The sequence below is a fragment of the Microbacterium sp. genome, assembly GCF_047972865.1.
GTDB lineage: Bacteria > Actinomycetota > Actinomycetes > Actinomycetales > Microbacteriaceae > Microbacterium.
Genome location: NZ_JBKEAY010000240.1, coordinates 1 through 42813, shown reverse-complemented (window position 1 = coordinate 42813; position 42813 = coordinate 1). Strand labels below are relative to the sequence as shown.

The window sequence follows — 42813 nt, the reverse complement described above, 5'->3', positions numbered from 1 at the left end:
CGATCGGGATGACCGGCCGCGCCGGTTCGACCGGGACGACCGACCACGGCAGCCTGACCGCGACGACCGGCCGCGCCGGTTCGACCGGGATGACCGGCCCCGCCGGTTCGACCGGGACGATCGGCCGCGGCGCTTCGATCGCGATGATCGGCCGCGGTACGCCGACCGAGATGCCCGCTCGCGCGGCGTCGATCGCGAGGATCGGCCCCGCCGTTCCTCCGGCCGACCGGAGCGACGCCTCGCCCGCACCGACCGCCCGCGATCCCAGGACCGGCCGAACCGGTCGGACTGGCGTGACGCGCCGACCGCGACGAACGAGCACGTCGACGTCGTCCACGAACGTCTTCAGGCCGAGGCGGTCGACGCGGCCACGGTGGAGGCAGCGTCGTTCGCCGATCTGGGGCTGGGGCAGAACATCGTGAAGCGGTTGGCCGAACTGGGGGCGGCTGCGCCGTTCCCCATCCAGGCCGCCACGATCGGACCGATCCTGGCCGGACGTGACGTCCTCGCGCGCGGCCGCACCGGCTCGGGGAAGACGATCGCGTTCGGAGCTCCCCTGGTCGAGTCGATCCTCCGTGCGCAGGCCGGCACGAAACGGGTGTTCGGTCGCGCGCCGAAGGCCCTCATCCTCGCCCCGACGCGTGAACTGGCCCTGCAGATCGACGGCACCGTGCAAGCCCTCGCCCGCAGCGTCGGCCTGTTCACGACGCAGGTCTACGGCGGCGTGCCGCAGGCCCGACAGGTGGGCGCACTGAAGAAGGGCGTCGACATCGTGATCGGCACCCCCGGGCGCATCGAAGACCTGCAGGAGCAGGGCAAGCTCGACCTGAGCGAGGTCGGCATCGTCGTGCTCGACGAGGCCGACCACATGAGCGAACTGGGCTTCCTCGAGCCGATGCAGCGCATCCTCCGTCTGGTCGCCGACGGCGCACAGAAGCTGCTGTTCTCGGCCACACTCGACCGGGAGGTCGCCGCGCTCGTCGACGAGTTCCTCGTCGACCCCGCCGTCTACGAGGTCGCCGGCGAGACGCAGGACACCGGCACGATCGACCACCGGGTCCTCGTGATCGATCACCGCGACAAGGCCGAGGTGCTTGCCTCGCTGGCCGATCGCGACGGCAAGACCCTCATCTTCACCCGTACCCGCGCCTTTGCCGAGATGGTGTCCGAGAACCTCGAGGACGCCGGCATCCCCGCCGTCGCCCTGCACGGCGACCTCAACCAGGCCAAGCGCACACGCAACCTGAAGCGGCTGACCGACGGCAAGGTGAGCGTGCTGGTGGCCACCGACGTCGCCGCGCGCGGCATCCACGTCGACGACATCGAGCTGGTGATCCAGGCCGACCCGCCGGACGAGTACAAGACCTACCTCCACCGTTCCGGGCGCACCGGACGGGCCGGGCGCGCCGGCACGGTGGTCACCCTCGTCACCCGCCAGCGCCGGCGGCGGATGACCGAGATGCTGGAGCGCGCCGAGATCGACGCGCCGTTCGAGACCGCGCGGCCCGGGGACGACATCCTGGAGGAACTGTCCGGGCGTCAGCTCGCCGACGTCGACCTGCCGCGCGCCGTGACGGCCGCCGCCCACCGGTAGAATCAGGCCATGCACCGTTCCCTCCGCGCTGCGACACTCGCCCTCGCCGCGGCCGCCCTCCTCAGCGCCTGCGCGCCGCAGGCCGGCTCCGGCACCGATCCCGAGCCCACCGAGGCGGCCGTGGAACCCAGCGACGCGCCCCAGACGGCGTTGCCCGATGCCGTCGAGAGCGATCTGCCGCTGCCCGGATGCGACCTGGTCGCGCCCGATGACAGTGCGCAGACGGTGCTGGGGGCGATCGCCGAACCCGGCGAAGGGCTGTACCTCACCGCGTTCGCGGACGATCTGGCCGGCCGATTCCCGGAGTCCCTGGAGCAGACGGCGTGCGAATGGCAGATCCCCAACTCCGACGGTGGCTACAGCGTCGTCTTGTCACGGGCTTCCGCCGACGACGTCCCCACGATTCTTGCAACCCTGCGGGAGGATGCCCGGCTGACCGAGAGCGAATTCGCCGGATCGACCGTGTTCGCCGGGGAGCAGGAGGACGGCCTCGGCTCGACGGCGCTGACGTTCGCGGTCAAGGGCACGCTCTGGGCGGCGGTCACCGGGACGCTGACCCCGGACGGCGCGTTGTACGCCGTGACGGAGGCGCTCGACTCCGTTGGCTGACGCGTCAGAACAGGCGTTCCGGGGTAGCCGCGCGCGGCCGAACGGGGCGCCCGTGCGACGCCTCGTCGCGCGCATCCAACCCGTAGCGGCGCAGGATCGGACGCACGCGCGCCGACAGCCATGACCGGTAGGACTTCGGAGCCTGTGCCGCGGCGCCCGGGTAGAGGGCGCGGTAAGACGACAGCAACTCGGGATGCTCTTGCCTCAGCCATCGCAAGAACCACGGCTTGACCCCGGGCCGCAGGTGGAGGGCGCCCCACACCACACGCGCGGCACCGGCGTCACGAATGCGTTGCGCGGTGTCGTCCAGCACCGGGATCGAGTCGGTCAGGTGCGGCAGGACCGGCATGAGGAACACGGTCACGCGGAAGCCGGCATGCGTCGCGGCGCGCACCGTGTCGAGGCGGGCCGAGAACGACGGTGCACCAGGCTCGATGGTCGCGCGAAGACGCTCGTCGGCGACGGCGACCGACACCGCGAGCGTCACCGGAACCTGCGCGGACGCCTCGATCAGGTGCGGCAGATCCCGGCGCACCAGCGTTCCCTTCGTCAGCACCGAGAACGGCGTGCCGCTGGAGGCGAGGGCATCGATGATGCCGGGCATGAGCCGGTACTTCCCCTCCGCCCGCTGATAGGGATCGGTGTTGGTGCCCAACGCGACCCACTCGCGCTTCCAGGACGGCCGCGCCAGTTCCCGTCGGAGCACGTCGGCGACGTTGACCTTGACGACGATCTGTGAATCGAAGTCGCGCCCGCCGTCGAGATCGAGGTAGGTGTGAGTCCCGCGAGCGAAACAGTAGGTGCACGCGTGACTGCATCCGCGATAGGGATTGACCGTCCACTCGAACGGCATGGCTGACGCCCCGGGGACGTGGTTGAGCGCCGACTTCGCCCGTACTTCGTGGAAGGTCATCCCGGTGAACCCGGGTGTCGTCATCGACCGGACCAGTCCGCTGTCTCGCCCCAGGCCGGGCAGTGCGTCGTCGTCGATGTCGATCGTCTGCCCGCGCCAGCGCATGGCGACAGTGTAGAACAAAAAAACGTATATCACAGGACAAATGGCGATATTGCATCGAATATTTGCTCATTCTGTGGATGGCGGCAGGCGAGCGAGCGAGTAACGGAGCAGAATGGAGGCGTGGTTGGGGAACCCGAACTTCGCTTGCGACGTGACTTGCGCGGGTCGCGCCGCGCGGCGCGCTATGCGCGACGGGCGGCGCGCCGGCGCGCCCAGTTCGCGTGGGCTGCCGCGATCGTGATCGTGGTGGGGGCAGGTGTCGGCGTGACCGCCCTGGTGAATACGTCGTCGTCCGCCGCGGAAGCATCCGTCATCGGGCTCGACGCCGCGACCGCCTTGGGTACGGCCCACACCGCGCGTGCGGTGACCGACCTGCCGGTTCCGGTGCAGACCGCTGTTCCCGCTCCTGCGGTGTGCGACGATCCCGTTGTGCTCGCTGCGCTCGACGACGGCACGGACGCCGACGACGTCACCGCGTTCGGCGGCGGTGGCGCGTTCCGCTCCGCCATCGCCGACGGTGTCGCCGACTGCGTCGACCTGTCGGCGGCCGACCGGGTCTGGGTGGTCGTCAACAAACGCCACGCGGTCGTCCCCCGTGATTTCGCGCCGGCGGATCAGGCGCAGGCGGCGGGGGTGCAGCGCACCAGCGGTGGCCACATGCGCTCCGACGTCGCCGCCGCGTTGGCAAAGCTTGCGGACGCAGTCGTCGCCGACGGCGCCGGGGCGATCGGCGTCAACAGCGGCTTCCGTCCGCTCGGCTACCAGGAAGCGACCTATGCCGGATACCTCGGCGTGCTGGGGCGCGCCGACGCTGACCTCACCAGCGCTCGCGCGGGGTACAGCGAGCATCAGACCGGGCTGGCCGTCGACATCGTGGCCTGCGACAGCGGATGCGGCGGCATCGACGCGTTCGGCGGGACCGACCAGGCGGACTGGGTGGCCGAGAACGCGTGGCGGTTCGGCTTCATCGTGCGGTACGAAGCGGGCTACACCGACGTGACCGGCTACGAGGCGGAACCGTGGCACCTGCGCTATCTCAGCCCCGAACTGGCCGCGGTCTATCACGAGGGCGGCTATCACACCCTTGAGGAGTTCTTCGGCCTCCCGCCCGCCCCCGACTACACCGGCTGACGCCGCGCCGGCGCGATCTCCCGCGGCGTAGAGTCGAGATCGACGGGGCAGTGCCACACCGTGCCAGATGAGGGAGGCGGCGCATGGAGCGCGACATCTACGACGAGGACCATGAGGCGTTCCGGGACGTCGTCAAGGAGTTCGTGAAGCGGTACGTCACCCACGAGAAACGCGAACAGTGGGATACCGACGGCCAGGTCGACCGCGACACCATGCGGGCGGCCGGACAGGCGGGCATCATCGGCCTGAGCGTTCCCGAGGAGTTCGGCGGGGCCGGGATGCTGCAGGACTACCGGTTCCGCACGGTCGTCAACGAGGAGATCATCGGCGCCGGTGCCGGGTCGCTGGCGGGAGCCTTCGGCATCCAGGACGACCTCGCCGTGCCCTACATCGTGCACATGGGTACGACGGCGCAGAAGGAGAAGTGGCTGCCGCGCATGGCCACCGGCGACGTGGTCGGTGCGCTCGCGATGACCGAGCCAGGCGCGGGCAGCGATCTGCGCGGCATCGCCACGACCGCGAAGAAGGTGGACGGCGGGTATCTCGTCAACGGCGCGAAGACGTTCATCTCCTCGGGTGCGAGCGCCGACATGGTCGTGACGTTCGTCAAGACCGGGGAGGGCAACCGTCCCGACGCGTTCAGTCTTGTCATCGTCGAGGACGAGATGGCCGGCTTCGAGCATGGCAAGAAACTGCACAAGATGGGCTTCCACGGGCACGACACTGCCGAGCTGAGCTTCAGCGACGTGTTCGTGCCCGACGAGAACCTGATCGGTGGGGTCGAGGGGAAGGGCTTCGTGCAGCTCATGATGAACCTGCCCCTGGAGCGCCTGTCGATCGGTGTGGCCGCGGCTGCCGCCGCCCAGGCCGCGGTGACCTGGACCGTCGCGTACACGAAGGATCGGGAAGCATTCGGGGAACGGGTCATCGACTTCCAGAACAGCCGGTTCCGCATCGCCGATGTCGCGACGGCCGTCGACGCGCTGTGGGCCTACATCGACCGGGCGCTGCGCGCCTACGCCGCCGGAAAGCTCTCGCCGGAGGAGGCCGCGAAGGTGAAGTTCTGGGCCACCGAACGGGAGTGGGAGGTCGTCGACACGTGCGTGCAACTGCACGGCGGGTACGGCTACATCACCGAGTACCCGATCGCGCGCGCGTTCCTCGACGCGCGGGTGCACCGGATCTACGGCGGCACCAACGAGATCATGCGCGACATCGTCTCCCGTCAGATCGCCGGTAAACGCTGAGGGGTCTCGCCCGCGCCGCCGGGGCGGTCGCCGTTGTCTAGGCGGCGATCCCCCCGAGCCCGAGCCCAAGCCAGAACAGTACGACGGTGGCGACCCAGGACGCGGCGATGAAGACGGCATCCGCCGCGCGGAATCGCACGACGTGGCGTTCGGTGCGTGCCGGATGCGCGCCGAACGCGCGGGCATCCATCGCCAGCGCGACCCTCTCGGCGTGACGGATGGCGCCGGCCAGCAGCGGCACGACGTAGCCCCACCAGCGGGCGATCGCCGCGAACGGTCCACGTCCGCCGTGCGCGCCGCGGACGCGATGAGCCTGGCGGATGACGTCGAGTTCGTGCGCGAACCGCGGCACGAACCGGAAGGCGGCCAGCGCTGTGTAGCCGACGCGATACGGCACTCGCACCTGTTGCACGGCCGAGCGCACCAGGTCGGGCCCCGACGTGGTGGCACCCGCGGCCAGTGCGAGAGCGATGATCGCACCCAACCGCACGCCCGTGGCCAACCCGACCAGAGCGGCGCCGCCGTACAGGTGCCAGGTGCCGAGCTGCAACACCGTGATCGACTGATCGACCCGCGTGGGATCGACCCACAGCGACATTCCGAACGCGATCACCACGACGACCGCCGGGATCACGCCGAACAGCAGACCCAGCATCCGCCCCGACAGCCGGGCGCCGGTCAGCAGCAGGAGAACGGCGGCCCCGAGGAACAGCAGCGGCGTCACCACGTCGCGCACGAACACCAGCCCCACCATCGCGGGCAGCGGCGCGACGAGCTTGGCGAGCGGATTGAGCCGATACAGGTAGCCCGCGCGGGGCGCGTCGGTGGTGAACGGATCGGCGACGCTCACTCTGACCCGCTCGGGAGGTCGGCCAGCCGGGTGCAGCCGGTCAGCGGCGGCGGAGCCTCGCGGAGCGCCCGGGCGAGGGGCGGCGGCCGCAGGGACGCGCGGGCGAGCAGATCGTCGTCGGCGAAGACCTCGGCGGTGCCGCGGTCGGCGATGATCCGTCCGTCGCGCACCACGACCGCCCGGTCGGCGTACTCGGCGACCAGCTGCATGTCGTGGGTGACGACGATGATGGTGCTGCCGTCGGCGTTCAGGTCGCGCAAGAGGTGCAACAGCTCGTCGGCGCGGGCGCGGTCCTGCCCGAACGTGGGTTCGTCCAGCGCCAGCACCGGCGCCCCGGCGACCAATGCGGTGCCCACCGAGAGCCGCCGCTTCTGACCGCCGGAGAGCAGGAACGGATGGCGCTGCGCGTGGCCTTGGAGGCCGAGTCGCCAGAGCACGTCGGTCGTCCGCACGTCGACATCGGCGTCCGACAGCCCCTGACGTCGCAGGCCGTGGGCGAGCTCGTCGTACACCGTGTTCGCGATGAACTGGTGTTCGGGGTTCTGGAACACGAACCCGACGTGCCGGGCCAGGGTGCGCCGGTCGGTGCGGGCGACATCGAGTTCGCCGATGCGCACCGCCCCGCGAGGCACCGGGACCACTCCGGCGATCGCCTGGATGAGGCTGGTCTTGCCGGCGCCGTTGGGGCCGACGACCGCCACGAACTCACCGCCGCCGATCCGCAGGTCGACATCGTGCAACACGTCGGTGCGACCGCGCCGCAGGGCGAGACCGGTCACCGCGACGGGGGGCGCTGGATTCGGAGTCTGCTCGCGGATTCGGAGGTTTTGGCGCGGGTGGGCCGAATCTGTGGCGGATGTCCGAATCTGCGGTGCCGCCGGGGTGGCGGGAAGGGTGCCGGACGGGGTGGATGCCGGGGTGGCGCCCGGCGCGGCGACGGCACGTCGCAGCTCGTCAGGCGTGACGGGCAGCCGCTCGAAGGTCCAGCCGGCCCGCTGCAGCCGCAGCGCCGCGATCGTGGAGATCGGCAACCACACCCCGAGCGCGTGCAGCTCCGGCGCCCGCGCGCGGATCACCTCGTCGACCGACCCGTCGGCGATCGTGGTGCCGGCCTCGTCCAGCACCACGACACGGGTGGTGAGGGCGACGGCGGCGTCGAGATTGTGCTCGATCAGGAGCACGCCCCGGGTGCCCTCGCCCACGGCGGCCGCGACCGCGGCGTACACCTCGTCGATGCCCGCCGGGTCGAGGTTGGCGGTGGGCTCGTCGAGCACGAGCACCGGCGACCCCATCGCCAGTGCGCACGCGATCGCCAGCCGCTGCCGTCCGCCGCCGGACAGGCGGTCGGGGTTCTGGTCGCGCCGATCCCAGAGCCCGACCCGCTGCAGCGCCGCCTCCGTGCGCGCCAGCACCTCGCCGACGGGCAGGCACAGGTTCTCGGGGCCGAAGGCGACCTCGTCGAGCACCGTGCCGGTCACCACCTGCGCGTCCGGGTCCTGGAACACCATGCCCACACGGGTGCTCACCCGCGCGACGGGCTGGTCGGCGGGGTTCAGGCCCACCGCCTCGATGCGGCCCGACACCGTCGCCGGGATCGACTGCGGGACCAGACCGTTCAACGACAGCGCGAGCGTGGACTTCCCGCATCCGCTCGGTCCGAGCAGCAGCACGATGTCGCCGGCGGCGACCTCGAGGCTCGCCGCCGCCGGGGTCGGGACGGATGCCCCGTCGTGGCGGATGCTCACGTCGCGTGCGCGCAACAGGGGTGCGAGTGCAGCGGGGAAGGTCACGGGCGATCCAGAGGTGGTGGGAATGATTAGCCTAACCTAACCACGGCCACCCCGAGTGGCGGGCGCGACGCCCGCCTGCCGCAGCCCCCGGCCCAGCGCGAGCCCGACCGTGGTCCACGCGACCGGGGCGGCGACCGAGAGCACGAGGTAGAACACTTGCGCCCACGGCGGCAGCGCGGCGAGGTCGACGACCGCGTACACGACGACCGCGACGACCAGGCCCACGATCACGCCCGACAGCAGAAAGCGCCACGGCCCCCACCCGCGGTAGCGGGTGAGCGCGGCCATGCCCTCCTGGATGCCGCCGAACAACAGTGCCGTACCGATGAAGCGCGGCGCCCAGGCCGGGTTGAATGCGCTGGCGACGAGTGCGGCGAGCAGGTGGGTGACGATGGCCACCAGCGGCAGCCGCAGCACCTCCTGCGCGATGATGCCCGGCAGGACGTGCACTCCCAGCAGCATCCCGTAGGCGAAGGGAACCGCGGCGAGCACCAGCGGGGTGAGTGTCCCGGCGATCCCGCCGACCAGGCCGGTGGCGACCCCGATCGCCGCGCACACGAGCAGCACGCGCGTCGATAACAGCGGATTTCGGGTCACCTTTCCAGGGTACCGGCGGGGGCTGGGGGCCTGGCCGTGAGAAACCGGTCAGATGCGGCGACGGCGGCGGGTGAGGCGCACGTGCGGCATCGGGGGTGCCGGGATGCGCTCGGTGCCGTGGCCGACGACGTGGCCGAACCGGTCGGTGCCGGCCTCCCAGTCCTCGCGGGCCGCGACGATCTCGTCGTGGCTGCGTCCCACGAAGTTCCACCACATGACGATCTCGTCCTCGAACGGCGCACCGCCCAGGAGGAACACGGTCGCGTCGCCATCGGCGTGCACGTCGATGCTCTCGCGGTGGATGCCGAGGTAGAGCAGTGACCGGTGGGGCATCCGGATACCGTCATCGGTGGCGACGACTGGTTGGCCGCCCACGGCCACAAGTGCGTGCTCCCACTCGGGTGTGAGCGGAATCGTGGTGCGAGTCCCGGCGGGCACGGTGATCTCCGCGCCGACGATCGGGGTGTACATCGTGGCGGGGGAGTCGACGCCGGCGAACGACCCCACCACGACGGTGGCGCTCGCTCCGCCGCCGAGGTCGACGACCGGGAGGTTCTCGTGCCGTTCGAACGCGGGCGGGCCGTGGCGGCGGTCCTCGGGGAGCGCCACCCAGAACTGCAGCGCGTCGAGGGACACGGCATCCTCCCCCACGGAGTACTCCGAGTGCGCGATGCCCGCGCCGCTGGTCATGAGGTTGAGGGCGCCGCGGCGGACCACGATGTCACTGCCCAGGGCGTCGCGGTGGTGCACCTCGCCGGTGAACGGCCAGGTCACCGTCTGCAGCCCGACGTGCGGGTGGGGCTCCACCCGCATTCTCGTGGTCTGTGGCCCGAACCGGTCGAGGAAGCACCACGCCCCGACCAGGGGAAGGTCGCGCTGCGGCAGGCTGCGGTGCACCGACATCGCCCGTACGCCGCCCAGTGGCACCTCCCGCGCTTCCAGGAGCAGCGCGCGAGGGCCGTCGCACGCCGCCGCCGACTCGCGCGTGACGTCGCCGGCGTCGAGCCGGCTCATGCCGCCGTGGTGTCGTCGCCCTCGCGGGTGTGCACGGTGAGCCCGGGGATGTCGTGCTCGCGAGCGTACTTCACGACGAACGGGCAGACCGGCACCACGGTCTCACCGCGGCTCGCGATGTCGGCTAGGGCGCCCCCGACCAGCCGGCCCCCGATCCCCTGACCGGTGAAGTCCTTCTCGATGCTCGTATGGGGCATCACGATCCGCCCCTCATGGTCGGGACGGATCTCGGTGAAACCGGCCAGTACGCCGTCCACATGGATCTCGTACCGTCCGGCGTCGTCGTTTCGGGTGACCGTCATCGCGGCTGCATCGCCCATAGCGGCTCCTCTCTTTGGGAGGATGCAACGCCGCAGAGCCCGTCGTTGTTCCGCGCTGCATCGCCGGCGGGCGGCGCCAGCACCCGGCGTGCGCCGGTTCGCAAACCCCGCTGATGGCTAGTGTGGAACCGTCGGCGAGCCACCGCCGCGACCCGGGGCACATCCTCCCGGGGCGGTGCGGAACATCGAGAGGGAGCGCGACGATGACGATGCAGGCGCGCGCGGTCGAGACTCGCCGTGCGATCATCCAGGCCGCGGCCGACGCCTTTGTTCAGCACGGCTTCGCCGGGGCGAGCCTCGCCGAGATCGCGACGCAGGCGCGCGTGACCAAGGGCGCGCTGTACTTCCACTTCCCGTCGAAGATCGCGCTGGCCGAGGCGATGATCCAGACGCAGCGCGAAGTCAACGAGGCTTTCGAGGAATACGTGCGGCACTTCCAGGGGACCCAGTTGGAGCTGCTGATCAACATGACCCGGCTGCTGGCGCGGCGGCTTCAGGAAGACACCACGTTGCAGGCGGCGATGCGCCTGGCCGTCGAGCGGGGCAGTTCGGAGAATCCGCACATCTTCGCGACCTATCAGATCTGGGAGCGTTCCGCGGCGGGGGTCATCGCGGCCGGACAGGAGCGCGGGGAGATCACCCGGGATGCCGACGGTGCGGCACTGGCGCGTTTTCTCGTGGCGGCCTTCACCGGCATCCAGACCATCTCCCTGGTGGAGGCCTCGCTGAGCGACCTCGACGAGCGGCTCGATGAGATGTGGCAGCTGCTGCGGCCTCGGCTGGAGCCCTCCTAGCCGTCAGCGCGCACCTCGCCGCGTGGAGCTTTGAGTAATGAGAAGGCTCTCATTCCTGTGAGGCGCGTTGATTAAAACCGGTCGACCGGTATTTTAGAGGGTATGTCCTCTTCGATCGAACCGGCCGTCGGCGCGCCCGCGAGCCCCGCAGCCGGCGGCATGCGCAGCTTCCTGGTCATCTGGAGCGCGCAGTTGGTCGCCCGCCTCGGAAACGGCCTGACGGCCTTCGGGCTCGCTGTGTACGCCTACCAGGCGACCGGATCCAGCGCGGCCGTCGCCGCGGTGACGATGGCCGCGTTCCTGCCCGGCGTTCTGCTCGCGCCCATCGGCGGGGTGCTGGCCGACCGATTCGATCGGCGCCTGCTCATGATTCTGGGCGACACGTTCTCGGCGGGTGGGCTGGTGCTGCTGCTGATCGCCTTCCACAGCGGCGCGGCCAGTATCCCCGTCATCTGCGCGTGCGTCGCCTTCAGCTCCCTGTTCACCTCGGTGATGGACCCGGCCTACCGGTCAACCGCGACCGATCTGCTCTCCCCGGAGCAGTACGCGCGGGCGGGGGGAATGGTGCAGTTTGCCTCGGCTGCACAGTTCCTGGTGTCGCCGGCGATCGCCGGGATCCTGATGGCGCAGTTCGGCATCGCCACGATCCTCATGATCGACATCAGCACGATGGTGGTCACGACGGCCGCCATGGTGATCGTGTGGCGCCGGATCGGGACCACCGCAGCCCGTGCCGCCCGCACCCCGTTCTGGGAGGACTTCCGCCTCGGGGTCGCCTTCCTCGCCCATCATCGCGGCATCACGGTGCTCATGCTGCTGGTCACCCTCGCGACCTTCTGCATGGGGTTCCTGCAGACCCTGCTGACCCCGATGCTGCTGGACCTCGCCGATGAGGAGACCCTCGGGGTGGTCCGCTCGGTCGCTGCGATCGGCATGATCGTCGCCAGCGCGCTCATCGGCGTGTTCAGCATGGGCACCCGGCACACCCGCTACATCTCGATCGCCCTCGCGGTGGCCGGTGTCACCGTGACCCTCATGGGCAGCACCGTCAACGTCGTGGCCATCGCGGCGCTCGCCTTCGTCTTCTTCATGACCCTGCCCGTCCTCAACACGAGTGTCGAGGTGCTGGCGCGGTCATCGATCCCCAACCAGACCCAGGGGCGGGTATGGGGTCTGATGGGGCTCATCTCGCAGCTGGGATACATCGTCGCGTACGCCGATCGGGCATCCTCGCCGACGACGTGTTCACCCCGCTCCTGGTCGACGGCGGCGCGCTCGCCGACACTCTCGGCCGCGTGATCGGAGTGGGCGAGTCCCGCGGCATCGGCCTGATGTTCGGCCTGGTCGGTGTGCTGCTGCTGGTCGTCGCCGTCCTCATCCCACGGGTGCGCAGCGTCCGTGGACTCGAACGCAACGTCGCGCGCTCCGGCGCCGACCGTAAGGAGCTCTGACTGACATGTGGATCGTCGTCATCATAGGGATCGGGGTGGTGACCGCCCTCGTGCAACTCGCGCTGGGAGGTTTCGCCGCCGATCAGACCACCATCATCCGCACCCTGCTGTTGCACCAGTTCGCGGTGACGCACGGGATCATCGCGGTGATCGGGTTCGTCATCAACGTGCTGCGACCGCGGCAGACCGCCGCCAAGCTGGGCTGGGCGACCAGTCCGTTCCAGGTGAAGTACGGGTTCGCTCAGCTGGGCCTGGGCATCATGGGCGTGATGTCGATCTGGTTCCACGGAAACTTCTGGGTCGGCACGCTCGTGACCTTGTACGTATACGGTCTCAGCGGGTTGTGGACCCACACCCAGGAAGTGGTGCGAAAGCGCCGCGAGACCGGGAAGACCGATCTGATCGAGGTCGGCAACATCGTGCTCGACGTGATCTATCACCTGGTCCTGACCTGGATGTCGTTGCAGATCCCCGGCGTGTGGAGTCTGTCATGAGCAGCCGCGAAAACCTGATGCTGCGCTACGCGATGGGCGACCTGCGCCGCAACCGGGCCATCAACATCGCCCTGTTCGTCCTGCTCGTGCTCAGCGCGACGCTGATGGCCACCGGAGCGATGGTCATCGAGCGCCTCACCGGATCGGTCGACGCACTGTTCGCGCAGGCCAAGCCGCCGCACTTCCTGCAGATGCACGTCGGGGACTACGACGCCGCGGCATTGGAGGACTTCGCCGGCGAACAGTCCGGTATCGAGTCTTGGACCGTCGTGGACATGTACGGATTCGACAGCTCCGCGATCTCGTGGACGCGCCCGGCCAGCGGGGAATCCGGTGATCTGTCCGACAGCCTGGTGGACAACCTCTTCGTGACACAGAACCCCGACTTCGACTACCTGATCGACCAGGACGGCGTCATCGCCGAGCCCGCGGCGGGGGAGGTGTACGTTCCAGTCGCCTACCAGCAGCGCTTCGGGTTGCAGGTCGGTGACGAACTCGGGGTGCGCACCGACGACGGCCTCCACGACCTGACCGTGACCGGCTTCGTCCGCGACGCCCAGATGGCCTCGTCGCTGTCGTCGGCGACACGGTTCCTCGTCTCCGAGACGGACTGGACGGCGCTGGCCGCCGCCGGCGGCGGCGACCCCGAGATCATCGTGGAGTATCGCCTGCATGACCCCAGCGGGGCGGATGCCCTGCAGGCGGCCTACGAGGCCGACGACACCCTGCCCAAGAACGGGCAGGCCGTCACCTACGAGATGATCCGGCTCATCAACGCGTTCAGCGACGGCCTCGTCGCCGTGGCGCTCATCTTCGCGAGCCTGCTTCTCATCCTGATCGCCCTGCTGAACCTGCGCTTCGTCATCCGTGGGTCGCTGCAGGACGAGGTGCGGGAGATCGGTGCCATGAAGGCCATCGGCATCCCCTCTCGGCAGATCTCGCGCCTCTACCTCGGCAAATACAGCGTCATGACGCTACTGGCGTGCGTGCTCGGCGGAGCGCTGGCACTGCCCGCCACCGCCGCGCTGACCCGCGGCGCGCAGGCCACGTACGCCGCCGCCGAGACCACGGTGTGGACGGTGCTGGTGCCTGTGGTGGCGCTCCTGCTGGTCTACGTGATCGTCGTGGCCATCTGCGCCGGCGTGCTGCGGGCGGTGCGTCGCATCGACGTCGTCGGCGCACTCGTCCACGGCAGCACGCTCACCGAGCGGCAGACCGCCCGCCGCGCCCGCCGGCAGAGCGCGCGGGTACGTCGGCGCAGCTTGGCCCGCTACCGCGGCCGGCACATCGGCCGGCGGCTGGCGATGCTCGACCTGCGGTCTCAGCTCGGCCAGTGGGTGCTGGTTCCGGTGGTGTTCTTCCTCACCGCGATCATGATCACGCTGCCACTGAACCTGCTCACGACGTTCGAGAGCCCGCGGTTCGTCAGCTACATGGGGGCGCCCACCAGCGATCTTCGCGCCGACCTGCTGTTCTCCGACGACGTCGATCGCACCCGCGACGACCTGTTGGGCGCGATGGCCGATGATGACCGCCTCGACGACGTGCGGGTGTTCGCGAACGTGCTGGTCGAAACCGAGGGGCCGGAAGGGATGCAGACGCTGCGTGTCGAGGTGGGTGACTACACGACAGACACCGTCGACTTCGTCTCGGGCACCGCGCCCGGGAACGGCCAGATCGCGCTGTCGGTCCTCAACGCCGACGCGTTCGGCCTGCAGGTCGGCGACCCGATGGAGGTGACCGTCGACGGGACCCGCGCGGACTACACAGTCAGCGGCGTCTATCAGGACGTCACCAGCGGGGGGCGCACCGCCAAGATGCAGGGGGAGGTCGCCCGGGGCGCGGCCGGCTACGTCGTCTACGCCGACTTGTCCGGCGACGATGACCCCGCCGCGGTGGCCACCGAGTACGGGGATCTGTTCCCCGGTGCGGCGGTCGTGCCGATGGCGGAGTACGTGACGCAGACACTCGAGTACGTCACCAGCGCGTTCCGCACCGCCGCGGTGTTGAGCGTCGCGTTCGGACTGGCCGTCGCCCTGCTGATCACGGCGTTGTTCCTGCGGCTGCGGCTCTCCCGCGACCGTCGCAGCATGGGCGTCCTGTCGGCGATCGGCTTCTCCGCACGCGAACTGACGGCGCAGGTGCGGGGCAAGACGTTGCTGGTGGTGACGGTCGGGACGGTGCTCGGGGTGCTGTTCGCGGCGACCGTCGGCGAGTCGATGACCGGCGGCCTGCTCGCGCTCGCCGGGCTGGGGATCGCGCACCTCACGTTCCTGCCGAACGTGTGGCTGGCGTACCTGGTCTTGCCGCTCGCCCTGATCGGCGCCGGCTATCTCGGCGCGGTCCTTCTCACGGCGCGACTGCGCCGTGCCGATAAGAGTTCATGGTTGTCACACGAGGGGAATACCAATGGCACACGCTAACTCCCTGGCTCTGCGGAGCCAGGACCTGACCAAGACGTACGCGTCGACCGACCCGCCCACGCGGGTGCTCGACGGGATCGACCTGACCGTGCGCGAGGGGGAGTTCCTCGTCGTGATGGGAGCCTCCGGCTCCGGGAAGTCCACACTGCTGTACAGCATCAGCGGGATGGACCGGCCCTCCAGCGGCAGCGTCTTCCTCGACGGCCGCGACCTGACCACCCTCAACGACGCCGAGATGAGCCGTACCCGGCTCACCCGAATGGGATTCGTGTTCCAGCAGGCGTACCTGCTGGCCAACCTCAGCATCCGCGACAACATCCTGCTGCCCGCACTCAAGGCCGCGCCGGATGCGCGGGACGAAGCGGTGGCGCGCGTGCAGGCGCTCATGGAACGGTTCGAGATCGCGCACGTGGCCGACCACGGCATCACACAGGTGTCCGGCGGTCAGCTGCAGCGGGCCTCCATCTGCCGCGCGCTGGCGTGCGAACCGGCGATCCTGTTCGCCGACGAGCCGACCGGGGCGCTGAACAGCTCGATGTCGGCCGAAGTGATGGACGCCCTCACCGGGGTGCACCGCGACGGCACGACCATCGTCATGGTCACCCACGACCCGGCGTGCGCGGCCCGCGGCGACCGCGTCGTGTACCTGCGGGACGGCCGCATCGTCGCCGAGAACACTCCCGGCCCGTGGACGCGCGAGAACGCCGACCGTCGCGAGGACGATCTCCTCGCGTGGCTGCGTAACCAGGGCTTCTGACCCACATCCCAGAAAACACCGACACAAGGAGAAACATGATGAACGAACAGACCTTTCTCGACACCCTGGCGCCGTTCACGGCCGTACCCGCCGACGCCCTCGCGCTCACCGACGACCTCGCGCAGATCGGGGTCGACTCGATCAGCATCTTCGAGTTCGTGATGCAGATCGAAGACCTCCTCGGCCACAGCGTCGAGGTGACCGACCAGGTCGTCACCGCGCAGGACCTCTACGACGCCGTGCTGCAGGCCGGAACGTTGCAGCTCGCCTGACCGCGGTGTGGCCCGCACCGACGTGCGGACCACACCCGGGTCCGGGCCGAACAAGGAGGAATCATGGAGAAGGTCGTCATCACGGGGATGGGCGTGGTCAGCCCCATCGGGACGGGTCTGGCCGCGTTCGAGGCGAACCTGTTCGCGGGACGCCACGGCATTGTGCCCCTGGATCGCTTCGACACTACCGACATGTCGGTGCGTGTCCACGCGCCCGTCACCGGGGTGGACAGCGCGTCCCACGTCGACGAGCGCACGGCGCGCAGGTTGGACGCGTACAGCCTGTTCGGGCTGATCGCGGCACGCGAAGCCATGGCGGATGCGGCACTGACCGGCGCCGTGGACCCGTATCGACTCGGCGTCCACATGACCAGTGGCATGGGCGGCGTGGGTACCCTGCTCGACGAAGCCGACGCGCTGCTCGCCCGCGGTGCTCGCCGGGTCTCGCCGCTGCTGGTACCGAAGTTCGTCGGGAACATGCTGGCCGGCGGCGTCGCCATCGACATCGGTGCCCGCGGTCCGGCGGTGGCGCATGTCGCCGCGTGCGCCGCGAGCGCGGCGAGCATAGGAGAGGGCATGCGCGCGATTCGTCACGGGTACGCCGACGCCATCGTCTGCGGCGGTGCCGAAGCGTCCACCCGCAAACTGATCGCGGCGGGGTTCGAGAACCTGCGGGCGCTGACGGCGGCATCCGATCCCGATCGCGCCAGCATCCCGTTCGACCGGGATCGAGCTGGCTTCGTCATCGGCGAGGGGGGTGCCGCGTTGGTGCTGGAGAGCGAATCCCACGCGCGTGCGCGTGGTGCGCGCATCCACGCGGAGGTCACTGGGTTCGGCGTCACCAACGACGCTTCGCACATCACCGCGCCGGCCGAGAACGGTGCGGCGTTGGACCGGGCCCTCGGTGACGCGCTCGCCGAGGCCGGGGAACCGGATCGCCCCCTGCACGTCAACGCGCACGGCACCGGGACGGTGCTCAACGATCGCAGCGAAGCGGCATCGATCCGCCGTGTGCTGGGGGAGGGCACGCTGGTCACGTCGACCAAGTCGGTGACCGGGCACATGCTCGGGGCCGCCGGTGCCGTCGAAGCGATCGCCGCTGTGCTCGCGTTGCACCGCGGCGAGGTGCCGCCCACGGTGGGCACCTCGACGGTCGCCGACGACATCGCCGTCGACGTGGTGCACACGGTGGCCCGACCCGCGCCGTTGACGCGGGCGGCATCCCTCTCGCTCGGGTTCGGCGGTCACAACATCGCCCTGATTCTGGACAAGGCGGCATGACATGGAGATTCTGATCGGCTTGGCCGACCGTGTCGAGCGAGCGATGCTCGCCCGGCTGCACGCGGCACTTCCCGCCGCGCGCCGAGAGAAGGCGGACGCATATCTGCGACCGCAGGATCGCGACACCAGCATCCTGTCGTTCGCGCTGCTGCAACTGCTGTGGGAGCAGCGCCACGGGACGCCGATGCCCGACGTGCAGCTCGGCCGCTACGGCAAGCCGGCGTTCGCCGACGGCAACGGCATGCACTTCAGCCTGTCGCACGACGGCACCGTGTGTGCGTGCGTCAGTGCCCCGGTGCCGGTCGGCATCGACGTGCAGTCGCGGGTCGGCTTCGACGGCGGGCTGTTCGAGCGGATCGCCTCAGAACGCGAACGGTCGTTGCGCGACGTCTTGCGCCGGGCCGATGACCTCAGTTCGCTGTGGACCCGGAAGGAGGCGCTGGTCAAGCGCACGGGGCGCGGGCTGACCGTTCCGCTGCCGAGCGTGGAGGGCGGTGCCGCGCCGGACGTGGTGACCTTCAGCTGCGGTGCGCCGGATTTCCGGATGAGTCTGTCTGCGGAGGGGATGACGAGAGCCGCGATCGCCAGCCGGGTGCGCGTCCGCTTCGCGCACCCGGCTCACGTCGGCTGGCGCTTCGCGCCCGGCGCCGATCTGCTGCAGCCCATGGCCGAGTTCGCGGTGGCGGCCTGAGGGGCGACCGATCCGCGGGCCTCGCTTCCTGCCCGCACGCGCCGGGTGCGCGCTACGGGAGGATGGAGGCATGTGGATTCGATGGCTGCTTGCCGCCGCGGCGATGACGACGGCGCTCGCGGTGGCCTCGTGCGCGCCCGCGGAATCCGTGCCGTCGCGGTCGGCGACGGCATCCGACGCGCCCCGCACGCCGGACATCGACCCGGTCGAGGATCCCGTCGAGGACCCGGTCGGGCAGCTGAGTCTTCCCGAGCGCGTCGGGCAGCTGTTCATGGTGGGGACGCCGGTGGATGCGGCATCCGATGTGACGATCGCGGCGGTGACCGAGCGGCACGCGGGTGCCGTGTTCCTGCACGGGAGGACCACAGCGGGGACGGCCGCGGTCTCGGCGGTGGTCGGGCATTTTCCCGCGGTGGGGGCTGCGGGCGTGCCGCTGTGGGTGGCGACCGACCAGGAGGGCGGTGAGGTGCAGGTGCTGCGCGGGCGCGGGTTCGACGACATCCCGTACGCGATCGAGCAGGCGGATGCGCCGGCTGCGCAGGTGCGCTCGGATGCGGAACGCTGGGGCCGGCAACTGCGGTCGGTGGGGGTGACGATGAATCTGGCGCCGGTGGCTGACATCGTCACGAGTGCGGAGGTCCGGTTCGACAACCCGCCGATCGGCGCGCTCGGACGCCAGTACGGCTACGACGCCGAGACGGTCGCCGAGAAGACCGGCGCGTTCGCCGACGGGATGCGGGATGCCGGGGTCATGCCGACGTTCAAGCACTTCCCGGGGCTCGGCCGGGTGACGAGCAACACCGACTTCGCCGATCGGGTCGTTGATGAGGCTGTCGGCGCCGACGCCCCCGATGTGGCGGTGTACGCCGCGCTGACGTCCGGGGGAGCGTCGGTCGTGATGGTGTCCAACGCCGTGCACGCGCGGATCGACGACACCCAGCCGGCGACGTTCTCGCCGGCGGTCATCGCGGTGCTGCGCGACGGGGTGGGCTTTGACGGGGTCGTGATGACCGACGACGTTTCGGCGGCCGGTGCGGTGCGCGCTGTGGCGCCGGCCGACCGGGCGCTGCGGGCCCTGACGGCGGGGGTTGACCTGGTGCTGGTGTCGGCCGACCCGTCGGTGTACGCCGAGATGTACGACGCCGTCCTGGCTCGCGCGCAGGCCGATCCGGCCTTCGCGGCGCGGGTCGACGAGGCCGTGCGGCGGGTGCTGGCCGCCAAGGCGGCGTTCGGCTGACAGCCCCCGCCCCGCTCCCCGTCCCCGCCCCGCTCCCCGTCCCCGCGAAACGACAGGCGCGCTATCGAGACCGCACGTAAACCGCGCGGTCTCGACAGCGCAGCTGTAGTCTCGCGGACAGGAGGCGTGGGTAGGGACACGGGCTGTGGACAGTCGACGCGGGCAACCGCCGCTGCTTACCCCGCCCCCACGGGGCAGCCCATGATGACCCGTCCCGCGACCGGGTCGCTCACCTGGGGGCTCGGCTTCTTGGGGTTCATTCCGATTCCGTTCTTCAGCCTCCTCATCGTCGCGATCGTCGCGATCGTCGCGTCGGCGGTGTACCCGTCCCAGCGCCGCCACGGACCCATCGCCGAGGGGAACGCCCGAAATGCCGCGAACTGGGCGTGGACGGCGTTTCTCGTGCTGGTCCTGTCGGTGGTGCTGACCACTCTCCTGGTCGCGCTCCAGAACTTCTACACTCCCGGCCCGTTCCCCGGGAGGCTGCCGTTCTTGGTGCTGCTCGGGGTGGGGATCACCCACCCCGTGCTGTGCATCATGGGCTTGGTGGCAGCATCCAAGGGTCAGGGGCTGCGTGTGCCGTACGCCATCCCCTTCATCCGCGCAGCTTGGGGGTGATGTCGCCCCGCGGGCCGCGGCATCCGGCAGACTCGGAGGGTGACCGACACCGCGACGCTTCCTGAGCTCATCCCGGTCGGGACCGGGGCGGATGCCGTCTACGACGGGTTCGTGACGTGGGCCGCCGCGCAGGGGCTCACCCTCTACCCGGCGCAGGACGAGGCGATCATCGAACTCGTCTCGGGCTCGAACGTCATCCTGGCCACCCCGACCGGCACCGGTAAGTCCCTCGTCGCCGTCGCCGCACACGCGGCGTGCCTCGCGCGGGGCGGGCGCACCTACTACACCGCCCCGATCAAGGCGCTCGTGAGCGAGAAGTTCTTCGCCCTCGTCGACGTCTTCGGGGCGGATGCCGTCGGCATGGTCACCGGCGATTCCTCGGTCAACCCCGATGCACCGATCGTGTGCTGCACCGCCGAGATCCTCGCCAACCTCGCGCTGCGGCAGGGGGCGGATGCCGACGTCGACCAGGTCGTGATGGACGAGTTCCACTACTACGGCGACCCCGAGCGGGGCTGGGCCTGGCAGGTGCCGCTGCTGCTGCTGCCGCGCGCCCAGTTCCTCCTCATGTCGGCGACCCTCGGGGACGTCACCGAGATCGCCGACGACCTGAGCCGGCGCACCGGTTGCCAGACCGCGCTGGTCACCGGCGTCGAGCGGCCGGTCCCGCTGCACTTCTCGTACGAACGCCGCCCGGCGCACGAACTCGTCGCCGGACTGCTCGAAGAGCACGAGACCCCGGTCTACATCGTGCATTTCTCCCAGGCCGCCGCGGTGGAGCGCGCGCAAGCCCTCGCCAGCGTCAAAGTCGCCGACCGCGCGCAGCGCGACGCGATCGCCGAGGCGATCGGCGGGTTCCGGTTCACCACCGGATTCGGCAAGACGCTGTCGCGACTGGTGCGTTCCGGAATCGGCATCCATCACGCCGGGATGCTGCCGCGCTACCGGCGTCTCGTCGAAACCCTGGCCCAGCGTGGCCTGCTGCGGGTGATCTGCGGCACCGACACGCTCGGCGTCGGGATCAACGTGCCGATCCGCACCGTGCTGATCACGGCGCTCAGCAAGTATGACGGAACACGCATGCGTCAGCTCACCGCCCGCGAGTTCCACCAGATCGCCGGGCGGGCGGGCCGGGCCGGATTCGATCCGTACGGCAACGTGGTCGTCATGGCCCCCGAGTGGGAGATCGACAACGCCGTCGCGCTCGCGAAAGCCGGGGACGATCCCGCCAAGCGGAAGAAGATCGTCCGCAAGAAGGCGCCGACCGGCGTCGTCAACTGGGGTCAGGGCTCGTTCGATCGTCTCATCGCGGCCGAACCCGAACCGCTCACGCCGCAGCTTCGGCTGACGGCGGCGATGCTCATCAACATCATCGCGCGCGGCGGCGACGCGTTCGGCAATGTCCGCTCGCTGGTGTTCGACAATCACGAACCGCGGGCGCGGCGCTACGACATGGCTCGCAGGGCCCTCGCGATCTTCCGCACGCTGCGCGCCGCCGGCGTCGTGGAGGTGGATGCATCCGGCGTGCACCTCACCGTCGACCTGCAGCCGAACTTCGCGTTGAACCAGCCGCTGAGCCCCTTCGCGCTCGCGGCCCTGGACCTGCTCGACCCCGGCATCCCGCCCGCCCCCGTCACTGGATTCGGAGCTTCACCGCAGATTCGGGCCGACCAGCCCGAATCCTCCGAATCCGGCGACGTTCTCCGAATCCACGACAGCCCCGGGGGCGGCACCGGGGGCGGCACCGGGGAGCCGCGCGCGGATGCCGGAACCGGCCACTACGCGCTCGACGTCGTGAGTGTGGTCGAGGCCACGCTCGACGACCCGCGCGCCATCCTGAGTCAGCAGGAGTACCGGGCGCGCGGCGAGGCGGTCTCGGCGATGAAGCGCGACGGGCTCGACTACGACGAGCGGATGGCGCTGCTGGAAGAGATCACCTACCCGCGGCCGCTCGCCGAGCTGCTGGCCCAGTCGTTTGATGTGTTCGCGTCGAGCCAGCCTTGGGTGCGCGACTTCGAACTGCACCCGAAGTCCGTCGTGCGCGACATGTTCGAACGGGCCATGTCGTTCGGAGAATATGTCTCCTTCTACCAGTTGGGCCGTAGCGAGGGGCTGGTACTGCGCTATCTCAACGACGCGTACCGGGCGATCAGGCAGACCGTCCCGGCGGACCTACGCACCGACGACCTGACCGACGTGATCGCGTGGCTCGGCGAGATGGTGCGCCAGGTGGACTCCAGCCTGCTCGACGAATGGGAGTCACTGGCCCACCCCGCGGCAGACCCGGATGCCCCCGTCGTGCCGCCCGCGCCCCCGTCGGTCGTCGCGAACCGGCGCGCGTTCACCGTCCTGGTGCGCAACGAGCTGTTCCGGCGGGTGCAGTTGGCGGCGCTGCAGGACGACGACACGCTGGTCGAGCTCGACCCGGATGTCGGCTGGCCGGCCGTGCTGGACGCCTACTACGACGAGCACGACGAGATCCTCACCGGTGGTCCCGCTCGCTCACCCCGCCTGTGCGAGATCACTGAGCATCCCGAACGGTGGGTGGTCGAGCAGACGATCGACGACCCCGAAGGCCATCACGACTGGCGCATCCGCGCGACGGTGGATCTCGCCGCATCCGTTGAGTCCGGTGCCGCCGCAGTGACGGTGTCCGAGGTGACCCGCCTCTGACCCGCCCCCGCCCCGCCACGCCCGCCGCCCCCTCCCGCCGCGCCCCTCCCGCCGCCCCGCGAGACCGCACGCGCGCTATCGAGACCGCGCGCAAACCGGGTCGTTTCGATAGTCTCGCTGTCGTCTCGCGGGTTTCCGGGCGCGGGGCTCCGGGCCACAATGGGACGATGGCCACACACCTCGCGTTCCTGCGCGCGATCAACCTCGGCGCGAAGCGCGTGTTCCCCAAGGCGGACCTGCGCCGCGTCGTCGCCGAGGCCGGTTTCGAGGATGTCGACACGCACCTCAACACCGGCAACGTGGGGTTCGACACACGGATGCGGTCGGTGGCGCGGATCGCGCAGAGTCTGCGGACCGCGTTCGCCGCCGACCGTGGTTTCGAGGTGCCGACTGTCGTGTTCCCAGCCGGCGAGTTCGCCGAGGTGGCCACCGAGACCGCGCGGCTGGATGCCGAGTATCCGGGCCTGGCCCGGCATTACGTCTATCTGCTGCCCGAGCGTCTCAGCGCGGAGACCGAAGCCGCCGTTGAAAAGCGCTCGCGCCCGGACGTGGGGCGGATGCTCGTCCGCGGGCGCGCCGTCCATGCCCTGCTCGAGCCCGGGTACCAGGCGGGCAACGTCGATCCCCTTGGCGTCACCCCGCTGCTCGGCGACGCGACCAACCGCAACGCGACGGTGGTGCGCACTCTCGCCCAGAAGTGGTGTTGAATCGCCCCGCGCCCCGCGCCCCGCGCCCCGCGCCCCGCGCCCCGCGCCCCGCTCGCCACGCCGGCATCCGTCCTCACGGTGAGCAATCACCGGGGTCGGATGCCGCGACTATCGTGGACCGGGTGAGTGGAACGGACGGCGAGTGGGCGGACGACCCGTACGCCGACCTGGAGTGGAATCCGGACGATCTCGTGCCGCCGGACGACCCGGACGATCCGGCCGCGCCGCCGCCGGAGTTCGACGGGTACGCCGGTGCCCTGGCTCGATCCACCCGCGATCGTGCGGGCGGGTCGGCGCCCCCGACCGCGGTCGCCCCCACCGTCCTCCGTGTCGCCGATCACACCGGTGCCGAACCGCTCGCCGTACTGAAAGAGGTCTTCGGCTACGACGCGTTCCGCGGTGATCAGGCCGACATCGTGCGGCACGTCATCTCCGGCGGCGACGCCGTCGTGCTCATGCCCACCGGCGGCGGCAAGTCCATCACCTATCAGGTGCCCGCCCTGGTGCGCCCCGGAACCGGACTGGTCGTCTCGCCGTTGATCGCCCTCATGCACGATCAGGTGGATGCCCTGGTCGCCAACGGCGTGCGTGCGGCATACCTCAACTCCACGCAGAGTCCTGCCGAGCGGGCCGGCGTCGAACGGGCGTATCTTGCCGGTGACCTCGACCTGCTCTACGTCGCGCCGGAGCGGCTCAGCGTGCCGCAGACCACCGCGCTGCTGCAACGCGGCACGCTTAGCGTCATCGCGATCGACGAGGCGCACTGCGTCTCGCAGTGGGGGCACGACTTCCGCCCCGACTACCTCACGCTCGGCGACCTCGACGAGCGGTTCCCGGGGGTGCCCCGGATGGCGCTCACGGCAACGGCGACCCGCGAGACCCACAACGAGCTCACCGACCGGCTGCGTCTGCCGGCCGCGCGTCACTTCGTCGCGAGCTTCGACCGGCCCAACATCCAGTACCGCATCGAGCCGAAGACCGAGGTGCGCCGCCAGCTCGTGCAGTTCATCCGCACACAGGGCGAGCGCGCCGCCGGCATCGTCTACGCGCTCAGTCGCAAGTCGGTGGAGCAGACCGCCGAGCACCTCCGCGGGCAGGGAATCGACGCGCTGCCGTACCACGCCGGGCTCCCCGCCGAGATGCGCGCGGCGCACCAGGCGCGGTTCCTGCGTGAAGACGGTGTGGTGATGGTCGCCACGATCGCGTTCGGGATGGGCATCGACAAACCCGACGTGCGCTTCGTCGCCCACATCGACCTGCCGAAGTCGGTCGAGGGCTACTACCAAGAGACCGGCCGTGCCGGGCGCGACGGCGAACCCGCGGTGGCGTGGATGGCGTACGGACTGGGCGATGTCGTGCAGCAGCGGCGGCTGATCGACCAGAGCCCCGGCGACCGCACCTACAAGATGCGGATGGGGCAGCACCTCGACGCGATGCTCGCGCTGTGCGAGACGGTGTCGTGCCGGCGCGTGAACCTGCTGGGATACTTCGGGCAGGCCTCCGAGGCCTGCGGCAACTGCGACACCTGCCTGACCACGCCCGACACCTGGGACGGATTGATCCCGGCGCAGAAGCTGTTGTCGACGATCATCCGGCTCCAGCGCGAGCGGGGTCAGGCGTTCGGAGCCGGGCATCTCATCGACATCCTCCGGGGTGCGCAGACCGAGCGCATCCGCCAGCAGCGGCACGACCGGCTGTCGACCTACGGGCTCGGCACCGACCTGTCCGACCAGGACTGGCGTTCGGTCGTGCGGCAACTGCTGGCCCGCGGCGTCCTCGTCGCGCGCGGCGAGTACGGCGTGCTGGCGGTGGGCGAGCCGGGAGCGGGGGTGCTGCGCGGTGAGGAGCCGGTGCCGCTGCGCCGCGACGTGCTCGGCCGCGGCGGCGGTGCGCGGGTGCGCAAGGCGCCGGCGGCGGATGCCGTGGGCGACGGCGACCGCGACCTGTTCGAAGCGTTGCGTGCTTGGCGCGCGGGCGTCGCGAAGGAACAGGGCGTGCCCGCGTACATCGTGTTCGGCGATGCGACGTTGCGCGCGCTCGCCGAACACCGCCCGCGGTCGGTGGCCGCGCTGGAGGGGATCACCGGCATCGGCGCCAAGAAGCGAGAGGCCTACGGGGAGGCCGTTCTCGAGGTCATCGCGGCGGACTGACCGCGGTGAGTTCGGCGCGGACGATCGCTGCGCCCGCTGCCAGAGCACTCAGTTTGTCGAGGGCGGTCGCCCGTGGCAGGGGCGCCATACCGCAGTTGGTACTCGGGATGAGCTTGGCCGGGTCGACGAATTCCAGTGCCCGCCGGAGCGTGCCGGCGACCTCCGCCGGAGTTTCAATGCTCGCGTCGGCAACATCGATGGCGCCGAGCATGACCTTCTTGCCGCGGATGAGCCCGATCAGCTCCATCGGGACGTGGGAGTGGTGACACTCCAGCGAGACGATGTCGATGGTGGAGCGCTGCAGCAGTGGGAACGACTCCTCGTACTGCCGCCAGTGCGAACCCAGCGTCGCTTTCCACTCGGTGTTCGCGGTGATCCCGTAGCCGTAACAGATGTGCACGGCCGTCTCGGCACGCAGGCCCTCCGCGGCGCGCTCCAGTGCGGCGACGCCCCAGTCCCTCACCTCGTCGAAGAAGACGGTGAAGGCGGGTTCGTCGAACTGGATGATGTCGACCCCGGCCGCCTCGAGGTCCTTCGCCTCCTGATTGAGGATCGTCGCGAACTCCCAGGCCAGCTTCTCCCGGCTCTTGTAGTGGCGGTCGTACAGCGTGTCGACCATCGTCATCGGGCCCGGGAGGGCCCACTTGATCGGCCGGTCGGTCTGCTGGCGGAGAAATCGCGCGTCGTCGGCGAAGACGGGCGCGCTGCGGGTCACCGCACCGACCACGGTCGGCACGCTCGCATCGTATCGATCGCGGATCCGTACGGTCTCGCGCCGCTCGAAGTCGACCCCGTCCAGGTGGTCGATGAACGTCGTCACGAAGTGCTGGCGCGTCTGCTCACCGTCGCTGACGATGTCGATGCCGCCTCGGTGCTGCTCGTGGACGGCGAGGCGCAACGCGTCGTGCGTGCCCTCGATGAGCTGGTCACCGGCGAGCTTCCACGGTGACCAGAGCGTCTCGGGCTGCGCGAGCCACGCCGGCTTGGGCAGACTGCCGACGATGGCGGTGGGGAGGAGCGTGTGCATGATCGACGGCCCTTCGCCGGTCACCGCACCGGGGCGGCGTACTCGGCGGCCCACCGGTCCAGCACCTCGCGGTGAGGCCTCACGAAGTGCTCCTCCGTGTATTTCCCCTGCGTGAGCGCGAGTTGTTCGCGCTCGACGCGATCGTAGGCGATCTGCGTCCGCGAGTAGTCCTGCCGCTCCAGGCTGGGCCGGTAGATGCTCGCGGCTGCCGAGTTCGCGTTGTAGATCTCGGGTCGATAGATCTTCTGGAACGTCTCCATCGTGCTGATCGTGCCGATGAGCTGCAGAGTGGAGTAGTCGCCGAGCAGGTCGCCGTGGAAGTAGAACGCGAGCGGCGCGACGCTCCCGGGCGGCATGAAGTAGCGCACCTGCAGGCCCATCTTGGCGAAGTACTCATCGGTGAGGGAGGACTCGTCCTGCCGGTATTCGACGCCGAGGATCGGATGGTGGTTCTCGGTGCGACGATACGTCTTGCTCGTCGAGACGCTGATACAGATGACCGGCGGCAGCGGGAATCGATCGCGGTAGGCGGGGGAGTCGAGGAAGTGGTGGAACAGCTTCCCGTGCAGGTCACCGAAGTCGGCGGGCACCGTGGGGCCGCCTGCGCCGCGTGCCGCCGGGAGCAGCACACTGAAGTCGAAGTCACGGATGTAGGACGACAGGTTGTTCCCGACGATGCCACGATGACGCCTGCCCGTCACGAGGTCGACGATGCGGATGTCGAGGACCTCCAGCAGCGGGAAGCCCTGGTCGTCGTCGGCGGCGAGCTGAAGTTCGACCGAGACGATGTCGAGTTCGAGGGTGTAGCGGTCGCGGTTCGGGTTGTCCCAGTGTGCGAGGTCGTTGAACCGGCGGTCGATCATCGTCAACGCGTTCCGGAGGTTCTGCCGGCGGTGCTCGCCGCGAGCCAGGTTTGCGAAGTTCGTGGTCTGGCGTGAGGTGCTCGACGGTGAGTAGTCCTGATCGAAGGCGGTGGTGGTGATGCGGAACGCGAGTTCATTCGCCATGAGAAGGCCAATCCGGGGCGGGGAGGCCGGGAGGGCCTTGTGGACATCGGTCCGTCTATCGTGCGGGCACCGACGAGGCATCGGGTAACTCGACGTCGCTATGGATACCTATAGTCTTGGGCTATGGCAAGGCGACCGGGCGGCATCACGCTGCACCTGCTTCAGTCCTTCATCGAGGTCGCCGCGGAGGGGTCGATCACCGCGGCAGCCGATCTGTTGTACATCGCGCAGCCGACGTTGTCCGCGGCCATGAAGGATCTGGAGACCCGTGTCGGGCGGGATCTGCTCGTCCGCTCGGCCCGTGGGGTCACCCTCACCGCCGATGGCGCGGAATTCCTCAGGTACGCCAAGCAGGTCGTCGAGCAGGTCGTGCTCCTTGAGCAGCGCTACCTCGGACGGCCGCCGTTGCGCCGCCTGCTCGGAGTGTCGACGCAGCACTATTCGTTCGCCGTCGAAGCGTTCGTCCGTATGGTGCAGGGGACCGATGCCGCGGAGTACGAGTTCTCGCTCCGGGAAACGCGCACGTGGGACATCATCGAGGACGTCCGGACACTGCGCAGCGAACTCGGCATCCTCTACCGAAACGACTTCAACCGGAACGTCATCGACAAATTGCTCCGGGACTCCGGTTTGGCGTTCCAGCCGCTCTTCGTTGCCGAGCCGCACATCTTCATCTCACGGCGCAACTCGCTTGCGACCCGGGAGCGTGTGACCCTCGCCGACCTCGTCGACCTCCCACGGCTCACCTTCGACCAGGGGGCGAACAACTCGTTTTTCTTCGCCGAGGAGATCCTCTCCACGCTGTCGAGTGCGCGGGAGATCCGGGTGTCCGACCGGGCGAGCATCTTCAACCTCATGATCGGGCTCGACGGCTACACGATCTCCACGGGCATCGTCAGCGACGATCTCGACCCCGGCATCGTGGCCGTCCCGCTCGATGTCGATGAACGTATCGAGATCGGGTGGATCGGTCACTCGGCGGTGCCGCTCACACAACAAGCCCAGCGGTACCTCGCCGAAGTCCGGGACGTGGTCGCGGGCTTCGGCGTGGCGCTCCTCGACTGATCACCGGCACCGCTGACGTTCCCACCCGGGTGCGATCCGATCAGGCGGGAGGAGGCTCGTCCCGGGCATCCGTGGCGGGGACCGCGATCTCGATCGAACCGAGCGCGCCCGCGCCCAGCAGATCGCTCAGCGCGGGGGAGGTGGCATCCCGCAGCCGCTCGGCCTCGGTCTCGGGCCGCTCCGGTTCCGCGGGCAGCCCCGCCCACTCCGTCGGTTCTTCCGGCCGATGTGTGAACAGCCCCATCCCCCCATTGTCCACCCTGCGCGCGCCGCGTCCCACCGCCGACGGCGGGGCGGCCGGGGTTAGGCTGGCCGCGGGGAAGACGGGCGAGGATGCCGGGGACCGGAGGTCGACGATGACGAGCAACATCGAGATCGCGCAGGCGGCCACGCTGCGCCCGATTGCCGAGATCGCGGGGGAGCTCGGCATCCCGGGCGACGTCCTCGTCCCGTACGGCCACGACAAGGCCAAGGTCTCGCTCGGTCACCTCGCCGGGCTGGCCGATCACCCGCGCGGCAAACTCGTGCTGGTCACCGCGGTCTCACCCACCCCCGCCGGGGAGGGGAAGACCACGACCACCGTCGGCCTCGGCGACGCTCTGCGCCGGATCGGCGAGCATCCCATGATCTGCCTACGCGAGCCGGCGCTCGGGCCCGTGTTCGGCATGAAGGGCGGCGCCGCCGGCGGCGGGTATGCGCAGGTCGTGCCGATGGCGGACATCAACCTGCACTTCACCGGGGACTTCGCCGCGATCGGGACCGCGACGAATCTGCTGGCCGCCATGATCGACAACCACATCCAGCAGGGCAACGCCCTCGGCATCGATGTGCGCCGCATCACGTGGCGCCGTGTGCTCGATGTCAACGACCGGGCGTTGCGCGAGGTCGTGACGGGCCTGGGCGGACCGGGCAACGGCACCCCGCGCGAGGCGGGTTTCGACATCGTCGTGGCCAGCGAGGTCATGGCGATCTTCTGCCTCGCGACCGACCTCGCCGATCTGAGGCATCGGCTGGGTGAGATCGTCGTGGGCGCGACGCGCGACCGGCATCCGATCCGCGCGCGCGATCTCGGCGCGCACGGGGCCATGGCGGCGCTGCTGCGCGATGCCCTGGCGCCCAACCTCGTCCAGACGCTGGAGCACACCCCCGCGTTCGTGCACGGCGGGCCCTTCGCCAACATCGCCCATGGCTGCAACTCCTTCATCGCCACCGATGCCGCGCTGCACCTGGCCGACTACGTCATCACCGAGGCGGGGTTCGGCGCCGACCTCGGGGCCGAGAAATTCGTCGACATCCTCTGCCGCGAATCCGGCCTCCGGCCCGACGCGGCGGTGCTCGTGGCCACGGTGCGGGCCATGAAATACCACGGCGGGGTCGCCGTCGCCGACCTGCCCGCCGAAGATGTCGCGGCCGCCGAGCGCGGCTGTGTCAATCTGCGGCGCCACCTCCAGACGTTGCACGAGACCTGGGGGCTGCCGACGGTGGTCGCCGTCAACCGTCGCGCCGAAGACACGGATGCCGAGGTCGCCGCGCTCCTGGACGTCGTCACCGCCGCCGGGGGCACCGCGGTGGCGGCGACGCACTTCACCGACGGCGGTGCCGGGGCCGAAGACCTGGCGCGCCACGTCGTGCGCCTGTGCGCCGAGCCGTCGCGCTTCGCGTTCACCTACCCCGACGACGACACCCTGTGGGAGAAGATGCGCACCGTCGCGCAGCGCGTGTATGGGGCCGCCGACATCTCCGCGGGGGCCGCCGTCCGCCGTCAGATCCAGCGGCTGCAGGACGAGGGGTACGGCGCGTTCCCCGTCTGCGTGGCCAAGACGCAGTACTCCTTCTCGACGGATGCCGCCCTGCGCGGTGCACCAAGCGGGCACATCGTCGACGTCCGCGAGGTGCGCCTGGCCGCCGGCGCCGGGTTCGTCGTGATGGTGTGCGGTGACATCATGACCATGCCGGGCCTTCCCGCGCACCCCGCCGCCGAGTCGATCGACGTCACCGCTGACGGGCGCATCAGCGGCCTGTTCTGAGCCGCGCGGACGTCGCGGGCCCCGCACTCGGGGCGTGCGGTCCTATCGTCGGCGTTCATTGTCCAGTCCGCCGGGCCTTTCGCGGGGGATGCCGGTAGCCTGGGCGCGTGGCCCCCGGACTGTTCACCCCGGCACCGGCGCACGCGTCCGCCGACATCGCCGCCCCGATCGGGACGGTGTGGCAGGTGGTGACCGACATCGGCCGGTACGGGGAGTGGAATCCGTTCGTCACCGGCATCGACGGCCCGGTGGGGCGCCCGGCGCGGGTCGGCGACGACCTCCGGCTGCATGTGCGGTGGCGCACCGGATCGACCACCCGCACGACCGAGCGGGTGACCCGGCTCGACCCGCCCGCGGATGGGCGCGCGTTCTTCGCCTACGCCTACCGTGGCCCGATCGCCGCGTTCGGACTGGTGCGCGGGCTCCGCGAGCAGCGGCTCGCCGCGACACCCGGCGGCACCCGGTATGAGACGACGGAGGCGTTGCACGGACTGCTGGTGCGATTCGCGCCGCTGCGGCTGGTCCAAGACGGCCTGCAACGTCATGCCGCCGCGCTGAAGACCCGCGCCGAGGCGCTCCACGAGGCCGGCCCCCGCCCGCAGTAGGCTCGCCCGTCTGCACAACTCCGCAGATCCGCACTGTTTCAGCATCCCGCATCCGGAGAACTGCAGATCTCCGCGGTTGCGCGCGCGAGCCCCGTGCCCTGAGTGTCTGCACAACTCCGGAGATCCGCGCATCTCCGGACTGGTTCAGCATCCTGCATCCGGAGTACTGCAGATTTCCGGGGGCTGCGCGGCGCCCGCTACGGCTCACTCCGGTGTGCGGCGACCGTCGCCGACGGCGACTCGCCGAACAGATCGGCGTAGTGGGCGGCGAATCGCCCGGCGTGGGGGATGCCCCAGCGGGCCGCGGTCGCGGCGATCTTCGCCTCACCGGGCGGGGTGTGCGACAGCTCGCGCCGCGCATAGGTGAGCCGCAGGGTGCGCAACAGCTCCGACGGCGTGCGGCCCCATCGGGCCTGCACGTGCTTCTCCAGCGTGCGCACCCCCACGCCGGCCTCCGCCGCGATGTCGGCGATCCCTACCGTCGACGCGGCGCGGGCGTGCATGATCGCCAGAGCGAGGGATGCCGGGTCGTCTGTGCGGGACGCCCGTTCCACGTCCGCCGTGTGCGTCCCCGGCGCGGCGCGCAGGAGCGTGTCCACCAGGGCGCGCACCAGCGTCGGCCCGACGAGCTCGTCCTCGGCCGTGTCGGCGCGTGCCCACCATTCCAGTCGGCGGGCCAGAGCCGCCCACAGGCGCCCGGAGGGGGAGGTGACGTCGAGCCGCCCGTCGAACTCGATCGGACGGCCCGCGGGTGTGCCGGTCAGTTCGGCGAACTGCCGCTCCAGCCCGGACCGCAGCAGTTTGACGCCGAGCAGGCGGGTCGGCACCGACCAGCCCTCGATCGCCGTGGCGGCGGAGATCCCGTGCACGATCGCCGTGCGCGGCGTCGCCGCCGCGGTGCGGGCGCCGTAGGTCATCGACACCGCCCCCGTCAGCGGCAGGTTGACCTGGTACGAGTCGACGTACCGGGGGGCCTCGATGCGCACGTGCGACCGGTATTCGAGCGTGCCGATCACCACCGGGCCGATCCGCGAAGCGCGCAGCCGCATGCCGAAGTCGTCGTCGGAGTCGTAGGTGCGCAGGCCATGCTCGTGATAGACCATCCCGCCGAACGCGCGCGCTTCGTCCACGGCACGCGTCGCCAGCATGAGGGTGTGGGTCACGGCGCAACCTCGTCGTTCCGTCAACGTCCGGGCCCCGGTCTCGGACTGAGGCGAGGGTAACAGCGCCCGGCCCGAAGCGGAACCGGCGCTATCCGAAATGCGAACGGCCGGGCGCGAACGTCGCCGATTCCGGCGGTGAGGTCATCCGAAATGCGAACGCACGGTTGCCCGCCGTGCCGCGGCGGACGGACGATCCCACACACACCCGATCTCTCACCGAGTCTCGACGAGGAGAACCGCATGACCACCGCCCTTCCGACCCCCCGCCGCGCCGTCTGGATCGGCGGCGCCTGGCGCGACACCCCCGACGGATACGACATCGACGACCCCGCGACGGGCGCCGTCATCGGCCGGGCCGGCGCGGCCACCCTCGATGACGCGGCGGATGCCGTGCGCGCCGCCCGCGCCGCGTTCGACGACGGCGTGTGGTCGGGCATCTCGGGCCGCGAGCGCTCTCGCGTGCTGCTGCGGGTCGCCGCGCTCATCCGGGACCGCGCGGAGCAGTTCGCTGAAGCCGAGAGCGTCGACGTGGGCAAGCCGCTGACGTTCGCCCGCATGATCGACGTGCCCACGGCCGCCGACCAGTTCGAGTACTTCGCGAGCCTGGCCCAGCACCTCGACGGGGCCGTCCGTGAGACGCCGCTGCCTGCGTTCGCATACACCCGCCGAGAGCCGCACGGCGTCGTCGCGGCGATTAGTCCGTTCAACTTCCCGCTCATTCTCTCCAGCTCCAAGCTCGCCCCGGCCCTGGCCGCGGGGAACACCGTCGTCCACAAACCGGCCCCGCAGACGCCGCTCACCGCGCAGCTGCTCGCCGAGGTCTTCGCCGACGCGGGCCTGCCCGCGGGTGCCTACAACCTGGTGACCGGCCCCGGCCCCGACCTGGGCGACGCGCTCATACGTGACCCTGGGGTCGACGCGATCGCCTTCACCGGTTCATCGGCGGTCGGACGCCAGGTGGCACGCACGGCGGGAGAACTCCTCAAGCCGATGGCCGCCGAGCTGGGCGGCAACGGCGCCAACCTGTTGTTCGCCGATGCCGATCTCGACGCGGCCATCGGCACCGTCATCAATGCGTTCGTGTTCAACACCGGTCAGTTCTGCATGGCCGGTCCGCGCCTGCTCGTCGAGCGGCCGGTCTACGACACGGTGCTCGGCATCCTCGCCGGCGCGGTCGGCGGCGTCCCCCTGGGCGATCCGGCCGACGAAGGCACGGTCATCGGACCGCTCATCAGCGCGGCGCAGCGCGACCGTGTCGACGGGGTCGTGCAGGATGCCGTGGCAGCGGGCGGCCGCGTCGTCGCCGGCGGGAAGCGGATCGACCTCGACGGCGGTTACTACTACGCGCCGACCGTGCTGGCCGACCTCCCGTCCGACGCCGCGGCGGTGCAGGAGGAGATCTTCGGGCCCGTGCTCACGGTGCAGCCGTTCGACTCCGAGGACGAAGCGGTCGCGTTGGCCAACGGCACTGCCTACGGGCTGGCGGCGGGGTTGCAGACCGGCGACATCAGCCGGGCGCACCGGGTCGCCGCGCGTCTGCGCGCGGGCATCGTGTGGGTCAACGGCTGGGGGCTGCTCGACCCCGCCGTCCCCTTCGGTGGCGTGGGCGCGTCGGGGTGGGGCCGGGAGAGCGGACCGGAGGCGCTCACCTCGTTCACCCGCACCAAGTCGGTCACGATCGCCCTCGCCGGGGATGCCCGGTGAGCGTCGCGGCCCGCGCGGCCGTGCTCCCCACGCCCGGCGAACCATTCGAGATCCGCGAGATCGAGGTCGGCGAGCCCCGTGCCGACGAGGTTCTGGTGCGCCTGGTCGCCACGGGCCTGTGCCACACCGACCTCGGCGTGCGCTTCGGCGGCATCCCGTTCCCCGCCCCGGGTGTCCTCGGGCACGAGGGCGCCGGGGTGGTCGTGCGCGTCGGCGACGACATCACCGAGGTGGTCCCCGGCGACCGGGTGCTGCTGAGCTTCACCTCGTGCGGGTCGTGCGACGGGTGTGCGACCGGGCATCCCGCGTACTGCCGCACATGGCTGCCACGCAACATCTTCGACGGCGCCCGCGATGACGGCACCAGTGCGCTGTCCCAGGGGGGTGCCCCGATCGGGTCGCACTTCTTCGGACAGTCGTCGTTCGCCGAGTACGCCGTCGCCGACCGCCGCAGCATCGTGAAGGTCGCGGGCGACGCCGATCTGACCACACTGGCTCCCCTCGGATGCGGTGTGCAGACCGGCTTCGGGTCGGTCTGGAACGTGCTCGACCTCCAGCCGGGGCAGAGCCTCGCGGTCGTCGGCACCGGTGCGGTGGGACTGTCGGCGGTCCTCGCCGCGGCCCAGCGCGAGGCCGGCATCCTCGTCGCCGTTGACATTGTTCCCGAGCGGCTCGACCTGGCCCGCCAGCTCGGCGCCACCCACGCCCTCGACGGCTGCGCCGACGACCTCGTCGCGCAGCTCACCGAGATCACGGCGGGCGCGGGACTGGATGCCGCGTTCGACACCACCGGCAACCCGCAGGTCGCGCGCACCGCGCTCGACGCGCTCGGCACCCGCGGCATCGTCGCGGTGTGCGGCGCGCCACCGCCGGGTACCGAGATCCCCGTCGACATCCAGGGCATCCTCACGGGAAAGCGCCTGGTAGGCGTCACGATGGGCGACGCCCTGCCGCAGACGCTCGTGCCCGAGCTGGTGCGGCAGCACGCAGACGGCCGACTGCCGCTGGAACGGCTGATCGCCACCTACCGGCTCGACGAGATCGAGCGGGCCGTGCACGACATGCACGCCGGCGTCACCGTCAAGCCGGTGATCGTCTTCGACTGACCACCACCGTCCACCCCTCCAATCCGCAACAGAAACAGGAGAGACAATGTCGTCCACCACCACCGCCCGGGTCTTGCCGCCCGACGTCAGCGAAGCCGACTTCGACGCCGCGCTGGCCGAGTTCCGCCGCGTCGTCGGCGACGAATGGGTTCTCGACACCCCCGAACAGGTGGCGCCCTACAAGGATGCCTTCCCCGTCACCGGCGATGACACCTATACCCCCGGCGCCGTCATCATGCCCGACACGACCGAACAGGTCAGCGAGATCGTCCGCATCGCCAACCTCTACCTCGTGCCGCTGCACGCGATCTCCACCGGCAAGAACCTTGGCTACGGCGGCTCGTCGCCCCGCGTGGGCGGCACCGTCGTGGTGCACCTCGGCCGGCGCATGAACCGCATCCTCGAGGTCAGTGACAAGTATGGCTACGCGCTGGTCGAACCCGGCGTGACGTACTTTCAGCTGCACGAGTACCTGGTTGAGCACGGGTGCAACCTGCAGATCGACGCGCCCGACCTGGCGTGGGGCTCCATCGTGGGTAACACGATGGAGCGCGGCGTCGGGTACACGCCGTACGGGAACCACGCCGCGTGGCGCTCGGGGATGGAGATCGTCCTGCCCGACGGTGAGGTGCTGCGCACCGGGTCGGGTGCCCTCCCCGGAAACGGTGCGAACACGTGGCAGTTGAACCCGGCCGGATTCGGTCCGCACATCGACGGACTGTTCGAGCAGTCGAACTTCGGCATCGTCACCAAGATGGGCATCCAGCTCATGCAGCCGCCGCCGTTCGCGGAGACCTTCGTCATCACGTTCGACAAGGCCGAGGACCTGCCGACGATCATCGACACGATGTTCCCGCTCCGGATCAACATGGCTCCGCTGCAGAACATCGGGGTGCTGCGCAACATCATCCTCGACGCCGGTCAGGTCTCGCGACGCGCCGACTGGTACGACGGCGACGGTCCCCTCCCCGACGAGGTCATCGACCGGATGAAGCGGGACCTGAACCTCGGCTACTGGAACTTCTACGGCACCTGCTACGGTCCCGAGCCGGTGGTCGCCCAGTACCTCGAGATCATCAAGAGCGCGTTCCTGCAGATTCCCGGCGCGCGCTTTTTCACCACCGCCGACCGTCCGCTGACCGACGACGACCGCGGCGCGCACACGCTGCACGACCGCCACAAAATCAACACAGGCATCCCCACGACCGCCGAGGCGGCCATTCTGGACTGGGTGCCCAACGGCGGTCACCTCGGCTTCTCGCCGATCTCGGCACCCGACGGCGCCGACGCCTACCGGCAGTTCCTCGACGTGAAGACGACGTCCGACCGGTTCCACAAGGACTACGCGGCGCAGTTCGCCATCGGTCTGCGCGAGATGCACCACATCGCGCTGCTGCTGTACGACACCCAGGACGAGGCGGCGCGCGCCGAGACCCTGGAGCTCACGCGCACCCTCATCACCGAGGGCGCGAAGGACGGCTACGGCGAGTACCGCGGGCACAACGCCGTCGCTGACCTCATCGCGTCGACCTACTCGTTCAACGACAACATCCAGCGGCGCGTGAACGAGCGGCTCAAGGACGCCCTCGACCCGAACGGGGTGCTGAACCCCGGCAAGGCCGGAATCTGGCCCGCGCGGCTGCGCGGGCGCGGGCTGTAGCGCGCGCCCGGGGCGCGGATGCGGCCGGATGTGCGCACTGCACAATCCGGCCGCGGGGCATGGTTCCCACAGGTTGGAGGAAACATGCAACCGGTTTGAGTGATGCTTGTGGGAGTCCTACCGTCGAGCATGCTCCCGTTCCTCGCCGAAAGGTCGCTCATGCCCGACGCCCCCGTCCGTCCCGATACTCCCGCGACCGATCGCCGCACCCCCGTCGGCGGCGCCCCGACGGCGGCGCACTCGGCCGCCGAAGCGGACGAACCGCGGATCGACATCGCCGCGGTCACCGGAATGCTCCTGGGCACGTGGGCCGACACCCGCCGCGAGGCCCGCGAGATGATCACCGACTCCGCGTTCTGGGGCATCGACGGGCTGCCCCTGCCTGAGCACCGCGAACGCGTGGTCGAGCAACTGCACCTGCTCGTCGAGCAGGGGGCATCCGGCCGCGCCTACCCGACCGAGTACGGCGGGCAGGCCAGCAACGGGGCCAACCTCGCCGGGTTCGAAGAGCTCGTGCTGGCCGACCCGAGCCTGCAGATCAAATCCGGGGTGCAGTGGGGGCTGTTCGGTTCGGCGATCCACCAGCTCGGCACGAAACCGCACCACGACGCCTGGCTGAGCGATGTCATGTCGCTGAAGCTCCCCGGTGCGTTCGCGATGACCGAGACCGGGCACGGCTCCGACGTCGCCGCGATCGGCACCACCGCGACCTACGACCCGCAGACCGAGCAGTTCGTCATCCACACCCCGTTCCGCGGCGCGTGGAAGGACTACCTCGGCAACGCCGCGCTGCACGGCAAGGCCGCGACCGTGTTCGCCCAGCTCATCACCGGCGGCGTCAACTACGGCGTGCACTGCTTCTTCGTGCCGCTGCGCGACGACGACGGCGTCTTCCTCCCCGGTATCGGCGGGGAGGATGACGGGGTCAAGGGCGGGTTGAACGGCATCGACAACGGTCGGCTCCACTTCGATCAGGTGCACATTCCCCGCACCAACCTCCTCAACCGGTACGGGGACGTCGCCGTCGACGGCACGTACTCCAGCCCGATCACCAGCCGCGGGCGGCGCTTCTTCACGATGCTCGGCGCGCTCGTGCAGGGGCGGGTGTCCCTCGACGGCGCCGCCACGATCGGAGCGGCCCTGGCCGAGTACATCGCGGTGACCTACGGCAACCAGCGCCGCCAGTTCGACTCCGGGTCCGGCACCGACGAGGTCGTCCTGCTCGACTACGGCAAGCATCAGCGGCGGCTGCTGCCGCGCGTGGCGCAGACCTACGCGCAGTACTTCGCGCACGACGAGCTGCTGCAGAAGTTCGACGGCGTCTTCGGGGGCACCACCGATACGCCCGAACAGCGCGAAGACCTCGAGACCCTCGCTGCCGCGCTCAAACCGCTGTCGACGTGGAATGCGCTCGACACCGTCCAGGACTGCCGGGAGGCGTGCGGGGGTGCCGGGTTCCTCGCCGAGAACCGCCTCGTGGGACTGCACCACGACCTCGACGTGTACGCCACGTTCGAGGGCGACAACAACATCCTGCTGCAGCTGGTCGGAAAGCGCCTGCTCTCGGACTACGCGACGCAGTTCCGCACCGCCGACGCGGCGACCCTCGCCAAGTACGTGGTCGGCCAGACCGCGGGCAAGGTGTTCCACGGCGCGGGGCTGCGCCAGCTCGGCCAGGCCGTCGCCGACCTCGGCTCGACCGCACGCTCGGTGGAACGGGGGCTGCGCGGCGACCAGCAGCACGAACTCCTCGCCGACCGCGTGGAGCAGATGGTCGCCGACATCGCCGAGCGGCTGCGTCCCGCCGCGAAGGCCGATCAGGAGCAGGCCGCTGCGCTGTTCAACGCCAATCAGGCCGAGCTGATCGAGGCCGCGCGGGCGCACGGTGAGCTGCTGCAGTGGGAGGCATTCACCGACGCCCTGCAGAAGATCCACGACGAGGGCACTCGCCAGGTGTTGACCTGGTTGCGCGATCTGTTCGGGTTGTGGGTGATCGAGAAGCACCTCGCTTGGTATCTCATCAACGGCCGGCTGTCGGCCCAGCGCGCCGCCGCCGTGGGCCGGTACATCGACCGGCTGTGCGGCCGGCTGCGCCCGCACGCGCAAGACCTCGTCGACGCGTTCGGGTTCGCCCCGGAACACGTGCGGGCGCCGATCGCGTCCGGTGCCGAGCAACAGCGGCAGGACGAGGCGCGCGACCACTATGCGGCGCTCGCCGCGTCCGGTCGGGCACCGACGCCCGAGAAAGCGCTCCCCCAGACGTGACCGATGGTCTGGGGCGGGTGGGGAACCGCCTCGGACCATCGGCCACCTTTCCGGCCCCGTGGTCGGGCGGGGCCGCGCCATGGCGAGGGCGCAGTAGTCTGGCGTGATGGTTCAGGACCTCGCCGTCACCGCGGACGGCCGCGCGCGCTGCGGCTGGGTCGGCGACGACGACCAGTACCGTCGCTACCACGACGAGGAGTGGGGCACGCCGCTGCACGGCGATCGGGCGCTGTTCGAGAAACTGAGCCTGGAGGGCTTTCAGGCCGGCCTGTCGTGGATCACGATCCTGCGCAAGCGTGACCGGTTCCGGGAGGCGTTCGCGGGGTTCGACCCGGCTGCTGTGGCGGCGTTCGACGACGCCGACGTGGCGCGGTTGCTGGCGGATGCCGGCATTGTGCGCAACCGGGCCAAGATCCACGCCACGATCGGCAACGCGGCGATCGTGCGCGACATGGCGCCGGGCCAGTTCGACGCTCTCATGTGGTCGTTCGCACCCGGCTCCCGCCCTCGGCCACAACGCCTCGCCGACGTGCCCGCGAACACCCCGGCATCCGACGCGATGAGCGCGACGCTGCGGAAGGCGGGCTTCCGGTTCGTCGGCTCCACGACGATGTACGCCCTCATGCAATCGGCGGGCATGGTCGACGACCACGTCGCGGGGTGCTGGCGCGCCGAGTGAGCATGCCCCGCACTCCTGCACACTCGCTCCGGTGAGGACACTCGGGGCGGTAACGTCGTGGCGGGAGGGCGAATGACCAGCGAGCACGGCGCCGACGCGCACGACGTGATCCGTGTCGTCGGCGCGCGTGAGAACAACCTCACCGGGGTCGATGTCGAGATCCCCAAGCGTCGGTTGACCGTCTTCACCGGCGTCAGCGGGTCGGGGAAGTCGTCGCTCGTGTTCGGGACGATCGCGAACGAATCGCAACGGCTCATCAACGAGACCTACCCCACGTTCGTGCAGCAGTTCATGGGGCAGCTCACCCGGCCCGACGTGGACGCGCTCGAGAACGTCAGCCCCGCGATCGTCGTCGATCAGGAGCGGATGGGCTCCAATGCGCGGTCCACGGTCGGCACCGTCACCGACGTGCACGCCATGCTCCGATTGTTGTTCAGTCGCCTCGGTGCCCCGCACGTCGGGTCGCCGCAGGCGTTCAGCTTCAACGTGCCCTCGGTCGCCGGCGCGGGCGCCGTGACGATCAAGGTCGGCAAGGACAAGGGGAAGAGGCAGCGTCGCTCGTTCGAGATCACCGGCGGCATGTGCCCGGACTGCGAGGGCCTCGGCCAGGCCAGCGACATCGACCTCGACGAGCTGCTCGACCGGTCGCTGTCCCTCGCGGACGGGGCGATCCGGGTTCCCGGGTACACAGCCGATGGCTGGATGGTGAGGGGTTTCACCGAATCCGGGTTCGTCGACGCGGCCAAGCCCATCGCCGAATACTCCGAGCAGGAGCTGCACGACTTTCTCTACAAGGAGCGCACGAAGGTCAAGATCGGCGGCATCAACGTGACCTACGAGGGTCTCGTGCCCAAGGTGACCGCGTCGATGCTGCAGAAGGACCGCGACGCGCTGCAGCCCCACAACCGCGCGTTCGTCGACCGCGCCGTCCGATTCCTGCCGTGCCCCGGCTGCGACGGGACACGCCTGAACGGCGGTGCCCGGTCGTCGCTGGTCGGTGGAGTGAACATCGCCGAGGTCGCCGCGATGCAGATCACCGACCTGGCGGCGTGGCTCGACACCGTCGATGACCCGTCGGTGGCGCCGTTGATCGCAGGGTTGCGTCAGACCGTCGCGTCGTTCCTCGACATCGGTCTCGGGTACCTCTCGCTCGACCGGGCATCCGGCTCGCTCTCCGGCGGTGAAGCGCAGCGCATCAAGATGATCCGGCACCTCGGTTCCGCGCTCACCGACATGACCTACGTGTTCGACGAACCGACGGCGGGCCTGCATCCGCACGACATCGAACGCATGAACCGGCTGCTGCGGCAACTGCGCGACAAGGGCAACACCGTGCTCGTCGTCGAGCACAAGCCCGAGGTGATCGCGATCGCCGACCACGTCGTCGACCTCGGCCCGGGCGCGGGCGGCGACGGCGGGCGGATCTGTTACGTCGGCGACGTCGCCGGACTGCGCACCGCCGACACGCCCACCGGGCGTCACCTGGGTCACCGGGCGGCGCTGAAGGATGCCGTGCGCTCGGCGACCGGCTCCCTGCAGATCCGTGGCGCCACCCGGCACAACCTGCGCGATGTCGACGTGGACGTGCCGCTGGGCATCCTCACGGTCGTCACCGGTGTGGCCGGGTCGGGCAAGTCCTCGCTCATCCACGGCTACCTCCCCGGATCGGACGAGATCGTGGTGGTCGATCAGGCTCCGATCAAGGGGTCGCGCCGGTCGAGTCCGGCGACCTACACCGGCATCCTCGACGCGATCCGCTCCGCCTTCGCGAAGGCGAACGGTGTGAAGCCGTCGCTGTTCAGCGCGAACTCGGAGGGCGCCTGCCCCGCGTGCACGGGCCTGGGCATCATCATCACCAATCTCGGCTACACCCAGTCGGTCGAGACGCGCTGCGAGTTGTGCGAGGGCAGCGGGTTCAGCGACGACGTGCTGGGGTACCTGCTCGACGGAAAGAACATCGCCGAGGTGCTGGCGATGTCGGCATCCGGCGCGGCGGCGTTCTTCACGAAAGGTCCCGCCGCCACGACGCTCGGGCGCATGATCGATGTGGGACTGGGGTACCTCACGCTCGGCCAGACGCTGTCCTCCCTGTCGGGGGGTGAGCGTCAGCGTCTCAAGCTGGCGATCTCGATGGCCAAGAAGGGCGCGGTCTACGTGCTCGACGAACCGACCACAGGTCTGCACCTGGCCGACATCGACACCCTGCTCGCGCTGCTGGACCGCCTCGTGGATGCCGGAAACTCGGTCATCGTCATCGAGCACCACCAGGCGGTGATGGCCCACGCCGACTGGATCATCGACCTCGGTCCCGGCGCCGGACACGACGGCGGCCGTGTCGTGTTCCAGGGGACGCCCGCCGACCTCGTGGCCCAGCGCTCGACGCTCACCGGCGAGCACTTGGCCGTCTACGTCGGGGCCTGAACCTCTCGCATCCGCCGCGACCCCGCATCCGTCAGGAGGAAACCATGACCGACTCGCCCGCTGACATCCTCGCCAGCCCGCCGGTGAACCTTCGAGACCTGGGCGGCATCGCTGTCGGCGGTGGTGCGGTCCGCGCCGGATTCGCGCTGCGCGCCGACGACCTCTCCACGATCCCGGCACAGGTGGCCGACGAACTCGTGGCGGGCGGCCTGCGCGCGGTGATCGATCTGAGATCGGCCGAGGAGTTCGCACTCACCGGCCGCGGACCGCTGGGCCGCAACGCCGCGGTGTCGTACCACCACATCCCGTTCCAGTCCGACGTGTCCTCGGGCGCGCGCACGGCCGCCGACATGTTCGACCAGACCG

At 70.1% G+C, this 42813-nt stretch carries 38 protein-coding genes; 28 read left to right on the top strand and 10 right to left on the bottom strand.

What is annotated here, in order from left to right; translation table 11 throughout:
* On the top strand, positions 1-1594 hold a 1594-nt coding region (locus tag ACK5KK_RS14890), incomplete at its 5' end, for a DEAD/DEAH box helicase (RefSeq protein WP_416890866.1).
* Positions 1595-1603: 9 nt separating this feature from the next.
* Positions 1604-2203: a hypothetical protein gene (locus ACK5KK_RS14885; RefSeq protein WP_416890865.1), complete on the top strand. Its 600-nt coding sequence runs from the start codon at positions 1604-1606 to the stop codon at positions 2201-2203.
* A gap of 4 nt (positions 2204-2207) precedes the next feature.
* On the opposite strand, the gene ACK5KK_RS14880 is transcribed toward ACK5KK_RS14885, so the two are convergent.
* Positions 2208-3221, bottom strand: a complete 1014-nt coding sequence (locus ACK5KK_RS14880; protein WP_416890864.1) for an Rv2578c family radical SAM protein — start codon at positions 3219-3221, stop codon at positions 2208-2210.
* A 120-nt stretch (positions 3222-3341) separates the two neighbouring features.
* Between ACK5KK_RS14880 and ACK5KK_RS14875 the strand changes: the two genes are divergently transcribed.
* Together ACK5KK_RS14875 and ACK5KK_RS14870 are read left to right on the top strand one after the other, a co-directional pair.
* Positions 3342-4352, top strand: a complete 1011-nt coding sequence (locus tag ACK5KK_RS14875) for a M15 family metallopeptidase (protein WP_416890863.1) — start codon at positions 3342-3344, stop codon at positions 4350-4352.
* Between the two features lie 83 nt (positions 4353-4435).
* Positions 4436-5599 carry an acyl-CoA dehydrogenase family protein gene (locus tag ACK5KK_RS14870; RefSeq protein WP_416890862.1) on the top strand — a complete coding sequence of 388 codons (1164 nt, stop codon included), beginning with the start codon at positions 4436-4438 and terminating at the stop codon, positions 5597-5599.
* A 37-nt stretch (positions 5600-5636) separates the two neighbouring features.
* On the opposite strand, the gene ACK5KK_RS14865 is transcribed toward ACK5KK_RS14870, so the two are convergent.
* Genes ACK5KK_RS14865 through ACK5KK_RS14845 form a run of 5 tightly spaced genes read right to left on the bottom strand, consistent with a single transcriptional unit; the run spans position 5637 to position 10170 of the window.
* Positions 5637-6449 (bottom strand): energy-coupling factor transporter transmembrane component T family protein, encoded by an 813-nt coding sequence (locus ACK5KK_RS14865; RefSeq protein ID WP_416890861.1) that lies wholly within the window; start codon positions 6447-6449, stop codon positions 5637-5639.
* Entirely contained in the window at positions 6446-8239 is a 1794-nt protein-coding gene (locus tag ACK5KK_RS14860) for an ABC transporter ATP-binding protein (protein WP_416890860.1), read from the bottom strand. The genes ACK5KK_RS14865 and ACK5KK_RS14860 overlap by 4 nt, the downstream gene beginning before the upstream one ends.
* 36 nt (positions 8240-8275) lie before the next feature.
* Complete coding sequence (locus ACK5KK_RS14855) at positions 8276-8836, bottom strand: ECF transporter S component (protein ID WP_416890859.1); 561 nt, start codon at positions 8834-8836, stop codon at positions 8276-8278.
* A 48-nt stretch (positions 8837-8884) separates the two neighbouring features.
* The gene (locus ACK5KK_RS14850) at positions 8885-9850 is read right to left on the bottom strand and encodes a pirin family protein (RefSeq protein ID WP_416890858.1); all 966 of its coding nucleotides are present in this window, start codon (positions 9848-9850) and stop codon (positions 8885-8887) included.
* Positions 9847-10170, bottom strand: coding sequence for a GNAT family N-acetyltransferase (locus ACK5KK_RS14845; protein ID WP_416890857.1), 324 nt, complete (start codon positions 10168-10170; stop codon positions 9847-9849). The genes ACK5KK_RS14850 and ACK5KK_RS14845 overlap by 4 nt, the downstream gene beginning before the upstream one ends.
* Before the next feature lie 203 nt (positions 10171-10373).
* Between ACK5KK_RS14845 and ACK5KK_RS14840 the strand changes: the two genes are divergently transcribed.
* The 14 genes from ACK5KK_RS14840 (at position 10374) to recQ (ending at position 25718) form a co-directional block, all read left to right on the top strand.
* Positions 10374-10964: a ScbR family autoregulator-binding transcription factor gene (locus ACK5KK_RS14840; protein WP_416890856.1), complete on the top strand. Its 591-nt coding sequence runs from the start codon at positions 10374-10376 to the stop codon at positions 10962-10964.
* A 102-nt stretch (positions 10965-11066) separates the two neighbouring features.
* Positions 11067-12263 (top strand): MFS transporter, encoded by a 1197-nt coding sequence (locus ACK5KK_RS14835; protein WP_416890855.1) that lies wholly within the window; start codon positions 11067-11069, stop codon positions 12261-12263.
* Positions 12206-12415, top strand: coding sequence for a hypothetical protein (locus ACK5KK_RS14830; RefSeq protein ID WP_416890854.1), 210 nt, complete (start codon positions 12206-12208; stop codon positions 12413-12415). Before ACK5KK_RS14835 ends, ACK5KK_RS14830 begins: the two co-directional genes overlap by 58 nt.
* A gap of 5 nt (positions 12416-12420) precedes the next feature.
* A complete protein-coding gene (locus tag ACK5KK_RS14825) occupies positions 12421-12909 on the top strand; it encodes a DUF6790 family protein (RefSeq protein ID WP_416890853.1) in 489 nt (162 codons plus the stop codon).
* Positions 12906-15332: an FtsX-like permease family protein gene (locus tag ACK5KK_RS14820; protein ID WP_416890852.1), complete on the top strand. Its 2427-nt coding sequence runs from the start codon at positions 12906-12908 to the stop codon at positions 15330-15332. The genes ACK5KK_RS14825 and ACK5KK_RS14820 overlap by 4 nt, the downstream gene beginning before the upstream one ends.
* On the top strand, positions 15319-16089 hold the full coding sequence (locus ACK5KK_RS14815) for an ABC transporter ATP-binding protein (protein ID WP_416890851.1): 771 nt from the start codon (positions 15319-15321) through the stop codon (positions 16087-16089). The genes ACK5KK_RS14820 and ACK5KK_RS14815 overlap by 14 nt, the downstream gene beginning before the upstream one ends.
* Positions 16090-16124: 35 nt before the next feature.
* Positions 16125-16361 carry an acyl carrier protein gene (locus ACK5KK_RS14810; protein WP_416890850.1) on the top strand — a complete coding sequence of 79 codons (237 nt, stop codon included), beginning with the start codon at positions 16125-16127 and terminating at the stop codon, positions 16359-16361.
* Between the two features lie 63 nt (positions 16362-16424).
* A complete protein-coding gene (locus ACK5KK_RS14805) occupies positions 16425-17642 on the top strand; it encodes a beta-ketoacyl-[acyl-carrier-protein] synthase family protein (protein WP_416890849.1) in 1218 nt (405 codons plus the stop codon).
* Position 17643: 1 nt separating this feature from the next.
* On the top strand, positions 17644-18333 hold the full coding sequence (locus ACK5KK_RS14800; protein WP_416890848.1) for a 4'-phosphopantetheinyl transferase family protein: 690 nt from the start codon (positions 17644-17646) through the stop codon (positions 18331-18333).
* Positions 18334-18403: 70 nt separating this feature from the next.
* Positions 18404-19570, top strand: coding sequence for a glycoside hydrolase family 3 N-terminal domain-containing protein (locus ACK5KK_RS14795; RefSeq protein WP_416890847.1), 1167 nt, complete (start codon positions 18404-18406; stop codon positions 19568-19570).
* A 201-nt stretch (positions 19571-19771) separates the two neighbouring features.
* Positions 19772-20188, top strand: a complete 417-nt coding sequence (locus ACK5KK_RS14790; RefSeq protein ID WP_416890846.1) for a DUF4870 domain-containing protein — start codon at positions 19772-19774, stop codon at positions 20186-20188.
* Positions 20189-20227: 39 nt separating this feature from the next.
* Complete coding sequence (locus ACK5KK_RS14785) at positions 20228-22861, top strand: DEAD/DEAH box helicase (protein ID WP_416890845.1); 2634 nt, start codon at positions 20228-20230, stop codon at positions 22859-22861.
* Positions 22862-23028: 167 nt separating this feature from the next.
* Positions 23029-23568 carry a DUF1697 domain-containing protein gene (locus ACK5KK_RS14780; RefSeq protein ID WP_416890844.1) on the top strand — a complete coding sequence of 180 codons (540 nt, stop codon included), beginning with the start codon at positions 23029-23031 and terminating at the stop codon, positions 23566-23568.
* 122 nt (positions 23569-23690) lie between these two features.
* The gene (gene recQ, locus ACK5KK_RS14775; protein ID WP_416890843.1) at positions 23691-25718 is read left to right on the top strand and encodes a DNA helicase RecQ; all 2028 of its coding nucleotides are present in this window, start codon (positions 23691-23693) and stop codon (positions 25716-25718) included.
* On the opposite strand, the gene ACK5KK_RS14770 is transcribed toward recQ, so the two are convergent.
* Both ACK5KK_RS14770 and ACK5KK_RS14765 read right to left on the bottom strand, forming a co-directional pair.
* Positions 25702-26745, bottom strand: coding sequence for a methionine synthase (locus ACK5KK_RS14770; protein ID WP_416890842.1), 1044 nt, complete (start codon positions 26743-26745; stop codon positions 25702-25704). The genes recQ and ACK5KK_RS14770 overlap by 17 nt on opposite strands.
* A 20-nt stretch (positions 26746-26765) precedes the next feature.
* Positions 26766-27752 (bottom strand): putative oxygenase MesX, encoded by a 987-nt coding sequence (locus ACK5KK_RS14765; RefSeq protein ID WP_416890841.1) that lies wholly within the window; start codon positions 27750-27752, stop codon positions 26766-26768.
* A gap of 123 nt (positions 27753-27875) precedes the next feature.
* Between ACK5KK_RS14765 and ACK5KK_RS14760 the strand changes: the two genes are divergently transcribed.
* On the top strand, positions 27876-28817 hold the full coding sequence (locus ACK5KK_RS14760) for a LysR family transcriptional regulator (RefSeq protein WP_416890840.1): 942 nt from the start codon (positions 27876-27878) through the stop codon (positions 28815-28817).
* A 40-nt stretch (positions 28818-28857) separates the two neighbouring features.
* Here ACK5KK_RS14760 and ACK5KK_RS14755 read toward each other — a convergent pair whose 3' ends face one another.
* Positions 28858-29061: a hypothetical protein gene (locus tag ACK5KK_RS14755; protein WP_416890839.1), complete on the bottom strand. Its 204-nt coding sequence runs from the start codon at positions 29059-29061 to the stop codon at positions 28858-28860.
* 112 nt (positions 29062-29173) lie between these two features.
* On the opposite strand from ACK5KK_RS14755, the gene ACK5KK_RS14750 reads away from it, so the two are divergent.
* Both ACK5KK_RS14750 and ACK5KK_RS14745 read left to right on the top strand, forming a co-directional pair.
* On the top strand, positions 29174-30844 hold the full coding sequence (locus ACK5KK_RS14750) for a formate--tetrahydrofolate ligase (protein WP_416890838.1): 1671 nt from the start codon (positions 29174-29176) through the stop codon (positions 30842-30844).
* 107 nt (positions 30845-30951) lie between these two features.
* Positions 30952-31449 (top strand): SRPBCC domain-containing protein, encoded by a 498-nt coding sequence (locus tag ACK5KK_RS14745; protein ID WP_416890837.1) that lies wholly within the window; start codon positions 30952-30954, stop codon positions 31447-31449.
* A gap of 197 nt (positions 31450-31646) precedes the next feature.
* Here ACK5KK_RS14745 and ACK5KK_RS14740 read toward each other — a convergent pair whose 3' ends face one another.
* The gene (locus tag ACK5KK_RS14740; RefSeq protein ID WP_416890836.1) at positions 31647-32612 is read right to left on the bottom strand and encodes an AraC family transcriptional regulator; all 966 of its coding nucleotides are present in this window, start codon (positions 32610-32612) and stop codon (positions 31647-31649) included.
* Positions 32613-32852: 240 nt separating this feature from the next.
* On the opposite strand from ACK5KK_RS14740, the gene ACK5KK_RS14735 reads away from it, so the two are divergent.
* The 7 genes from ACK5KK_RS14735 to ACK5KK_RS14705 all read left to right on the top strand — a co-directional run.
* The gene (locus ACK5KK_RS14735) at positions 32853-34316 is read left to right on the top strand and encodes an aldehyde dehydrogenase family protein (RefSeq protein ID WP_416890835.1); all 1464 of its coding nucleotides are present in this window, start codon (positions 32853-32855) and stop codon (positions 34314-34316) included.
* Positions 34313-35422 (top strand): NAD(P)-dependent alcohol dehydrogenase, encoded by a 1110-nt coding sequence (locus ACK5KK_RS14730; RefSeq protein ID WP_416890834.1) that lies wholly within the window; start codon positions 34313-34315, stop codon positions 35420-35422. Before ACK5KK_RS14735 ends, ACK5KK_RS14730 begins: the two co-directional genes overlap by 4 nt.
* A 46-nt stretch (positions 35423-35468) precedes the next feature.
* A complete protein-coding gene (locus tag ACK5KK_RS14725; protein WP_416890833.1) occupies positions 35469-37082 on the top strand; it encodes an FAD-binding oxidoreductase in 1614 nt (537 codons plus the stop codon).
* 159 nt (positions 37083-37241) lie between these two features.
* Entirely contained in the window at positions 37242-39347 is a 2106-nt protein-coding gene (locus tag ACK5KK_RS14720) for an acyl-CoA dehydrogenase (RefSeq protein WP_416890867.1), read from the top strand.
* A 106-nt stretch (positions 39348-39453) separates the two neighbouring features.
* Positions 39454-40026, top strand: a complete 573-nt coding sequence (locus ACK5KK_RS14715) for a DNA-3-methyladenine glycosylase I (RefSeq protein ID WP_416890832.1) — start codon at positions 39454-39456, stop codon at positions 40024-40026.
* 72 nt (positions 40027-40098) lie between these two features.
* On the top strand, positions 40099-42447 hold the full coding sequence (locus ACK5KK_RS14710) for an ATP-binding cassette domain-containing protein (RefSeq protein ID WP_416890831.1): 2349 nt from the start codon (positions 40099-40101) through the stop codon (positions 42445-42447).
* A 44-nt stretch (positions 42448-42491) separates the two neighbouring features.
* The coding region (locus tag ACK5KK_RS14705) for a tyrosine-protein phosphatase (protein WP_416890830.1) at positions 42492-42813 on the top strand (322 nt) is incomplete at its 3' end.

Excerpts from the sequence above, each read along its gene's own strand:
- ACK5KK_RS14885 (WP_416890865.1), top strand. The coding sequence starts at position 1,604 with ATGCACCGTTCCCTCCGCGCTGCGACACTCGCCCTCGCCGCGGCCGCC.
- ACK5KK_RS14880 (WP_416890864.1), bottom strand. The coding sequence starts at position 3,221 with ATGCGCTGGCGCGGGCAGACGATCGACATCGACGACGACGCACTGCCC.
- ACK5KK_RS14870 (WP_416890862.1), top strand. The coding sequence starts at position 4,436 with ATGGAGCGCGACATCTACGACGAGGACCATGAGGCGTTCCGGGACGTC.
- ACK5KK_RS14850 (WP_416890858.1), bottom strand. The coding sequence starts at position 9,850 with ATGAGCCGGCTCGACGCCGGCGACGTCACGCGCGAGTCGGCGGCGGCG.
- ACK5KK_RS14845 (WP_416890857.1), bottom strand. The coding sequence starts at position 10,170 with ATGGGCGATGCAGCCGCGATGACGGTCACCCGAAACGACGACGCCGGA.
- ACK5KK_RS14840 (WP_416890856.1), top strand. The coding sequence starts at position 10,374 with ATGACGATGCAGGCGCGCGCGGTCGAGACTCGCCGTGCGATCATCCAG.
- ACK5KK_RS14835 (WP_416890855.1), top strand. The coding sequence starts at position 11,067 with ATGTCCTCTTCGATCGAACCGGCCGTCGGCGCGCCCGCGAGCCCCGCA.
- ACK5KK_RS14825 (WP_416890853.1), top strand. The coding sequence starts at position 12,421 with ATGTGGATCGTCGTCATCATAGGGATCGGGGTGGTGACCGCCCTCGTG.
- ACK5KK_RS14820 (WP_416890852.1), top strand. The coding sequence starts at position 12,906 with ATGAGCAGCCGCGAAAACCTGATGCTGCGCTACGCGATGGGCGACCTG.
- ACK5KK_RS14815 (WP_416890851.1), top strand. The coding sequence starts at position 15,319 with ATGGCACACGCTAACTCCCTGGCTCTGCGGAGCCAGGACCTGACCAAG.
- ACK5KK_RS14810 (WP_416890850.1), top strand. The coding sequence starts at position 16,125 with ATGATGAACGAACAGACCTTTCTCGACACCCTGGCGCCGTTCACGGCC.
- ACK5KK_RS14805 (WP_416890849.1), top strand. The coding sequence starts at position 16,425 with ATGGAGAAGGTCGTCATCACGGGGATGGGCGTGGTCAGCCCCATCGGG.
- ACK5KK_RS14800 (WP_416890848.1), top strand. The coding sequence starts at position 17,644 with ATGGAGATTCTGATCGGCTTGGCCGACCGTGTCGAGCGAGCGATGCTC.
- ACK5KK_RS14795 (WP_416890847.1), top strand. The coding sequence starts at position 18,404 with ATGTGGATTCGATGGCTGCTTGCCGCCGCGGCGATGACGACGGCGCTC.
- ACK5KK_RS14790 (WP_416890846.1), top strand. The coding sequence starts at position 19,772 with ATGATGACCCGTCCCGCGACCGGGTCGCTCACCTGGGGGCTCGGCTTC.
- ACK5KK_RS14780 (WP_416890844.1), top strand. The coding sequence starts at position 23,029 with ATGGCCACACACCTCGCGTTCCTGCGCGCGATCAACCTCGGCGCGAAG.
- ACK5KK_RS14770 (WP_416890842.1), bottom strand. The coding sequence starts at position 26,745 with ATGCACACGCTCCTCCCCACCGCCATCGTCGGCAGTCTGCCCAAGCCG.
- ACK5KK_RS14765 (WP_416890841.1), bottom strand. The coding sequence starts at position 27,752 with ATGGCGAATGAACTCGCGTTCCGCATCACCACCACCGCCTTCGATCAG.
- ACK5KK_RS14760 (WP_416890840.1), top strand. The coding sequence starts at position 27,876 with ATGGCAAGGCGACCGGGCGGCATCACGCTGCACCTGCTTCAGTCCTTC.
- ACK5KK_RS14755 (WP_416890839.1), bottom strand. The coding sequence starts at position 29,061 with ATGGGGCTGTTCACACATCGGCCGGAAGAACCGACGGAGTGGGCGGGG.
- ACK5KK_RS14750 (WP_416890838.1), top strand. The coding sequence starts at position 29,174 with ATGACGAGCAACATCGAGATCGCGCAGGCGGCCACGCTGCGCCCGATT.
- ACK5KK_RS14735 (WP_416890835.1), top strand. The coding sequence starts at position 32,853 with ATGACCACCGCCCTTCCGACCCCCCGCCGCGCCGTCTGGATCGGCGGC.
- ACK5KK_RS14725 (WP_416890833.1), top strand. The coding sequence starts at position 35,469 with ATGTCGTCCACCACCACCGCCCGGGTCTTGCCGCCCGACGTCAGCGAA.
- ACK5KK_RS14720 (WP_416890867.1), top strand. The coding sequence starts at position 37,242 with ATGCCCGACGCCCCCGTCCGTCCCGATACTCCCGCGACCGATCGCCGC.
- ACK5KK_RS14715 (WP_416890832.1), top strand. The coding sequence starts at position 39,454 with ATGGTTCAGGACCTCGCCGTCACCGCGGACGGCCGCGCGCGCTGCGGC.
- ACK5KK_RS14710 (WP_416890831.1), top strand. The coding sequence starts at position 40,099 with ATGACCAGCGAGCACGGCGCCGACGCGCACGACGTGATCCGTGTCGTC.